The 57671-nt window shown below is 63.4% G+C and carries 47 protein-coding genes and 1 tRNA gene (2 of these 48 cut by a window edge); 25 read left to right on the top strand and 23 right to left on the bottom strand.

Annotation, left to right across the window (positions count from 1 at the left end):
- Window positions 1-4, top strand: partial view of a cysteine--tRNA ligase gene (locus JSS27_11705; protein ID MBS0209606.1) — the end only. 1541 nt of this gene lie to the left of the window's left edge; 4 of the gene's 1545 nt are visible here — the last part of the coding sequence; its start codon lies off the left edge, out of view; its stop codon occupies window positions 2-4.
- A 163-nt stretch (window positions 5-167) separates the two neighbouring features.
- Here JSS27_11705 and JSS27_11700 read toward each other — a convergent pair whose 3' ends face one another.
- On the bottom strand, window positions 168-1319 hold the full coding sequence (locus JSS27_11700; protein MBS0209605.1) for a glutamate 5-kinase: 1152 nt from the start codon (window positions 1317-1319) through the stop codon (window positions 168-170).
- A 270-nt stretch (window positions 1320-1589) separates the two neighbouring features.
- Here JSS27_11700 and JSS27_11695 point away from each other — a divergent pair, with 270 nt between their 5' ends.
- Window positions 1590-3176 (top strand): amidophosphoribosyltransferase, encoded by a 1587-nt coding sequence (locus JSS27_11695; protein MBS0209604.1) that lies wholly within the window; start codon window positions 1590-1592, stop codon window positions 3174-3176.
- Window positions 3177-3203: 27 nt separating this feature from the next.
- On the opposite strand, the gene JSS27_11690 is transcribed toward JSS27_11695, so the two are convergent.
- Entirely contained in the window at window positions 3204-3710 is a 507-nt protein-coding gene (locus JSS27_11690) for a hypothetical protein (GenBank protein ID MBS0209603.1), read from the bottom strand.
- A 308-nt stretch (window positions 3711-4018) separates the two neighbouring features.
- On the opposite strand from JSS27_11690, the gene JSS27_11685 reads away from it, so the two are divergent.
- Together JSS27_11685 and JSS27_11680 are read left to right on the top strand one after the other, a co-directional pair.
- Window positions 4019-4276 (top strand): hypothetical protein, encoded by a 258-nt coding sequence (locus tag JSS27_11685; GenBank protein MBS0209602.1) that lies wholly within the window; start codon window positions 4019-4021, stop codon window positions 4274-4276.
- Entirely contained in the window at window positions 4273-4683 is a 411-nt protein-coding gene (locus tag JSS27_11680) for an HNH endonuclease (GenBank protein ID MBS0209601.1), read from the top strand. Before JSS27_11685 ends, JSS27_11680 begins: the two co-directional genes overlap by 4 nt.
- Before the next feature lie 43 nt (window positions 4684-4726).
- Here the strand turns inward: JSS27_11680 and trmB are convergent, their stop codons facing one another.
- Together trmB and JSS27_11670 are read right to left on the bottom strand one after the other, a co-directional pair.
- Window positions 4727-5374 (bottom strand): tRNA (guanosine(46)-N7)-methyltransferase TrmB, encoded by a 648-nt coding sequence (gene trmB, locus JSS27_11675; GenBank protein MBS0209600.1) that lies wholly within the window; start codon window positions 5372-5374, stop codon window positions 4727-4729.
- A gap of 25 nt (window positions 5375-5399) precedes the next feature.
- A complete protein-coding gene (locus JSS27_11670) occupies window positions 5400-5921 on the bottom strand; it encodes a beta-hydroxyacyl-ACP dehydratase (protein MBS0209599.1) in 522 nt (173 codons plus the stop codon).
- A gap of 377 nt (window positions 5922-6298) precedes the next feature.
- Here JSS27_11670 and JSS27_11665 point away from each other — a divergent pair, with 377 nt between their 5' ends.
- Window positions 6299-7642, top strand: coding sequence for an NAD(P)-binding domain-containing protein (locus tag JSS27_11665; GenBank protein MBS0209598.1), 1344 nt, complete (start codon window positions 6299-6301; stop codon window positions 7640-7642).
- A 236-nt stretch (window positions 7643-7878) separates the two neighbouring features.
- Here JSS27_11665 and JSS27_11660 read toward each other — a convergent pair whose 3' ends face one another.
- The 4 genes from JSS27_11660 to JSS27_11645 all read right to left on the bottom strand — a co-directional run bounded on the left by JSS27_11660 (window position 7879) and on the right by JSS27_11645 (window position 10014).
- Window positions 7879-8313, bottom strand: coding sequence for a hypothetical protein (locus JSS27_11660; GenBank protein MBS0209597.1), 435 nt, complete (start codon window positions 8311-8313; stop codon window positions 7879-7881).
- Between the two features lie 71 nt (window positions 8314-8384).
- Window positions 8385-8897: a transposase gene (locus JSS27_11655; GenBank protein ID MBS0209596.1), complete on the bottom strand. Its 513-nt coding sequence runs from the start codon at window positions 8895-8897 to the stop codon at window positions 8385-8387.
- A 164-nt stretch (window positions 8898-9061) separates the two neighbouring features.
- Entirely contained in the window at window positions 9062-9802 is a 741-nt protein-coding gene (locus JSS27_11650) for a metal-dependent hydrolase (GenBank protein MBS0209595.1), read from the bottom strand.
- 53 nt (window positions 9803-9855) lie between these two features.
- Window positions 9856-10014, bottom strand: a complete 159-nt coding sequence (locus JSS27_11645; protein ID MBS0209594.1) for a hypothetical protein — start codon at window positions 10012-10014, stop codon at window positions 9856-9858.
- On the opposite strand from JSS27_11645, the gene JSS27_11640 reads away from it, so the two are divergent.
- From JSS27_11640 to JSS27_11630, 3 genes are all read left to right on the top strand, one after another.
- On the top strand, window positions 10013-11326 hold the full coding sequence (locus JSS27_11640) for a CinA family nicotinamide mononucleotide deamidase-related protein (protein ID MBS0209593.1): 1314 nt from the start codon (window positions 10013-10015) through the stop codon (window positions 11324-11326). The two genes, JSS27_11645 and JSS27_11640, sit on opposite strands and share 2 nt — an antisense overlap.
- A 145-nt stretch (window positions 11327-11471) precedes the next feature.
- Entirely contained in the window at window positions 11472-15344 is a 3873-nt protein-coding gene (locus JSS27_11635; GenBank protein MBS0209592.1) for a response regulator, read from the top strand.
- 147 nt (window positions 15345-15491) lie between these two features.
- Complete coding sequence (locus tag JSS27_11630) at window positions 15492-16379, top strand: response regulator (protein ID MBS0209591.1); 888 nt, start codon at window positions 15492-15494, stop codon at window positions 16377-16379.
- A 30-nt stretch (window positions 16380-16409) separates the two neighbouring features.
- Here the strand turns inward: JSS27_11630 and JSS27_11625 are convergent, their stop codons facing one another.
- Together JSS27_11625 and JSS27_11620 are read right to left on the bottom strand one after the other, a co-directional pair.
- Window positions 16410-16835, bottom strand: coding sequence for an acyl-CoA thioesterase (locus JSS27_11625; GenBank protein ID MBS0209590.1), 426 nt, complete (start codon window positions 16833-16835; stop codon window positions 16410-16412).
- Window positions 16836-16892: 57 nt separating this feature from the next.
- Window positions 16893-17396: a peptidylprolyl isomerase gene (locus JSS27_11620; protein MBS0209589.1), complete on the bottom strand. Its 504-nt coding sequence runs from the start codon at window positions 17394-17396 to the stop codon at window positions 16893-16895.
- 519 nt (window positions 17397-17915) lie between these two features.
- Here JSS27_11620 and JSS27_11615 point away from each other — a divergent pair.
- The 4 genes from JSS27_11615 (at window position 17916) to JSS27_11600 (ending at window position 23351) form a co-directional block, all read left to right on the top strand.
- Complete coding sequence (locus tag JSS27_11615) at window positions 17916-19181, top strand: hypothetical protein (GenBank protein ID MBS0209588.1); 1266 nt, start codon at window positions 17916-17918, stop codon at window positions 19179-19181.
- Between the two features lie 327 nt (window positions 19182-19508).
- Window positions 19509-20747 (top strand): hypothetical protein, encoded by a 1239-nt coding sequence (locus JSS27_11610; GenBank protein MBS0209587.1) that lies wholly within the window; start codon window positions 19509-19511, stop codon window positions 20745-20747.
- 281 nt (window positions 20748-21028) lie between these two features.
- Window positions 21029-22255 (top strand): hypothetical protein, encoded by a 1227-nt coding sequence (locus JSS27_11605; GenBank protein MBS0209586.1) that lies wholly within the window; start codon window positions 21029-21031, stop codon window positions 22253-22255.
- 280 nt (window positions 22256-22535) lie between these two features.
- A complete protein-coding gene (locus tag JSS27_11600; GenBank protein MBS0209585.1) occupies window positions 22536-23351 on the top strand; it encodes a hypothetical protein in 816 nt (271 codons plus the stop codon).
- Window positions 23352-23418: 67 nt separating this feature from the next.
- Here JSS27_11600 and JSS27_11595 read toward each other — a convergent pair whose 3' ends face one another.
- Window positions 23419-24561 (bottom strand): hypothetical protein, encoded by a 1143-nt coding sequence (locus JSS27_11595; GenBank protein ID MBS0209584.1) that lies wholly within the window; start codon window positions 24559-24561, stop codon window positions 23419-23421.
- Window positions 24562-24666: 105 nt separating this feature from the next.
- Complete coding sequence (locus JSS27_11590; GenBank protein MBS0209583.1) at window positions 24667-25896, bottom strand: hypothetical protein; 1230 nt, start codon at window positions 25894-25896, stop codon at window positions 24667-24669.
- A 290-nt stretch (window positions 25897-26186) separates the two neighbouring features.
- Here JSS27_11590 and ndk point away from each other — a divergent pair, with 290 nt between their 5' ends.
- The gene (gene ndk, locus JSS27_11585) at window positions 26187-26648 is read left to right on the top strand and encodes a nucleoside-diphosphate kinase (protein MBS0209582.1); all 462 of its coding nucleotides are present in this window, start codon (window positions 26187-26189) and stop codon (window positions 26646-26648) included.
- Between the two features lie 60 nt (window positions 26649-26708).
- On the opposite strand, the gene pyrF is transcribed toward ndk, so the two are convergent.
- A complete protein-coding gene (gene pyrF, locus JSS27_11580) occupies window positions 26709-27629 on the bottom strand; it encodes an orotidine-5'-phosphate decarboxylase (GenBank protein ID MBS0209581.1) in 921 nt (306 codons plus the stop codon).
- Window positions 27630-28158: 529 nt separating this feature from the next.
- On the opposite strand from pyrF, the gene JSS27_11575 reads away from it, so the two are divergent.
- The 5 genes from JSS27_11575 to JSS27_11555 all read left to right on the top strand — a co-directional run bounded on the left by JSS27_11575 (window position 28159) and on the right by JSS27_11555 (window position 34827).
- The gene (locus JSS27_11575; protein ID MBS0209580.1) at window positions 28159-28518 is read left to right on the top strand and encodes an RNA-binding protein; all 360 of its coding nucleotides are present in this window, start codon (window positions 28159-28161) and stop codon (window positions 28516-28518) included.
- A gap of 223 nt (window positions 28519-28741) precedes the next feature.
- Window positions 28742-30355 carry an NAD(P)-binding protein gene (locus JSS27_11570; protein ID MBS0209579.1) on the top strand — a complete coding sequence of 538 codons (1614 nt, stop codon included), beginning with the start codon at window positions 28742-28744 and terminating at the stop codon, window positions 30353-30355.
- Window positions 30356-30547: 192 nt separating this feature from the next.
- On the top strand, window positions 30548-31672 hold the full coding sequence (locus tag JSS27_11565) for a GNAT family N-acetyltransferase (GenBank protein ID MBS0209578.1): 1125 nt from the start codon (window positions 30548-30550) through the stop codon (window positions 31670-31672).
- A 178-nt stretch (window positions 31673-31850) separates the two neighbouring features.
- Entirely contained in the window at window positions 31851-32924 is a 1074-nt protein-coding gene (locus tag JSS27_11560; protein ID MBS0209577.1) for a hypothetical protein, read from the top strand.
- Window positions 32925-32976: 52 nt separating this feature from the next.
- Window positions 32977-34827: a BBP7 family outer membrane beta-barrel protein gene (locus tag JSS27_11555; protein ID MBS0209576.1), complete on the top strand. Its 1851-nt coding sequence runs from the start codon at window positions 32977-32979 to the stop codon at window positions 34825-34827.
- A 332-nt stretch (window positions 34828-35159) separates the two neighbouring features.
- On the opposite strand, the gene JSS27_11550 is transcribed toward JSS27_11555, so the two are convergent.
- The 3 genes from JSS27_11550 to JSS27_11540 all read right to left on the bottom strand — a co-directional run bounded on the left by JSS27_11550 (window position 35160) and on the right by JSS27_11540 (window position 42459).
- On the bottom strand, window positions 35160-37679 hold the full coding sequence (locus tag JSS27_11550; GenBank protein ID MBS0209575.1) for a hypothetical protein: 2520 nt from the start codon (window positions 37677-37679) through the stop codon (window positions 35160-35162).
- 180 nt (window positions 37680-37859) lie between these two features.
- A complete protein-coding gene (locus JSS27_11545) occupies window positions 37860-39323 on the bottom strand; it encodes a DUF1501 domain-containing protein (GenBank protein ID MBS0209574.1) in 1464 nt (487 codons plus the stop codon).
- A gap of 31 nt (window positions 39324-39354) precedes the next feature.
- Window positions 39355-42459, bottom strand: coding sequence for a PSD1 domain-containing protein (locus JSS27_11540; protein ID MBS0209573.1), 3105 nt, complete (start codon window positions 42457-42459; stop codon window positions 39355-39357).
- A gap of 159 nt (window positions 42460-42618) precedes the next feature.
- On the opposite strand from JSS27_11540, the gene JSS27_11535 reads away from it, so the two are divergent.
- A complete protein-coding gene (locus tag JSS27_11535) occupies window positions 42619-43779 on the top strand; it encodes a hypothetical protein (GenBank protein MBS0209572.1) in 1161 nt (386 codons plus the stop codon).
- Window positions 43780-43848: 69 nt separating this feature from the next.
- On the opposite strand, the gene JSS27_11530 is transcribed toward JSS27_11535, so the two are convergent.
- Window positions 43849-44865 carry an ATP-binding cassette domain-containing protein gene (locus tag JSS27_11530; protein MBS0209571.1) on the bottom strand — a complete coding sequence of 339 codons (1017 nt, stop codon included), beginning with the start codon at window positions 44863-44865 and terminating at the stop codon, window positions 43849-43851.
- 236 nt (window positions 44866-45101) lie between these two features.
- A complete protein-coding gene (locus JSS27_11525) occupies window positions 45102-46166 on the bottom strand; it encodes an ABC transporter ATP-binding protein (protein ID MBS0209570.1) in 1065 nt (354 codons plus the stop codon).
- 291 nt (window positions 46167-46457) lie between these two features.
- Here JSS27_11525 and JSS27_11520 point away from each other — a divergent pair.
- Window positions 46458-46531: transfer RNA gene (locus JSS27_11520), tRNA-Val, on the top strand.
- Window positions 46532-46758: 227 nt separating this feature from the next.
- The gene (locus JSS27_11515; protein ID MBS0209569.1) at window positions 46759-48876 is read left to right on the top strand and encodes a hypothetical protein; all 2118 of its coding nucleotides are present in this window, start codon (window positions 46759-46761) and stop codon (window positions 48874-48876) included.
- Window positions 48877-48915: 39 nt separating this feature from the next.
- On the opposite strand, the gene JSS27_11510 is transcribed toward JSS27_11515, so the two are convergent.
- On the bottom strand, window positions 48916-50325 hold the full coding sequence (locus JSS27_11510) for a porin (protein MBS0209568.1): 1410 nt from the start codon (window positions 50323-50325) through the stop codon (window positions 48916-48918).
- Window positions 50326-50781: 456 nt separating this feature from the next.
- Entirely contained in the window at window positions 50782-51471 is a 690-nt protein-coding gene (locus JSS27_11505; protein MBS0209567.1) for an MgtC/SapB family protein, read from the bottom strand.
- 208 nt (window positions 51472-51679) lie between these two features.
- Here JSS27_11505 and JSS27_11500 point away from each other — a divergent pair, with 208 nt between their 5' ends.
- The 4 genes from JSS27_11500 to JSS27_11485 all read left to right on the top strand — a co-directional run bounded on the left by JSS27_11500 (window position 51680) and on the right by JSS27_11485 (window position 54941).
- The gene (locus JSS27_11500) at window positions 51680-53002 is read left to right on the top strand and encodes a Gfo/Idh/MocA family oxidoreductase (protein MBS0209566.1); all 1323 of its coding nucleotides are present in this window, start codon (window positions 51680-51682) and stop codon (window positions 53000-53002) included.
- A gap of 200 nt (window positions 53003-53202) precedes the next feature.
- Window positions 53203-53685: a MarR family transcriptional regulator gene (locus JSS27_11495; GenBank protein ID MBS0209565.1), complete on the top strand. Its 483-nt coding sequence runs from the start codon at window positions 53203-53205 to the stop codon at window positions 53683-53685.
- Window positions 53686-53773: 88 nt separating this feature from the next.
- Window positions 53774-54472 (top strand): pirin family protein, encoded by a 699-nt coding sequence (locus JSS27_11490; protein ID MBS0209564.1) that lies wholly within the window; start codon window positions 53774-53776, stop codon window positions 54470-54472.
- Between the two features lie 61 nt (window positions 54473-54533).
- Entirely contained in the window at window positions 54534-54941 is a 408-nt protein-coding gene (locus JSS27_11485; GenBank protein MBS0209563.1) for a DoxX family protein, read from the top strand.
- A gap of 125 nt (window positions 54942-55066) precedes the next feature.
- On the opposite strand, the gene JSS27_11480 is transcribed toward JSS27_11485, so the two are convergent.
- From JSS27_11480 to JSS27_11470, 3 genes are all read right to left on the bottom strand, one after another.
- Entirely contained in the window at window positions 55067-55240 is a 174-nt protein-coding gene (locus JSS27_11480) for a hypothetical protein (protein ID MBS0209562.1), read from the bottom strand.
- 118 nt (window positions 55241-55358) lie between these two features.
- Window positions 55359-56072 (bottom strand): DUF1080 domain-containing protein, encoded by a 714-nt coding sequence (locus tag JSS27_11475; protein MBS0209561.1) that lies wholly within the window; start codon window positions 56070-56072, stop codon window positions 55359-55361.
- Window positions 56072-57671: the 3' portion of a DUF1080 domain-containing protein gene (locus JSS27_11470; protein MBS0209560.1), read on the bottom strand. The gene runs 419 nt beyond the window's last position; the window shows 1600 of its 2019 coding nt (coding positions 420-2019); its start codon lies beyond the right edge, outside the window — the gene reads right to left on this strand; its stop codon occupies window positions 56072-56074. Before JSS27_11470 ends, JSS27_11475 begins: the two co-directional genes overlap by 1 nt.

Below are 57671 nucleotides of genomic sequence, written 5' to 3'. Positions count from 1 at the left end.
GTAACGCTCAAATGCCAGCCACGGAGTCACCGAGACACGGAGGTTGGCACGGAGGAAGGGAAAGGGTAGTCACTTGTGCGACAAACACCCCTCCCTGACAGGGAGGGGCTGGGGGAGGGTAAAGATGTCGTGCTGCGGCGACGGATGGACTTCGGAACGCCTCGCCTTCACCCCTGCCCCGGAACCGTGACCACCATGTTGTCGCGGTGGATTACTTCCTGGTACGGGCAATGTCCCAACTGGGCGGCGATCGCGTCGGTTCGCTGGCCGCGAATCTTTTGCAGGTCACTCGCGTCGTAGTTCGTCAAGCCGCGGGCAAATTCCACCCCGGCCGGGTCCACGAGCGCCACGACATCCCCCTTCTTGAAGTCGCCAGTCACCTGCGTGACGCCAATCGCCAGCAGGCTGCGCCCCTGCTGCTCGATCGCGCGGCGTGCGCCGGCATCGAGCACCAGCTTGCCGCGCGGCTGGGCGGTGAACCCAATCCAGCGCTTCCACGACGGAATGCTGCCACCTTGAGCGACGAACAATGTCCCGACCGCTTCGCCGGCGACGATCCGGCGCAGCGCCCCCGGCTCGCGCCCGCTGGTGATGATCACATTCTCGCCGGCCACGGTACACATGCGGGCGGCGTTCAGCTTGCTGGTCATGCCCCCTTTGCTCAGGCCGGTCTTCACGTCGCGCGCCAGGTTGAAGATCGACTCATCCAGCCGCGTCACCGTGGGAATGAGTTGTGCGCCTGGTTGCCGCGGGTCGCCGTCATACAGCCCGTCGACATCGGACATCAGCACCAGCAGCGGCGCGCGGATCAGATTGGTCACCATGGCCGCCAGCCGGTCGTTGTCGCCAAACGTGGTTTGCAGCTCTTCGACGCTGACGGTGTCGTTTTCGTTGATGATCGGCAGCGCGCCCAACTCGAGCAACGTCAGGATCGTATTCCGCACGTTCAAGTACCGGGGCCGATCGTCCAAGTCATCGGCCGTCAGGAGAATCTGCGCGGCATGCCGGCCGTGAACCTTCAACGCCTTGTCGTACGCGTGGACCAGGTAACACTGACCGATGGCGGCGACGGCCTGCAGATGGGCCAGATCGGTGGGGCGCTGCTTCATCCCCAACTGTCCCATCCCGGCGCCGACGGCCCCCGAACTGACCAGCGCCACGCGCCGGCCGGTGCTCATCAGGTCGTGCAGTTCCTCAACCAGGGCCGCGATTCGCTCATGGTTCAAACCGCCCCCCGGGTGGGTCAGGACACGGGTGCCCACTTTGACCACGATGGTGCCAGCGGCGGCGGCGATTTCCTGCCGTAACAATTCAGTCATCGCGATCTAAGCTTCCTGGCCGGACGGCGGGCTGGGCAAACGGTGATTGAAAAATGGAGCGTAACGAGCAAATGTTATACGGCACGGCTGCGGCGCGCCCCGTGGCACAGATTGCACGGGGCGGGCGCATCCTGAATGCCTGACGCATGATACCGCTCGCCCCCTCGAACCCGCCAGAGTACATCATATGAGGGGCGGGTGTCAGCGCCGGTTCACGATTCGGGGCGCGGACGCTTTCGATTTTAGTTCGGTTCTCATAGAATTGGCGTTATGAGCGACCTGCACCACGAATGCGGTATTGCGGCCGTTTATCATCTTCCCTCGGCAACTCCCAGCGAGTTGTGTCCCGAGGTGTTGCCCAATGAAGTTTCCCGGCTACTGCCGCGGATGCTCTTGGACATCCAGAACCGCGGGCAGCTTTCCGCGGGGATGACCACCTACGATCCTGACCGTCGCCAGTTGTTGGCCACGTACAAGGAACTGGGCTCGGTCAGCGAGGTGTTCCGCCTCAGCCACCGCGGCAAGGCCGAAAGCCTGATGAAGGAATTCGCCGGGCGGGCGGCCATTGGCCAAGTGCGCTACGCCACCTGTGGCGCCGAAGACGTCGATTATGCCCAGCCGTTCGAGCGGCAGCATCTGCAAAAACACAAGTGGTTCAGCTTTGCCTTCAACGGTCAGTTGGCCAATTACCAGCAGCTGCGCGACGAGGTGATGGCCTCGGGGGACAGTCACCTGTCCCGTGACACCGACACCGAAATCATCCTGCACGCTCTGGGTAAGGAGCTGTCGAACGAGGCCCCCGATGGCCCGCGGATGTCGCTGGTCGAGTTGTGGCAGCGCGTCAGCCGGCGTTTTGACGGGGCCTATTCGCTGGTCCTGCTGACGGCGCTGGGCGATATGCTCGTGGTTCGCGATCCGCTGGGACTCAAGCCCTTGTGCTATGCCAAGGTTGGGCCGCTGTTCGCCACAGCCAGCGAGAGCGTGGCCCTGTTGAATCTGGGCTTCCCGGCCGAGTCGATCAAGTCGCTGCTGCCGGGTCAGGCCATCTCGATCACCAACGGCAACTTCGAGATTCACCGCTTTGCCAATAGCCCGCGACACGCCCACTGCTTCTTCGAGTGGATCTACTTTGCCAACGTGGCCAGCACGATGGACGACCGGAGCGTGTACCTGTCGCGCACGGCGCTGGGCGAAGAGTTGGCCCGCCTGGAGACGGTCGCGATTGATGACGACACCATCGTCGTCCCGGTCCCCGACACCAGCAAGGCGGCCGCCGACGCCATGGCCTTCAAACTGGGTGTGCCGTCGCGCGAAGGGCTGATTCGCAACCGCTACACCGGTCGCACCTTCATCGAGGGTTCGGCCGGCCGCCGCCGCAAGGCCGAGAGCAAGTACACCCCGCTGCGCGAAGTGCTGGCGGGCAAGCGGGTGTTCCTGGTCGAAGATTCGATCGTCCGCTCGACCACCATGAAAGTGCTGCTGCAGCGGATTCGCGACCTGGGAGGCGCCCGCGAGATTCACGTTCGCGTAGCTTGCCCGCCGATCGTGGCGCCGTGCTTCTACGGCATCGATATGTCGACGATCGACGAACTGTTCGCCCCCAAGTTCCTCGACAATGGCGTCCTCACGCCCGAGGTCCAGGATCGAATGGCCCAGGTGCTGGGGGCCGACTCGTTGCGCTACCTGCCGGTCGATTCGATCGCTCGGGCGCTGGAGTTCGACGACGATCAACTGTGCCAGGCCTGTATCACCGGCGAGTACCCGACCGCGGCGGGCAGACAGCTCTATCAGATTGCGCTCGACAACTCGGCGCGGGGCGTTCCGGCGCGCCGCACGTACGAAAACGCTCCGGCGTAGTCCGGCGTTCGTCTTTCGCGGCGGCGTTCAAACCACCGCTTGAATCCCGGCGGGCGAATCTTGCACGGCGGTGAACTTCTGGACCCAGGCCAGTTGCCGATTCAACGTGTCGAGCTTAGTCTTGGCCGCGGTCATCTCGGAATTGCTATCGGGCTGACTCTGTAACTGCTCGACGGCGTTTGACTGATCGTTGATCTGCTTGGTCAGGAACGACGGCAGGTCGATTGTCTCGTCGGCCTGAATCCCCTCGGAATCCATGTTCAATCGCAACTGGGTCAGGTCTTGCGCGTCGCCCGGGGACAACACTCCGGCATCGGTCAGCTTTTGCACGACTTCGCTCAACTCGCGAGGGCTGATCTGGTGGATGTCGTACTGGGCCAGAATCGCCCGGGCCTTGGCCGTGGGGCCCAGGGCCGACATCGTGGCCGAGTTCGGCGGCGTGCCACCGATGGACGGCAAATTCAAAAACGGGTTGCCCGACGAGCCGCTGCCGGTCAGGCTGGGCAAGCGACTGGTGATGCTGGAAATGTCCATCGGTCTGCTCCACTTGCGCGCGGGACGTGATCAGTTGCCGCCGCGAGATTGCAACAACCGTGCCGAACGCCGCCGCGGGACACATGCAAGCGCTGCCTGAAGCGCGGAATCGCCGGCAATACACGAAGAAAAACGCTGGCGATCACGCCGCTTCATCAATCGCAAGCGATCAAGCCTAATCGCCAAGAAAGCAGCAATCTCCGCCGCTAGCGGCAGAAACGGCGCACTGTCACTTGCGCTGCATTTCGCCCAGCCGTAGAGTAGAATCGAAGCATGCATCCGTCGGCACATACTTGCAGTAGCTACCGATGAGTACGACCTCCTCCTATCTCGATCGACTCCTAGAGCCGTTCGTGGGTGTTTTCCCGCCCGAAGTAGCAGCCAAAGTCTCGGACCTGCGCGCCGATGATGCGATGCAAGCCCGGATCGACTATCTGGCCGATCGCGCGAATGAAGGGCTGCTCACGGCGGATGAACGGGGCGAGTACGAAGCCTATCTCCACGCCATCGACGTGATCTCGATTCTGCAGGCCAAAGCGCGTTCTCAGCAGCGAAAGCTGGCATGATGGACGAGGCGTTGCGGACGCTCGTACGCCAGCGCGCTCGGGACGTTTGCGAGTATTGCCGCCTGCCGCAACAATCATCGCGATTCGTGCGATTTCACATCGAGCACATTATCGCCCGACAGCATGGTGGATCGAGCGAGGCCGACAACCTGGCGCTGTCGTGTGGCCTCTGCAATTACCACAAGGGGCCAAACATTGCGGCCTTGGACCCGTTGACGGGTGCGCTTGTTCCCTTATTCCATCCTCGACGTGATTCTTGGGCTGAACACTTCGAGTGGCGCGAGACGGTCGTTGTTGGGATAACTCCGATCGGCCGAGCCACGGTGCGGTTGCTGGCGATGAACGATCGGCAACGTGTCGAGGTTCGCGACAATCTCCTGACGGAAGGCGAGTCTTTCGCAGGCTAAGTTTCGCGCAACTGGCGAGGACGCTAGTCGCGGATACCTTGCCCTACTTCAAAGCTTTGCGGAACTCGCTGCGGAAGACCGGCAAGCCGGCCAGCCGGGTTCTGCGTTCGAAGTGGGTGCGATAGTCCAGATCGTGCTCGGCCGCGCTTTCGACCACCGGCAACGGTCCTTCCAGGCGGCTGCAGCGGGCGATCATCTCGAGCGTCGTCTGGAAATACTCTTCGACATCGGTCCAGAAGTGCAACGCGCCGCCGGGCACCAGCGTCCGCTCGGCGTCGGCCAGAAACGCTTCGTTCAGCACGCGGCGTTTCTTGTGCCGCGCCTTCCACCACGGATCGGGGAAGTAAACATGGATCGCCTGCACGCCGGCGGTCGGCAATCGCTCGCGAAACACGCGCAGCCCGTCGCCGTGAACCATCCGCGCGTTGGTCAGATTGCGTTGCCCCAGCTTGGACGCCGCCAGCTTGGCGTAGCGAAGGGCCATCTCGAGGCCGAGCAGATTGCACTCCGGGTGCGCCGCCGCCGCGCCGGTCAAGAACAACCCCTTGCCGCTGCCGAGTTCCACGACCAGCGGGGCCGCGCGCCCGAACAAGGCGACGTCATCCCACGGCTGGGGCAGATCGTCGAACTCCTTGAGCCAGCCCGACAGGTCGATGTCGTGGCCAATCGTGCGTACCGCGCGGCGATTCATCGATGCTTCTCGAACTTGAACGAGCCTACTTGCTCGTCTCCCCAGTGCGCAGCCGGTCGAGCGGCAGCGCCACGCCCCGCAGCTCTCCCTCGCAGACCAGCACGCGATCGACGAACTCCTGGAAGCGGAAGACCATCATCACGTCTTTCCGCATCTTGGTCAGCTTGATCGCCACGACCAGCCGCGCGCCGGGTAACACCGGGTCGCGAAAACGTACTCCGTCCAGGCCGCCGAACCCGAGGATGGCATTCTCGGACATCAGCTTGGTACTGACGACATAGTAGCTCGACAACTGTGCCGCCGCCTCGCACATCAGCACGCCCGGCATCAGGGGCATGCCAGGCATGTGCCCGCGCGCCCAAAAGGCGTCGGGCTTCAGGTCCAAGTACCCGACGCAGATATGCTGCTCGGGATCGGTGTGGACCACCGCCGTCAACTGCTCCATCTCGAAGCGCTGTGGATTCGCGCGGCGTATCGCTGCTGTGTCGGCCACCACCCGGTCGAGGTCGATCTGCCCCGGGTCGATGATCAGTTCTTTCTCGGCCAAGGCGGCGTCTCCGGAACTTTCATCCCCTTTTGACGAACCCGGTCGCTTAGGTCTTCACACGGTGACGCTTGGCCTTGCGGGCCTTGCTGTTGGCGGGGCGGGCGCCGTGGTTCGATTTCTTTAAGCCGCGATGTGGCTTGGCCATAGGACGATGACTCCTTCAATTTCGATGTACGTTGTTTGGTCGTGGCAGGTTGGCAAAAACACCAGCCCAGGCCGCGCCCGATTCATGGTCGAGCATAACAATTACGCCGCCGGTCGAAAAGACGGGGAGCCGGCCACCCGAGCGGCGCAATTCATCCCCCACGGCACGCCGACTATGATGGCGTGATTCTTTTGCCCCCTAGGGTAGCGCCCGGTAAGCCAGCAGTCACGCCATGATCAGCCAGCCCCCCACGCCATCGAACGGCCGATACTGCCTTGTCGGCGCTGGCTCGTCGGGGCTGACGGTGGCCAAGAACTTGCTGGCGCTAGGGCTGCCGTTCGATTGCTTCGAGCGCGAAGACGACGTCGGCGGCAACTGGTACTACGGCCGGCCGGCCAGCAGCGTGTACGCCTCGACGCACCTGATTAGCTCGAAGCGGTACACCGAGTACACCGACTTTCCCATGCCCGCCGAGTATCCCCCCTACCCCAGCCATCGGCAGGCGTGGGAATATCTGCGGTCCTACGCGCGGCATTTCGACCTGTACCGGCACATCACGTTTGGCGTGTCGATCGAGTCGATCGAGCCGGCCGACGGGGCCTGGCGCGTCGTCACGTCGGACGGGCGCTCGCAGGTCTATCGCGGCGTGGTGATCGCCAATGGTCACAACTGGGATCCGCGCTGGCCCGACGTGCCGGGTACGTTCAACGGCACGCTGCTTCATTCCTGCCAGTACAAGACTCCCGACGTGCTGGCCGGGCGGCGCGTGCTGGTCGTCGGTGGGGGCAACTCGGGCTGTGACATCGCCGTCGAAGCCGCGCAACATGCGGCCGAGGTCCACTTGAGCCTGCGGCGCGGATATCACTATGTTCCCAAGTTCCTGCTGGGCAAGCCGGTCGACGCGTGCAACGAATGGATGCTGCGCAAGCGATTGCCCTTGTGGCTCAGGCGGAAGATATCGCAGGTCTTGTTGCGTTTGTCGGTCGGGCGTCCCGAATCGTACGGCTTGCCACGGCCGGACCACGAGTTGTACGAGACTCATCCGATCGTCAATTCGCAGTTACCCTATTTCGCCGGTCACGGCCGGATTCGCGTGCGCCCTGATCTGGCCGAGTGGTGCGGCAACGAGGTGCGCTTCGCGGACGGCAGCCAGACGCCGTTCGACGTGGTCGTCTGTGCGACGGGCTTCAAGATTTCGTTTCCGTTCATCGACCGCCGCTGGCTCAACTGTCGCGACGAGCGGCCCGAGCTTTACCTGAACATTTTTCATCCCGAGTTCGACACGCTGTGCGTGGCGGGGTTGCTACAACCCGACAGCGGCCAGTGGGGCCTGGTCGATTATCAGGCGCAGTTGATCGCCCGGTTCTTTGCGTCACTCGACAATGTCGCGACGTTCGACAAAGGTGCAACCGTGGCCGAGCAATTCCGCCGAGCCAAGGCGAACCCAAGCGACGATCTCGGCGACGGAATTCACTATCTCCGCTCCACGCGACATCAGCTAGAAGTCGAACACTTCAGCTACCGCGAACGACTGAAGAAGTGGATCGCGAAGTTTGACGTGGCAAAGAGGGATTAGGGGCTAGGGGCGAGAGACGAGAGGCTAGGGAAGAACGGAAGGCACACGATTCGGCTTGGCCACTCGTTCTCCAACTGGGTAGCCCCGACAACTAGTTGTCGGGGTTGCGCAGCAACAAGAGGGATCGTGGAAAGTCCGAATCGCCAAGAAATCGCCTCACAGGAACTCGCCCTCTTGTCGCTGACGCGACCCGGACAACAAGTTGTCCGGGCTACCCTCTGCAATTTCGTCGTGCTCTAGGCAATCTCTGGCAATTCTGGAAGGCGATAGAAATCCCGAAGGTATCGCGCCAGTTCCGCCACCTCTCGACTAACGTAATTACCGTACCACTTTTCCATCTCGGCGGTGCGTTGTGATTGTTCAACAAAGTTGTAGTGAAACCAATGATAAAGCCGGATCAGTACTTCACTACTGGTCGGCCGCAAAGTGATACGCAAAGTCATCGGCGTAGCCTTGGGGTCATTTGTTGGGAACGCGGGACTGAGGCCACCAAACAAAGACTTCTTCCACTTACCTCGTCGCAGATGCAGTACGAAGTTGTCGATTTCCGCGGACTCATCAAATCTCCATTCGCCTTGGATTGAAGTGCGCAGGAAGGCTTTCAGGACATCATGCACATTGTCGGCAAACGGAATCGTAAATGCGTGCTGCCACTCGATGATGCGAATCATGTTGACTCCAAGAAAACTACCCGATCAACGCCGATCCCTTTTATCGGTGTCTACAGCTGACAGACCTGATGTCACTCCGGCCAAGTAATCGGCACGCCCACAGTACGATGCTCCTCGTACCAGCGTGCCGAACTCCAACGCCAATCGGTCGCCTGGGCAACCAATCCCGCTCGAACGGGATTCAGGTGCATGTAGCTGAGCTTTTCTTCAATCTTCTGGCGTGAATAGAGGTTGAACGTGTGGTATTTCGCTTGCCAGGTCGGCTCGGCCTGATCGGTCACTTGGCCGTAGTTAGTTAGCGTTTTTGCGAACAACTCTTTGATGCGAATGCCGCTCGTTCGCTTCCATTGCTTCATTGCTTCGCTCAATTCTCCCGGTTTGGCGAACCAGAGGATGGCGTGGACGTGATCGGGCATGACGACAAAGCCGACGCATTTGCCCATTAGTCGACGCAATTGGGCGTTCAACGCGCCGAGGACGCACCTTTTGGACTGGTCGTCGTCAAGCAATCGCCGCCGTCGGTAACAAGAAAATGTCACGAACTGGGCATGTGATTCCTGGTCGTAGATTACTCGTTTCGGCATGACGATTGATTGACGAATACGGTTGGTGGCCGTTCGAGCAGTATGTTCCCTACCCGAGCCCTCTTGTTCGTCTGCGACGAACCCCGACAACAAGTTGTCGCGGCTACCCATCCTAAGCCACGCCAAAGGTCCAAAGTCTTACGACTTCGGCTACCTTGCAGCCGTCAGAACTCCAGCACCAGGTGATCCTGCCCGAGTTCCGTGCGCGGGAAGATGCGCTGGGCGTCGGCCAAGCCCACGGGGTCTTCGACGCCTTCTTCGGGCACGACGTGGATCAGGACCAAGCGTCCCACGCCGGCGGCTTTCGCCACCTGGGCCACGGCCGAGGTATAGCTGTGGCCGGTGAACTCGGCCCACTCGCTCTTGGCGGTCGGAAAGTTGCACTCGTGCAGCAACAGATCGACGCCGCGAATCTTCTCGATGTATGCCGAGTTCGGCCGCGCCGTCGTGTCGGTGATGTACGCCAGCGAATGACCAGGCCAATCGAGCCGGAAGCCGATCGACCCGCCGGGATGTTCGAGCGGAAAACTCGTCAGCGTCCCCAGCTTGGCCAGCGACGTCGGCCCCACGAGCGGCTGGAACGTACACCCCAGCGGCGCGGGAAACAGAAACTCGCTCAACAGGTGTTGTTGCACGGCCGCCAGCTTTTCCGCTTCGCCGTGAACGGTCACGCGCTTCAACGGGTGCTGGGCATTGATGTCCAGCAAGAAGGTCAGGCCGGCAACATGGTCCAAGTGTACATGCGAGAGGAAAATGTCGAGCTCGTCACCCTCTAGATAACGCGGCAGGCGGAACATGCCGGTGCCCGCGTCGAGCACGACTCCCACCTCGGGCAAAACGACACAAGCGGTATGCCGTGTCTCGCTGGGGTGATAGCCGGCGGTGCCGAGCAGAACGACTTTCATAGTCGGCGGCAATCAAGCGCTGGGTGCTGGACGATCGTCTCGGAGGAGCCGAACTATTGTCCCATGCCGACAATACGGACGGCAATGGCATTCGCCGAGCCGGCAGCGTGAATCTGGCAAATCGGCGACGTCGACAGTAGAACCACAGGGAAGAATCCCGGCAATGCTCCCCGATTCGTAATCTTGGAACCTTCGGCCAGGTAGCTCGACATGCTCAGAGCGGAAATCGTTTCGATCGGCGATGAATTGACCAGCGGCCAGCGTCTGGACACCAACAGCCAATGGCTCAGCCAACGGCTCGGCGAGATCGGCGTGCCGGTGGTCGCTCACGTGACGGTCGCCGACGATCGTGCGGCCAACGTCGAGGTGTTTCGCCAGGCGGTCGCCCGAGCCGAGATCGTGATCGCGACCGGCGGGCTGGGGCCGACCGCCGACGATCTGACGCGCGAAGTGCTGGCCGAGGTGGCCGGCGTGCCACTGGAACTCGACCCGGCTCAGCTCGAACACATTCAGCGCATCTTCTCGCGCCGCCAGCGCCCCATGCCCGAGCGCAATCGAGTCCAGGCTCTGTTCCCAGTCGGCAGCCAACCGATCTTCAATCCCGAGGGGACCGCGCCGGGCGTGGCCATGCGCATTCCGCGCGCTGACGGCACGGCTTGCCATGTGTTTGCCCTGCCCGGCGTGCCGGCCGAGATGTTCCAGATGTGGGCCGGCTCGGTTCGCCCTGCCCTGTTCGAGTTGGGCGCCGGCCAGCAAGTCTTGGTCCATCATCGGATCAAATGCTTTGGCGTCGGCGAAAGCGACTTGGAACAGATGCTCCCCGACCTGATCCGCCGTGGCCGAGTGCCACAGGTGGGCATCACCGTCAGCGACGCCACGATCACGCTACGGCTCACCGCTGCTGGTCTCAATGAGGCCGCCTGTCGCGAGCAGATGCGGTCGACGATCGACACGATTCACGAGTGCCTGAGTTCGCTCGTCTTCGGCGAGGAGGAGGACGAGCTTGAGGATGTTGTCTTGCGCCAGCTCGCTCAGGCTGGCGCGACGTTGGCGACGGTCGAGTGGCACACGGCCGGGCTCTTGGCCCGCAGCCTGAGCCGTGGCGAGACGGCCAGCCCGACCTTCGCCGGCGGGGTCATCCTGAGGGCGGGGGACAAGGCGTCGGCGGGTTTGACCGCTCCGGTCGCCGCGGCGGCTGCTGACTTGGCAAGAGCCATCGCCGCTTACCCGAGCGGGCCAGCCAGCGAAATCGAGGCGGCAGCTCGCCGGCTGGCCACGGCGGCCCGCGAGGCCTGGGGGACCGACTATGCGTTGATTGTCGGGCCGGCGCGAGTTCTGGCCGGCGCGGCGGGCGAGGCGGGCGATGTGCCCCTGGCCCTGGCCACGCGGGACCGGGCCAAGGCCCGAACCGTGAGCCTGGCCGGGCATTCGGCCCTGATCCGGCCGCGGCTGGCCAAGCAGGCGCTCGATTTCCTTAGGCTGGCCCAGTTGAATCCTGCTTCGCTGGACGATTCGGCTCGCTAAGATGCCATTTGCGTAAGATGATGGTAGCGGGTCAGCCGGGCTTCGCACGCCCAGGGGCCCTGGCCGTGCCGCCGCCATCGCATCGCCACTCGTCTTTTGCGTGAGCCAAGTGTCCGCCCCCAGTCGCACTCCCGCTCCACGACCCGTGCAGCGCGCCACCTCGTCGCTGGTCGCCAAGATGTCGACCTTCGCCGTGGTGCTGGTGGTGCTGACCGCCGGCATCGTCGGCGGCGCTGCCTATCGGTTCGCTCACGTCGCGCTCGAGGAACAGATTCAGCAAGGACTGGCCGAGTTGGTCGAAGATCGTGAATCGCGCGTGCTGGGCTACATTCACCAGCAACTCGACTGGGTTGGCTACCTGACCACCCGTCCGCGAATGCGCTCGACGCTGGCCGAGCCAGTTGCCAACGAGCAGGTGGTTGCCTCGACCCGGGCCGATTGGCGGCGGGTGATGGAGGACATGCGTGACAACGTGCCCAGCTTCGTGTCGCTGCGGCTGGCCGATCGGCAAGGGCGCGTAATCGTAACCACCGAAGAAGGGGACGCGCTCCGCGACGTATCGCCACTCGAAGCGTTTCAACAGGGATCGCAGCACCGCTTCATCAGCTTTCCCACGCGAGCCGACGACGGGCGCTATTTGGCCTGGCTAGCGGGACCGGTGCGCAGTCGGGATGAACTGGTGGGCGTGCTATTGGTGCAAATCAATGCCGAACCGCTGGTTGATATTCTGCGCGATCGGAGCCACCTGCAACGATCCGAAACAGTCGAACTACTCGCGCGGCGCGACGGCTCCGGTCAAAGCGTGCTCAATGCTCAGTTACACGTCAACCAGATGGACCAGCCGGCTAGTCCCGCCGTCGGCGAGGGAGCCACGGGATTTCAACAGGTCCGCAACCAGTTCGGCGTGCCGCTCTTGGCGGCGTATGGCCCAGTGGGTTATGAGAGTTGGACGATCGTGGCCGAGGTCGACCTGGCCGACGCCTACCGGCCGCTGGCCGAGTTGCGCAACACGCTGCTGGGGCTGTTGCTGGTGGTGCTGTTTGTCGGCGGGGCGGCGGCCCATTTTTTGGCCAAGCGTTTGACCTGGCCAGTGGTGCAATTGGCCCGGGCGACCGAAGCGGTGGCCAGCGGCGCGCTGACCACGCGCGTCGAAGTGCCGTCAACCGACGAGATCGGCGCGCTAGCCAGCGCGTTTAACCGGATGACCGAGGAGCTGAACAACTCGTACGCGCTGCTGGAACAACGCGTGACCGAGCGGACCCGGGAACTGGCCCACTCGGAAGAGGCGTTGCGGGCCCAGGCGCTGATCCTGCAATCGATCTTAAACAGCATGGGTGACGGCGTGGCGGTCTGTGACGCCCAGGGAAAGTTCCTCATTTTCAACCCGGCGGCCCAGCGCGTGCTGGGGATCGATCCGCCGGCCGACGGCACCCAGCCCTGGACGAATCATTTCGGCTTTATGCTATCGGATCGTGTCACGCCGTATCCGTTCGAGGAGCTGCCGCTGGTGCGGGCAATGCGCGGCGAGCCAACCGATGCGGTCGATATCTTTGTCGAACGACCCGATCATTCGCAGACCTGGATCAGCAGTACCGGCCGCCCGTTGGTCGACGAAGCGGGTCAGACCCAAGGGGGGGTGGTGGTATTCCGAGACATCACCGCCAGCCGCCGCGCCGACGCCGCCCTGCGTCAGGCCGAGGCGCGGTACGGGCTGTTGGTGAACAGCCTGCCACTGGTGACTTGGAACAAGGATTTGGAAGGCCGGTTCACGTTCGCCAATCGGCTCTGGTGCGAGCGACACGCGAAAACATTGCCAGAAATTTTGGGCAAGAATGACAACGACTTCTCGCCCCCCGAACTGGCGAACAAATACCGCGAAGACGACCGACACGTCCTCGAAACCGGCCAGGTGTTTCAGGCCATCGAGCGGTTTCGCAAGCCGGACGGCAGCGAGATCTATATCCAGACGTTCAAAGCTCCGGTATTCGACGCCGACGGCAAGATCGTCGGCACGCAAGGCATGGCCTGGGACGTCACCCCGCTGAAGCGCACCGAAGAAGAGCTGCGCCGCGCGCGCGAGGAAGCCGAAGCGGCCAGCCGGGCCAAGAGCGCGTTCCTGGCCAACATGAGCCACGAGATTCGCACGCCGATGAACGGCATTATCGGCATGAGCGAATTACTGCTCGATTCGCCCCTGTCGACCGAGCAGCGCAGCCATCTGACCGTGATTCGCGAATCGGCCGAGTCGCTGCTGGCGGTGATCAATGCCGTGCTCGACTTCTCGAAGATCGAAGCCGGCCGATTGGAACTGGACGTCCACGAGTTCGCGCTGCGCGACGCGATTGGCGACATCATGCGATTGCTCGGCGTGCGCATTCACACGCCGCGGCTGGAGTTGGTGGCCGACGTGAGCGACGACGTACCCGATCGGCTGTTGGGAGATGTTGGGCGATTAAGGCAGGTGTTGGTGAACCTGATTGGCAATGCCATCAAGTTCACGGCCGAGGGAGAAGTGCGGCTGAACATCAGCCTGGCCGAGGCGCCGCCCGGTGAGTTGATGCTGCACTTTGCGGTCCACGACACCGGCATCGGCATTTCCCCCGACATTCAGGAAACCATTTTCCAGCCCTTCGAACAGGCCGACACCTCGACCACGCGGAGATTCGGCGGCACGGGACTGGGGCTGAGCATTTCGGCACGACTGGTCGAATTGATGCACGGCAAGATTTGGGTCGAAAGCGAGACCGGCCACGGCAGCGTGTTCCACTTCACGGCCCAGTTGCAGTTGGCGCCGGCCGAAACTGTCGAGCCGCTCAACGGCGCGCTGGCGCCGACCGAGTCGCTGCAAGTGCTGATCGTCGAGGATCATCCGTCACAGCGGGCCGTGCTGGAAAAGCACTTTTCCGCCTGGCACATTCCCGTCACCGCGGTGGCCAGCGCCGCGGCCGCTCGCGAAGCGTGCCGCGGCGCCTCGCGTCCGTTCACGATCGCGTTACTCGATTCGCTAATTGGCCAGGACGACGGCTTTGAGCTGGCGCATGAACTGCACCACGAAGGTTGGATCGAAGCGGCGCCGATCATGCTCTTGAACCCGGGCAGCCAACTCGCCGATTTGGGACGCTGCCGGCAATTGCAACTGCAGCACTATCTGGTCAAGCCGGTGAAGCCGTCCGATCTGTTCGACCTGTTGGGCAAGGTGGCCGACAACCTGCAGCGTAGTAACGGCGAGCCGGTCGCCCCGCCGCAGCGTCACCACAACGTGCAACGCTTGCGGATCCTGCTGGCCGAGGACAGCCAGGTGAACCAGTTGGTCGCGGTGCGACTGCTGGAGAACCGCGGCCACGAGGTGGACGTGGTGAACAACGGCGAGCTAGCGCTCGAAGCCCTGGCCCGCGACCAGTTCGACGTGGTGCTGATGGATGTGCAAATGCCTGGCATGGACGGCCTGACGGCGGCCGCGGAAATCCGCCGCCGCGAACAAGGAACGGGCCGCCACGTGCCAATTATCGCCCTGACGGCGCACGCCCTGGCCGAGGATCGGCAGCGCTGCCTGGATGCCGGCATGGACGGCTATGTCTCGAAACCGGTGCGGCCCAAGGAGCTGTTCGATGCCGTCGAACGGCGCGGCTGCCCGGCCGAGGGGGCGACCAATGGCCAGCCGGCGCCACACCCGACGGGCGTGGTGCTCGATCTGGACGGGGCGCTGGCCCGGTTGCACGATGACCGGCCGCTGTTGGCCGACCTGGTCCGGGTGTTTTTGAGCGAATGTCCCAAGCTAGAGGCGAATCTGCGGACGGGAATGCGGGAAAGAAATGTGGCGGCGGTTCGGTTGGCTGCCCATACTATTAAAGGGGCGGTGGGCAATTTCCTGGCCCGGCCAGCGTTCGAGGCGGCCTTGCGACTCGAAACTCTGGCGCGGAGTGGTAACCTGGAGCAGATGGACGAAGCGTTTCCCCCGCTTGAGGTCGAGCTACAGCGGCTGGTCGCCGCCTTGCACGACGTGAACCTGAGCGGTTAAGTTGTTTAAGCTTTTACCAGACGTTATCCCCGTGTTAGCGCGCTCACGATCCCATGGTCGCACGCCCGGGAGCGCTCGATGACCAGCGAGTCGCTCGACACGGTGTCCGATTTGATCGCCGAGCATTGCACGCATAGACTCTCACGCATGACCGATGTGCTTGTCGTTGACGATTCCGCAACCGAACGCCGTGTCACCGGTGGGTTGCTTGCCAAGGCGCCGGGGGTGTCGGTGCGCTATGCGGTCGATGGCCAAGACGCGCTGCGTCAAATGGAAGAGCGCTTGCCCGAACTAGTGCTCACCGACTTGCAGATGCCCAATCTGAGCGGCCTGGAACTGGTCGTCGAAGTCCGACGCCGGTTTCCGTTGGTTCCCGTCGTGGTGCTTACGTCACAGGGTAGCGAAGAGGCCGCGGTGGCCGCGCTGCAAAGGGGGGCGGCCTGCTATCTGTCCAAATCGCGGCAGTCCGACGAACTGCTCGAAACAATCGACACCGTCTTGTCGGCCACGCGGGCCAATCGGCACCAAGGCCGGTTGATGGACTGTCTGGCCGAGACGCGTTGGAAGTACTCGCTCGACAATGACATCGCCTTGATTCCGCCGCTGGTCGATCAATTGCGGCAAGACTTGGCGCGAATGCAATTGTGCGATGAAACCGGGCTGACGCGCGTCGGCATTGCCGTACACGAAGCACTGGTCAACGCGGTCCAGCACGGCAACCTGGAAATGAAGTCCGAGTTGCGCGAGTCCGACGAGTGTAAATACCAGGCGCTGATCGAACAGCGTCGCCGCGAGCAACCCTTTTCCGGCCGGCGGGTGCATGTGGACGTCTCGGTCACTCACGACGAAGCGCGCATCATCATCCGGGATGAAGGCCCAGGCTTCGATCCTTCGACGCTGCCCGACCCGACCGATCCGTGCAACTTGGAACGGGTCTACGGTCGCGGGCTGCTGCTGGTCCGCACGTTCATGGAAGAGGTGCGGCACAACTCGACGGGCAATCAGATCACGATGGTCAAACGCCGCGAGTCATAGGCGCGGCACGGTGACATCTGGGCCGCTCCGCTACGTCGCTTCGCCGTTGGGCACCATGACAAAGGCGCTGGCCACTTCGTCCGGAATGCGCGCCAAGTTGCCGGTGGCGAAGGTGATGAACGCCCACTCGGTTTCGCCGGCCGCCATGATTTCGCCGTCGCTCACGCGACGCAGCTGATAGCGCCGCAGGCAGGAAAACTTGCGCGACTGGGCCAGCCACGTGCGCACGACCAACTCCTCGTCGACCAGCGCCGAACGCAGATACTTGATCTCGTGCCGCCGCACGACCCAACCAGCGCCGAGTTTGAAATACGCCTCGGTCGGCCACCCCTGGGCCGCCGAATGGGCCACGGCCGCGCGCACGAACCACTGTAAGTAGGCCAGGTTGTTCGCATGGCCCAGCGAGTCGATCTCGTCTGGGCGCACGCGATGCGCAAACTCGAAGATGGCCGGCATACAAGGAACTCGGGCGCTGCCGTCAACAATCGTCAGCTCATCAGACAAGCGCGCCGCTCACTCGGCAGTCGTCTTGGGAACGTACGGATGATTGCGTTTTTGCAGCACGCGGGCTTCGAGAATCTTGTCGGGGCGGATGCTCGAATTGGGCAACCGCGGATCAATCCGCTGCAATCGATCGCAAACGTCCATCCCTTGGATCACTTGGCCAAAGACCGTGTGCTTGCCGTCCAAGTGCGGCGTGGCCGCGAAGGTTAAAAAGAACTGCGAGCCGCCCGTGTCGCGCCCGGCGTGGGCCATGCTCAGCGAGCCACGCTGATGCTTCCTCGCGTCACTCCGGTAACACTCGCAGGCGATCGTGTAGCCCGGGCCCCCCGTGCCAGTGCCCTTGGGATCGCCCCCTTGCGCCATGAATCCATCGATCACGCGGTGAAAGGTCAGGCCGTTGTAGAATTTCTTTTCGACCAGGCTGATGAAGTTGGCGACGGCGTTCGGCGCCTGGTCCTCGTAAAGCTCGATCACGATGTCCCCCTTGGTCGTGTGCAACAAGACCTGGGGCAAGGGCTCGGCCGCCACGGTTATTGAACTGGCCAACAACGCAAATAGGGACGTCACAGCAAACAGAGCAATCCGGCACATCACTTTCCTACCTCCCTGACAATCTTGGTAAAGCCGAAGGTGCGGTCCATCCGCCAACCACTTCGAGAATGTCAGAATATAGCGGCTGGGTAAGACTTACAACGTATAGACAGGCTTCCGCGTGCGCCGCACGCCATTAAACTGGGTAGTTTAGCGAGACTTGTCGTTAGAAATCTTGTCGGATGCAGAGTTCTAGTTATTTCCGTCGATCCAGCTACCTAGGCGTGCCGGCAAAGTCGGCGTGGCGTTTTATTGGAGCACCTTCGGCAAATGCCGAATGCGTTTCAATCCCGCGTCCTCACTGCCCACACGCGCCATGGCGGAATCGGCTCCTTGGAAGCGACCGGGTCGGAGACTCGGCTCTTGAGGAACGATGCGCAGAGGTATTCGGACCGGGGTTGGAACGGACACGCTCAACGAAATCTCAAGGAGACGGAACTCATGAAAGTGCGCCTGCTTAGCGCCGCTGCCCTGTTGGGGCTGATGATTAGCGGTGGCAGCCTAAAGGCTGACAACTTGAACATGACCGGCAATTACGACCAGTCGGGCGCAGTGACGCCGACGTCGTTCGCCGGCGACAGTGGCTGTGGTGGCTGCGGCGACTGCGATGCCTGCAAGCAAGGTTGCTGCGACAACGCTTGTGGCAATGGCTGCTGCGACAAAGAAGGTTGCAATGGTGGTTGCGGCAACGAAGGCTGCTGCGATACCGGTTGCTGCGGTGGCTCCGGCTTGACCAATCTGCTGCGTGGCCGTTTGGCGGGTCTGCGTAGCTGCCTGCCGCCGACCTCGGATTGCTGCCCGACCGTGGGCGTCTACGCGATCAGCGGCTACGACTCGTGGCGCGGCCCGTCACAGGGTACGTTCGCCGGCAACAACGGCGGCAACAGCGGCGTCAACATGGCTTTTCCGCTGCTGCGTGACCGGGGCATCGCCTTCCAAGTTGGCGGTACCTTCGGCCTGTACAACTGGAACGGCAACGCCGCCGCCACGGGCGCTGCTTTGGGTGGCCCGGTGCCAGTTGGCAACACCAATCAGCAAATGCAATCCCAACTGTTCCTCACTTACGGCTTTTTCCGTCGTGCTGACACCGACCGGCGGATTAGCTGGGGCGTTGTGCAAGACTGGATGGTCGTCAACAACTTCGGCGTCGCTGGCGACTCTTTCAGCTTGAGCCAGTTCCGCGGCCAGGTTGCCTACGCCATGAGCGATCGCAACGAAGTTGGTCTGTGGGGCTCGCTGGCGGTCATGGGTGGTGGCAGCACGCTGAACGGCGACCAATATCGCTCGGTGCAGCAGATCAATGCCTTCTACCATCGCAAGTTTGCTCGCGGTGGCGCTGACGGTTGGTTCTATATCGGCCTGCCAGAAACCTATCGTCTGGCTGGTCCGAGCTCGGTGATCGGTATCGCTGGCGTGCCTACCTCCAACTTCGGTGGTGGCAGCTTGGGCTGCTTGACCCTCGGCACCAATGTCATCGCCCCGATTAACGATCGCGTGAGCCTGTACGCCAATTGGGCTTACCTGGCTCCGTCGAGCGCCTACTCGGCGTCGGCTGCCGCTGATCAGATTTGGAACCTGCAATTCGGGTTCATGTTCTACCCAGGCAACGCCGCTCGCAGCTCGACGGTGGCCGGCCGGAAGTTCATGCCCTACATGCCGGTGGCCAACAACGGCACGTTCATGGTCGATACCAACAACGTGCGGTAAGCATGAGCTAACAGGCACTGGCCTGTTACTCGACTGCTGAAAGTTTCAGACCTGCCTGGTTCCCACGGGAGCCAGGCAGGTCTTTTTTTGCGCGCCGGGTGAACCGCTCACGGCACGCCGCGGAAGAAGCTAGGCAATCGGGGAAGACCCTACTCGACATACCGAAAGTTCTCGATATTCCGCCAAAGTATAGCCGACCCTCTCTTACGTGGCGCAAATCAGCGTCGCCGTGCATAGCCGAGCCGCGGTGTCCAAATACGAAGAGGACTTCGTCACCGACAGGCAAACCGGCGCACGGCCAGTCTCGAATTCCACGGAGAGGAACGAATGAAAAAGGGCTTTCTTTGCGCCGCAATGACGCTGGGCATGCTCATTGCTGGCTTGAGCCTACAGGCTCAAGACTATCAAGTCACCGCTAACTACGACGACACCAATGCCGCCACCCCAAGCTATGCGGACCAAGTGGCGACCGACTCGCCAGCGGGCACCCCCTGCTGTGGCAACTGCGGGAACTGCGATCAATGCTGCGGGCAAAGCCGTGGTATGGGCTGCGGCGTCCGCGGGCGTTGCAACCAGTGCTTTGGCGCGGGCTGCGGCCAGTGCTGTGGCTCGTCAGTGCCGGGCTTGGCCAATCGCTTCCCTGGCTTGTTCAGCCACAACCCGCCGACGGCCGACCCTTGCCCCAAAATCTGCATGTACGCCCAGAGCGGCTATGACATGTGGCGTGGCCCTTCGGAAGGAAGCGCGACCGGCAACCAAGGTGGCAACACGGGCTTGAATGTTGGCATTCCGCTCTTGGCCGAACATGGCATTGCCGGCCAGGTAGGCGCCACCTATGGCCTATACAACTGGTCGGGCAGCCCAACTGCCGCCGGTGGCCCCCCCCCTTCGACCACCAACCAGCAAATCCAACAACAGCTATTTGTCACCTACGGCTTCTTCCGCCGCGCCGATACGTGCCGGCCGATCGCCTGGGGCGTCGTCCAAGACTGGATGAATACCAACAACTTTGGTCAGTTCGGTGATTCGTTCACCATGAGCCAGATTCGCGCTCAGATCGGCTATAACCTGGACGACCGCAATGAAGTTGGCCTGTGGGGCACCGCGGCCCTGATGGGGGGCGGCAGTTCGATCAATCTCACCTCGTATCGCCCGGTACAGCAGTACAACCTGTTCTATCACCGCAAGTTTGCTCGTGGCGGCGGCGATTGCTGGTTCTATGCCGGCATTCCTGAAACCTGGCGATTGTCGAACAACACCAGCGGCGTCGCTCCCTTCCCCCAGGGCACCACCGGTGGCAGCCTGGGCAGCGTGATCTATGGCTTCAACACCCTGGTTCCGCTGAATGATCGACTGGCCATCTATGGCAACTGGGCCTACATGGCGCCCTCGGGTGGGTCGTCGGCCGTGACCTCGCGTGACGAAGTCTGGAACCTGCAACTTGGCCTTGTCTTCTACCCGGGCAACGCGGCTCGCAGCACGACCGTGGCCGGCCGCAAGTTCATGCCGTACATGCCGATCGCCAACAACGGCACGATGATGACCGACACCAACATCATTCGCTAAGCCAAAGGGCTGACGAGTGACGTAACGAGAAAGACTCCGTACGACCTGCCGGGCTCGCCAGCCCGGCAGGTCGTTTTGTTTTACTGGAAGAGTCGCCAGCGAATCAGTGCTATCAATTCCGATTAGGGCCCCCTGGCAAACCGTGCCGTAGAAAACGGAAGTTATGGATTTACCCGTAAAGGCGGGTCGATTCTGCCAAGGAGTGCCGCGCACGGCCGGTCGCACCCGTTGCGCCGGGCCGACCGGCACTGAAAAACAAGGTTTCTCGCCAGGCTTCGTTCATGCGACGAGTTCGATCGTCTTTATCGAGTTGGTTGCTCGCGCTCGCCGCTTGGTTCGTTGTCGCGCCAGGCCAGGGTGCGCCGCCGCCTGACTTCGCCGCAATCATGGCTCGGGCCGACGCCATGCCCGAGCGGCAATCGCTCGTCAAGCCGCCCCAGCCCGTCATGTCGGCGAACTACGAAGCGGCCGACGCCCCGCCGGCCAACGTCTGGGGCATTGAGCAACACACTGTCCCCAACGCGACGCCACCCGCCGAGGGGTCACCCCCGGGCGACGCCTACGATCCCTGGCTTCAAGAAGGCTGGACGCCGCGCCGCTACATCGGACGCGGCATCGAATTCACACGCGAGTTCTGCGGCATCGGCACCGATTGGTGCCCGCCACAAATCGATCCATCGCCGACCGTGACTGGCTATGCGTTTCAAGGCTTCGAAACATTCCGCGGCATCCCCGATCACAGTCAGATCAACAACGGCCTGGTGCAAGGCGCGAACCTGGGCATGCCGGTGCCGCTGTTCAGTCGCCTGGGCCTCGGCTACCAGGTGGGGGCGAGCTACGGCGCGTACAACCTGGGGGGCAGCCCCGACCGCCAAATCCCCACCACCGACAACACTGATCAATGGTTCGTCACCACCGGCTTCTTCCGCCGCGGCACGGCCAGTTGCCCGGTAAGCATGGGCGTCGGCTACGACTGGATGATTACCGACAACTTCGGCGTCTTTTCCCAGTCGCCGACGCTGGGTCAGGGACGCGCCCGACTAGGCTACGCATTCACGGCCCGCAATGAGTTTGGCATTCAAGGCTCATGGCGCGAGACGCTGGACATCAAGAACGTCAACGGCACGCCGACGCTGTTCCGCCCGATCAGCCAGGGAAGCCTGTTCTGGAACCACAAGTTCCTTTGGCGCGGCGCCGAGAGCATGATGTGGTGCGGCATCACCGACCAGCGTCGCGCCAACGACGACGACAGCTATGGCAAGATGACCTTTGGCGGTTCGTTCAACTATCCGCTCAGCGATCGGTTGGCCATCGCCACGAACGGCCAAACCTGGAACACCACCACGGCCGGGGCCTCGCGGCAACAGGTCTATAACTTCTCGGTCAGCCTGGTCTTTTACCCCCGACGCACCGCGCGCAGCAGCACGATCGTCGGCCGACAGTGGATGCCTTATCTGCCGGTGGCCAACAACGCCAACTTCATGAGCGACACCAATCGCGTGCAGTAAGCCGCGCGACCGACGCCGCCAGTGTTGACTTCTGGCATCCTCAGTGGGCCAACGGGCTACACGTTTCTTCGCGCGATGTGGCGTTTTTGCTTCGTGAGCGCCGGGCCTGGTTGCGTCTTGGCGTCGTGGTTGCGCGCATACAGCGATTCGTTACTACGAATTAAGCATCGGAACGGCGTTCCATCGCGACACGCTGTCGCGAAATGAAGTAGATAACTAATGCGGCCTTCAATGGCGCACGTTCACGCACCACCGCTTATCTGCTTCGAGGAGAACGTCCATGAAACGCTCGTTGTTGCCAGCCGCCTTGGCGTGCGCCGTATTGCTGCCCGTTGCGTCCTTGCAGGCCCATCATCCCGGCGGGGGGCACGCCGGCGCGACCGGCGGTGGCGTTCCCGCGGCTCCTGCCCACGCGGCTCCGCAGGCAGCCCCGACCATGCATCACCACATGTCCGGTGGTGGCGTCCCTGGCGGAGCGACGAGCTACCATGCTCCTGCCGCACCCGGCGGCGCTGCCCAGCACCAACATCACGCTGCGCCGGGCAATCAGGCTGGCGGCGGCTTCTCGGCCGCCCAGCATCATGCGGCGCAGCTCGCCCATCAACAGGGAGCCCTCAAGGCGGCGGCCGGCTTCAACGGCAACAAGCTGCACCAGGACTTGCAGGCCAAGCATCAGGAGCAGAAGCAGGTCCAAAACGATCGCGGCGCGGTGCGTCAGGATCGCCAGGCCATCGCCCAAGAGCAGAACAAGCTTGGCCGGGACCGCGGCAAATTGAACCTGGACCTGAATGCCATGCGCCGCGACATGGCGGCAGGCAACTGGGGGGCCGTGCGTCGCGACGAAGCCAACATTCGCGGCGACGAGCGGACCTTGCACGGCGACCGCAACACGCTGCGCCAGGACGACAACAGGCTCGGCCGCGACCGCGCCGAACTGCGTCACGACGAACGTCACGAGCAGCGCGACGCCAGCCAACTGCGCCACGACGAAGCCCGCGCCGCCGCAATTCGCCACGCCTTGCAACCGTCGTCGGGCAAGCCGAGCGGCACTCCAGCCACCGGCAACACGCCCGCCGCGGCCAACAATCCGAGCTAACGCCACTGGCGCGGTCGGATTTGAATCGGCGACATGCCCACGCCTCACCCGCGTGGGCATGTTCGTTTCAATGCGCCAATTCGCCGCGCATGATGAACGTGTCGTGCAACAGCGCGTCCGCGCCGCTGGCGTACGATACTTCGCGGTTGAAGACGTAGCCGATTTCAATTCGTCCGCGCGGCCCGTGGGCGGCGCGCTGCTCGATGCCCAGCATCACTCGCAGGTCGTAGTACGTCAGTTGATCGTCGAGCCCGTTCTGACGCACGGCCCAAGTGTTGCCCCCCAGTTCGCCGGACACGTACAGCCAATACTGCTGAATCGGTGAAAAGCCGAACAACGGAGCGAGGGGGTGATGGGAAAACTTCTCCACGATCGTGGGAGGAGTGAAACGCCGCGAAACGCGTGGTCGCGGATAAATGGCCTCGATCTCCGTGGCGCTGTCGGGCCGCCAGATCGCGCCAAAGATCGGCAACGCTTTGATGTCGTTACGCCCCAGATAGGTCGCGCCCAGCGCCAATTGCAACGTGGGGGACACGTCATAAATCGCCACGCCACGACCAACCACGCGGTAGACACTGCGTTGTGACGTGTCGAAGTCAGTGTACACGCTGGGCGCGACTGCCATGTCGAACGTCCAGCGGGGAATGAACTGATACATCTGCCGCAGTTCTACCCCCGCGTCGTACACGGTGCCGGGCGTGGTGATCACTTGCGGCGACTCGAACAGGTGGAAATTGAAGAACGGCGTGGCGTACAACGTGGTGCCCAAGATCGGCCGCCGCGGCGCGAACGTCGCTTCGAGATTGATGTCAACGATGCCAAACAATTCCGTCCCCGGCGGCATGATCGACTTGCGATAGGCCAACTGCCGCAAGATCGGCGGCTCGGTCTTCTGTTGACCGAACAGATTGTAATAAACGGCCGGCGCGTCTTCGGCCGGATAGGCGGCGGTGGGCGGCGACGGCACATACAACGGCGAGTTCGCGGCCGGCGCGGCCGGGTAAGGCAAGAACGCTGGATAGTCCGACGCCGGTGGCACCATCGCCATCGAGGGAACATGCGGACGCGAGTCGGAGAAGACCGCGTCCGGGCTGACAGCCGGCGGCTCGGCGCGCGCGGCATTCAACGGCCACGGCAGCGCAAGCGCTCCCGCCAGTCCAGCCAACAGATGGCTGGTGAAAACTCGACGTTGAATGCTAAACCGTCCCAACGCGATTGCTTTTCTGTAATAGTCGCCGCTTGGTTGATGGTCACGATTGAAATCGCGCCTGACTGTCCGAAAGGCGCGTGGCATGCGAGGCCTGCGCTCGGTTCGCTAGAACGAGAGCCCCCCCCGGAGCATCATCGTGTCGCCCGGGTTCACGTTCGGAATGCCGCTGGCATAGATCAGCGAACGATTGAACACATAGCCAATTTCAAAGTTGCCGCGCATCCGCTGGCCGCGGAACCAGTCGACCCCCAAGATCAATCGCAGGTCGTTGTAGTTCACCGTGTCGTGGCTGCCGTCGGCGTGATCGATGCCCCACTGGCCGCCGCCGTATTCCCCGGCGATGTAACCCCAAAGTTCCGTCTGGCCCCAGGTAGTCAGGCGCTGCGACAGCTTTGGGTTGGGGAACACGATCTCGTATCGCGCGTCGGGATGCGGAGTCCAGATAGCGCCGAACGCCGGCAGCAGTTTGACCTGAAAACGATTCACGTACACCACGCCGCCGGCCAACTGCCAGTTCGGCGACAAGGTGTAAAGACCGACGCCGCGCCCCAGCACACGAATCTGGCTGCTGCTCACCGTGCTGAAGTCGGTGTACAGACCGACGCTCACCGCCAAATCGGCCGCCAGCCGCGGCGTGATCTGCGGTCGCCAACTGGTGGCCAGATAGGTGTCGTACACGCGCGGCGGCAGGTCTTGCACCACGCCTGGCACGCTGTCTGGTCCGTCCCAAAAGTGAAAGTTGAAGCCGGGCGTCACCAGAATCGGCGCGTGAAGCAAGAACGGGAAGCCGAACGAAGCATATAGCTCGGTGTCGTTGGTGCCGAAGTCACTGGTTCCCGATCCCCAGCGCGGGATGTACGTCTGTTGCCAGCGAATCTCCTGGCACACCTTGAACGCGCCGGGCGCGACCCCTTCGTTATAGGTGGCCGTCGGGCCGCGATACGCCGGAGGCGCTACGCCCAACGGCTGGGCCGCTGGCGTGGCATAAGGATCGAATGGCTGCGCGGCATAGGGCGCTGGGGCCGGAGTTGAATACGGCGAATAGGCCGGCGGCGCGACATTCGTCGTCGGTGGCGCATAACTGTAGGGCAGCGCAGGCGCGGTGGTCGCGGGGGGGGCGGCTCCATAGGGAACGGCCGGCGCCGTGTAGACCGGCGTCGGCGCGGTGGCCGGAGAGGTCGGCAATTGCGCGGTGTAGGCCGGCGTCTGATACACCGAACCGGTGGACTGTACCGGCGACGGAAAGATCACCCGCTGCGCTTGCACGTCAAACGCCACGGCCACGAGCGCGCAGCCTGCCACCAGGGCAAACAAGCGACGCCAACGGGTCGACAAGCGGCTGAAGCGCATAGGAAAGGGAGCGCAGAAAAGCGGCTGGGGGGATTTGGGGACGCGTTGATTAACAGGCCCCGCGCCCTCGGTCAAGGTCGGTCACTTGATAGCGGCTCAAACTCGCCTTGCTAGCACCCGTAGGTCATTGGCGATTCACCATGCGCCGATTAGAATCCGCAGCCAGCAGCCGCGTGCTGGCGCACCGAACGTCGCGCGCCGCGGCTGGCGGCGCGAATCGGTTTCGCGCTTACCAAAACACCACCACGAGTCGCCGGTCTATCGAGAGGTTCTTCATGGAGCGCACGCTCATCCTGTTCAAGCCCGACTGTGTTCAGCGCCGCCTGGTCGGACAGATACTGTCACGTTTTGAAAACAAAGGTTTGACGCCCATCGCGATGAAACTGATGCGCGTGACGCCGGCCCTGGCCAAGCAGCACTATGCCGAACACGTCGCCAAGAGCTGGTATCCCACGCTCGAAGGTTTCATCACCGGCGGGCCGATCGTGGCCGCCGTGCTCGAAGGTTTGGAAGCGATTCGCGTGGTCCGCGAGATGCTCGGCGCGACCAACGGCTTGAAGGCGGCGCCCGGCACGATCCGCGGCGACTTCAGCTCGAGCCGGCAGATGAATCTGGTCCACGCTTCCGACGGCCCCGAAGCGGCCAAGCGCGAGGTCGAACTGTACTTCAAGGCCGATGAATTGATCAGCTACGAGCCGACGATCACGCCGTGGATGCGCGCGGCTGACGAAACCTAAGCCTTCGTCCGGGTAACGAACGCCTTTCAAGAGCCGCCGACACCCGTCGGCGGTTTTTGTTTACAGCCGGCCGGCGGTGGTTTCGGCTCGCAGTTGTTCGATCATGTCCCGCGTGGCGGCCTCGACGGCGCGCTGCCAATCGGCCGGTGCGAACCGGGCGAACTCTTTCTTGGCGTGGGCAAAGATAATCCCCCGCGAGTTGTTCACCAGCGCGCCGAGCCCGCGCTCGTCGAACGCCGGCGCGACGTCCTTGGCCGTGCCCCCCTGGCTGCCATAGCCGGGCACCAAGATCCAAGCCGAAGGCATCGCCGCCCGCAACTCGCCAAGCTGAGCCGGATAGGTCGCGCCCACGACCGCGCCGGTCGGGCCATAGCCGTCGACCGCGGCCGCCTTGGACAATTGCTCGACGTGCTCGGCCACGTGCCGATACAACGGCCGCCCATTGGCCACCAAGTCCTGGAAGTGCCCGCCGCCAGGATTCGAGGTTTTGACCAGGACAAACAGCCCTGCCCCGCGCTCGCCGGCGACCTGGCAGAACGGCTCCAAACTATCGCCCCCCAGGTAGGGAGATACCGTTAGCGCGTCGCTGCGCCAGGGGCTGTCGGCCCCCAGGTAAGCCTGGGCATAGGCCTCGGCCGTCGAGCCGATGTCGTTTCGCTTGCCGTCCAGGATGACGATCAGCCCCTTCTGCCTGGCATAGGCGATCGTCTGCTCCAAAGCGACCATCCCGGCCGAGCCAAGCTGTTCAAAGAAGGCCGCCTGCGGCTTAACCGCCGGTGCCAGGTCGGCCACGACATCGATGACCTCCCGACAAAAGCTCAGGAACACGCCTGCCCGGTCAGCCAGGGTATCGGCCTTTAACTCGGCGGCCACGGCCGGGGGCAACTGCTCCCAGCGAGGGTCCAAGCCCACGACCACCGGATTGCGGCATTGGCGAACGCGCTGGGCCAGTCGAGTCGGGAACGGAGTCACTGGGTTCATGGTGATTTCTCAAAATAAGACGATTGGCGGGCGCTCGGTCGGCAGCCCGAATGTAGCGTGCCGGTTCCGCGCCGTTAAGGACCGGGGGGAGTTGCCAGATGGGAAATCGACCGATCGCCACCGGGCTACAGTGCAGTCGACACCTGCTTGACGCCCGGCTTGTGCCGGCAAAAAAGTCTGGACATCGTGATTCCGAAACAAGTATCATTTGCGGAACTGCCTTGAACGGCAGGACTTTTCGAACCAAAGGCGGGCAATTCTCGATCCCTCTGCCAAACTGTTCTCCGTTCGCGCCTGCGGTGTCCCGATCATGCGTTGCGCACGTTCGCGGGGATGCAAACGTCAGTCGCAGATTGGTGATGGACCTTCGATCCCCGATCCGAACTCGTAAAGTCTGCCGCATGGCAATTGCTTGACCGTAGCGATTGCTCGAACAGGGGCACGGCCTGTCGGCGCTTGCCAGTCACGTTTTGGCGCCTCGTTCCTTCCAGAGCGAGGTTTAGTTTCGTTTGGGTCGAGGAATAGTCTCATGGGGAAACGGTTGTATGTAGGAAACCTGCCGTGGTCGTTCACTTCGACTGAACTTTCTGAATTATTCGGACAGTTCGGCACCGTGATCAGCGCCGAAGTGATCAGCGACCGAGAGACGGGGCGTTCGCGAGGCTTCGGCTTCGTCGAACTCGATTCGCAGGAAGGGATGGAGAATGCGATTCGCGAGATGCACGAGAAGGACGTCAACGGCCGGCCGCTCACGGTGAATGAAGCGCGTGAACGAAGCGGCGGTGGCGGCGGAGGTGGTGGTGGCCGCGGTCGCGGCGGCTACGGCGGGGGCGGCGGTGGATATGGTGGTGGTGGCGGTTACGGCGGTGGACGCCCACCGCGCAATTAGCGATTCAGACGGACCAATCGCCACGCCAGCCAGTTGCTGAAAAACCTTGAACGGCGACAAATTGTCGGCCGGTACTGGTCTGTTCGCGCATCGGCGCTACAATCCTATCGACCAATCACACTGGGGCGGCTTTCTCCGCTGAGATCGCCGCCCCATTTGTTTGCGCTCGAGCGAGATTCATCACGCGGCGCACGTCCCATTCGATTTTCGATTGCTTGCCGTCATGCCGATTCGCCTGTCCAACCTGCGACTCCCGATCGAAGAATCCGAACAGGCGCTCGTCGAACGGATGACCCACGCGCTGGGAGTGCCGCGCGACGCGCTGGCCGGCTGGCGGATTCTGCGCAAGAGTCTCGACCTGCGCGACAAACGCGACTTGGCTTTCGTCTATTCGACCGAGGTGGCGCTGCGCGACGACGAGCGCGCGGGCATCGACCGGGTGCGCCGCCGCGATCGTTCGCTGACCGCCGAGTTGCACACCGAACCGCCGTTCGAGCTGCCGCCGCCGGGAACCGAGCCGCTGGCGCAGCCGCCGGTGATTGTCGGCTCGGGACCGGCCGGCTTGTTCGCGGCGCTGCTGCTGGCCGAGCACGGCTACCGGCCGCTGGTTCTCGAACGCGGCACGGCCGTGCGCGATCGGATTGTCGACGTCGAACGGCTCGAATCGGGCGGCCCGCACGATCCGGAAAGCAACTACCTGTTCGGCGAAGGGGGCGCCGGCACGTTCAGCGATGGCAAGCTCACCTGCCGCAACACCGGCCCCGATGTGCGCCGCGTGCTCGAGCTGTTCGCCGAGCACAAGGGCAAGCCCGGCGTCATCTACGAACATCGCCCGCATCTGGGGAGCAACCGGCTGCCGGCCATTGTCAAGGCGCTGCGGCAACGGACGATCGCGCTGGGCGGCGAGTTCCGCTTTCGCACGCGTGTCGAGGATCTGGACCTCAGCGAAGGCCGGCTGCGCGCCTTGATGACGAGTGCCGGAACCATTCCCGCTCACGTCGCGGTCCTGGCCATTGGTCACAGCGCGCGCGATACCTTCGAAATGCTGTTGCGCCGCGGCGTGCCGATGGAAGCCAAGGCCTTTCAATTCGGCGTCCGCATCGAACAGCCCCAGGCCCAGATCAACCGGGTTCAGTACGGCGAGAACCAGGCCGAAACGATCCTGGGGCCGGCGGACTATTCGCTGGTGGCGCATGGCAGCCGCGATTTATTCACCTTCTGCATGTGCGCCGGCGGGCAAGTGATTCCCAGCGTCTCGGAACCGGGCCGCTTCTGCACCAACGGCATGAGCCTGTCACGCCGGGCCAGCCCCTGGGCCAACAGCGGCCTGATGGTCACGATCGAGCCGGCCATGTTCGGCAGCCCGCACACGCTGGCCGGCATCGAACTACAGCGACACTACGAAGGGCTGGCCTTGGCACGCTCGCGCGGCGAGTTGCTCTGTCCGATCCAAAACGCGCGCGACTTCTTGGCACGACGACTCAGCAGCGAACCACTCTCTTCCAGTTACCGGCGCGGCGTTGTCGCAACTCAACTTGCCGAACTGCTGCCGCCGGCGGTGATCGAAGCGCTCGACACTGGGCTCCCCTTGCTCGACCGGCGTTGGCGGGGCAAGTTCCTCGACCAGGCCACGCTGGTCGGGCCCGAAGCCCGCGGCAGCTCCCCTGTTCGCTTGCCGCGCGACAAGGCCACGCTCGAAAGCACCGGCGTCGTGGGGCTGTACCCGTCGGGCGAAGGGGCCGGGTACGCCGGCGGCATTGTCAGCGCCGCGGTCGACGGCCTGCGCGTGGCCAAGGCCGTCATGGCGCGCTACGCGCCGCTCGAGCCGCGGCGTTAGCCCAGGCTCGGCTTCATCAGCGATCGGCCCCTACAATCGATACGGCCGTTACAACCGGCATAACCGTTACGACCGGCGTGCTCGGTAAAAACTTTGCTGTCATTGCAGCCTCTGTCTTTGACACGATCGGCATCGCAATTACCTTCGATAGAGAGGGCTTTTTCGGACGCCGTTGCAATGGGTTTCGCCGCCATGTCGACTGCCGCGATCACTTCCTTGACCTTTCGCGTCGTCCGCGTCCGGTCATTCGACGCCCTCACGCAACTGAGTACGGCCTGGAACCGGCTGGCGGGGGACGTCCCCTTTCGGCGCTGGGAATGGTGCTCCGCCTGGTGGAAGCATTGTTCTCGACACGACGACGAGCTGTTCGTGCTGCTGGTGCTCGATGGCGATGACTCGATCGTCGGCATCGCCCCCTGGTACTTGCGCAACACGATTGGCGCCGGTCGCTCGCTTTGTTTCCTGGGGCACGATACGGAACCGACCGACTTGTCCTTGCTGGCCGTGCCGGGACTCGAACGTACGATCGCCGTGCGGATTGCCGCCTGGTTGTGTTGCGAAGGGGCCGGACATTGGGATCTGTTGCTGCTCGACGGCGTCAACGCGGATGATGAAGCCTGCTCGCGCTTGGCCGACGCTCTGCAGGCGCGGTGGCACACCGTGGGACGCCGCCCGCAATGCCAGTCGCTCGCGGCCGCCTTGCCACGGCGCTTTGATCGCTGGACCAGCCAATTGGCCGAAGTCGATCGCGAGTTGGTCGAGCAAGTCGACCGCGAGTACATCGCCACCGGCCGAGCCGTGCTGCGAACCGCGATTTGCTCGGACGACGTGCGGCGCGGACTGGACCTGCTGCAAAAGCTGGCGACGTCTGAAGGGCGCGCCTCGCGACCGCCGGGCCGCGTTGCCAGCGAGGCGTTTCACCAATCAGCCGCGCGGCAGTTTCTGTCCATCGGGCTGCTGCACCTGCAGTGGACCGAACTCGACGGTCAACCGATCGCGGCCGAGTATGGTTTTGTCGGCGACGACACGATCTATGTCTATCATCACACCTGGGCCGCGGGAGCCGGCGGCCCCGTCGCGACGCTCCATTCGGTGTTGGCGCTCCGCCGCGCCGTGACCGAAGGTTATCGCCACCTCTTGGTCCGTGGCACGACAGCGGTTCCGGTCCTGCGGACCCATGCCGCGACGCGCCCTCTGCTGCACTACTACTGCGCGGCGCGGAGTTGGGGCGCGCATTGCTACTTGGCCTCGTGGCGCGCGCAACAGCTCGCGGTTCGAGCGTGCCAGCGCTTGCTCCGGGCTCTCCGCCGCCAATAGCTCGCCGCGTGTGCTAGCGTGCGGTCGTCTTCTTGGGGGTCTTCTCCCAAACTACGCAGACTTTGCTATCGGCCTTTTCGATTCAAGTGGTTTGTTCGGCAGGTCCGATACCACAGATGAGGCCGCGCAGTCTGCGCGGCCCGATGCGCTCGTTGTCTTTACTCAGGGTGCTGGCTCGATGCAACGCTGGGCTCGACTCATTGCGATCATAGCGGCCAGTCTCGCGGTCGAAGTGGCGCGGGCCGAAGCGCCGACGTCGTTGCCCGAGCCGTTGCTCACCGCCGAAACTGAGTTCGCGATTCCCTTCACGACCGACGGGCCTGCGCAGCTGGGCAGCCGTGTCCAGTTGTACGTCTCGGCCGATCGTGGCGAAAGTTGGCATTTCTATGCCGACGATCTGCCGGGCAAAGGGAGCTTCGTATTTCGTGCGCCTCACTCGGGCGAGTTCTGGTTCCTGGTGCGACTGGTCAACGCTCAAGGCCGGGCCGTGGATGATGAACCTTTGACGCCGGCCATGCGAGTCATCGTTGCGCCCAAGCCCAGCGCCACCGCCATCGTCTCCAAGACGAGCTGTGCCCAGATGCCCTTGGGCGTTCGCAGCCGCGCGGTCAACTCGCGCAGCTTTGAACTCGACTATGGCCTGGCCGGTGAAGAAGAACGTCCCGTGACCAGGGTCACGCTCTGGTGGACCGCTGACGCTGGTCAGACCTGGCAGGCTTACGGTATCGACGATGACCAGCGCAGCCCCATGCGCCTCGCCGTTGGCAACGACGGACTGTTCGGCTTCTGGCTGGTCAGCGAACGTGGAACCAGTCGCGACCGCGCGCCCCGTTCGGGCGACACGCCGCAGATCTGGGTCAACGTCGATACCCAACCGCCCCAAGTGGCGATTGCCACCGCCGAGCTGCGCAATTCGGCCCAAGGCGAAGAGTTGGTCGTACGTTGGGACTGGACCGACGAGCAATGGGCCGAAGGCTCCGCCGCGGTCTGGTGCGCCGCCTCGCCCGCCGGTCCTTGGACCAAGCTGACCGACCACCAACCGCACAAAGGCGGTCACGCCTGCCGCATTGGCCAACTGCCGACCAGCGTCGACAGCGCGGCTTACCTGCGATTGACGGCCACGGATGCCGCGGGCAACCAGACCACGTTCACGACCAGTGAACCTGTGATGCTGCCTGCGCGAACGAACGACGCGACCCGCGCCGCGGCGTCCACCGCGCGGACTGCCCGCTGGTATCAGATGTTGCGTTAGACCAAACGACGAAATCATTGCCGGCCGGAGCGCTGGCGCAAGGATGCGAGCCATGAAATCAATTCACTTGGCGACGGGACTGCTTGTGGGCATGACGGCAGCCTCGGCCTCGGCTCAATACGCGGGCTACCCGTCGCAGGCCGCGGCCCCGCGGGCCGCTTACAATGCCGGCTATGCTCCCGCGCCGGCCGTGCCGACGACCCAGCCGTTGACGCCGACTTGGGCCGCGCCCCAAACGGCCGCCGGCCCCGCGCCGAACGGTTGGGGAGTAGCGCCGCCGATGACGGCCCAGGCGGGCTATCCGCCGGCGGCCAATGCGAACTATGGGGTGCCAAACGCACCGACCCGGCCGGTCGCCCAGGTCTCGTACCCGAACTATCAACCCACGGCCACGCCTGGCAATTCACAGCTGCGTGCCCCACTGAGCCCGACGGCCGGTTACGCGCCGTTCGCGGCGCGACAACAAGCCGCCGGGCAAGTGCCGGCCCGTTTCGTGTCACAGCCCACGCCACCCGCGCCCGGTCTGGGCTACCCCGGCCAGTCGTACGCTCCGACGCCTGCTGCGGGGATGCCGCCGAGTGAATCGGTACCTGCGCCAGCCGCGGGTAATCCCGCTTGGGGAACGCCGCCGATGAACGCGGCCCCGGGGGCATACGGCGCGATGCCCGATCCAAACTACGGCGCACCGAACTATGGCGCACCGAGCGGCGCGCCGGTGATGCAAAATTATCCTGGTCCCACGGCGGGTGGTTATCCGGGCTTCCAAGGCCCCGCGGCGCAACCCTCGGGGCCGACTGGCGGCTGGGGCGCTCCGTCAGGCATGCCCACAGGTAACGTGTTCAATGACCCGAGCAACTACGCTGCTCCCGGCGGCTACGGTGGAGCAGGTGGCTATGGCGCGGGGGGGTACTGCGGCCCCGATGGCAGTTGCGAGCCTTGCTTCAATGGCAATGGCCCGCGTTGGTTCGGCGGCATGGCCTACTTGTTGATGACACGCGATCTGCCGAACGCCCGCACGATTACGTTCGATAACACCAACCTGGCGTCGAACGTGATCGACATGCGCGACACCGTCAACGGCCAATGGCGCTCGGGTGGCGAAGCCCGCGTCGGCCATGTGCTGAATTGCAATTGGGCCGTCGAAGGAGTGTTCTGGATGCTCGACCCGTTCTACTACACGGCCGGCGCGACGAGCTCCACCAATTCGCTTAGCAGCGCGCTCGACTTTGCCACCGGCGGACCAGTGACGATCAATGGAACCTCGGCCGATACGTTCTTTGACAATGCCCACACCCAATACGTGCAACGCCGCGACGAGATTTACAACCTGGAAATCAACTTCCTCCGCCAATCGATGTGCGACCCGTGCAGTCGCTGGGGCGTGATGGGGATCGCTGGCTTCCGCTGGTTCCACTTCCACGAAGGCTGGACCTATGGCTCGTCACAAGCCGGGACCGATCCGTTCGCAAACGGCGGCACCACGTCGGCGCAGTACACGGTGCAGACGACCAACGATCTGCTCGGCGGCCAGGTCGGCGCTCGCATGCACTGGTACGTGCTGCCCAACCTGCGGCTGTATGCCACGCCCAAGGTGGCCGTGCTGGCCAACTCGATCAACACTCGCAATTTCCTGCATAGCGACGCCGGGGCCTTGGGCTTCGACAACCAGGGCTATAAAAACGACGTGACGATGCTCGGCCAGATCGACCTCGGCGCGGCCTGGCAGATGACGCCTCGGTGGAGCACGTTCATCTCGTATCGCGCCATGGGCGTGGCGGGGCTGGCGCTGGCCGAGAACCAGATTCCGCAATACATGGCCGACACCGCTTACATGCAAAGCGTCCACACCAACGGCAGTCTGATCCTGCACGGCCTGGTCACCGGCATCCAGTTCGCGTACTAAGCCGGTTCGCGTCGAAGGTGCTGAGTGTCGAATGACGAAGAGCATTCGACCACGACGGACACGACGCCGGATAAGAGCAAGGCTATTGAACCGCAAAGGCACCGGGCGCCAATGCTAGTTCTTGCCGGCCGATTCCGTCATTTCCGCGCAGGCGGGGATGACGCTTGATCCTCGAATGCCGCTAATGAAGCGGCGCGCAGTGGCCCCCGGATTTCACCGAGTGCAACGGACCACTGGCCTCGGACAGCTACGCGCGGAGCATGGCCTTTTAACAAATCGCGTGTCGGCCGCGAGCCCCATCCCAACCAGGGGCAACGCCCCAAGCATCTCTCTCATTTCGCCGCCGGGGTGAAGCGGGCCGCGCCCAGTTGTTGCACGCGGCCGATGGCGGGTCGGACGATCGCCTGGGGCCAGAGGACGTCATTCTTCGGCAGCTTGCTAACCACGTGCCAGGTCGCGTCGGCGCTGAGCCCGGCGAAGACGACTAGCGAGCGCGCCCGATTCTCGGGGTTCGGCCCGGCGGCGATTACGGCGCTGTCGGGATGCGCAAACGTCTGCTCGCGAATCGTGAACGACGTCGTGCCGAACGAGACTGGCAGCTTGTCGGCCCACCGCGCGGCCCAGGCGTTGGTCGCCGGCCGGCCGATGAGCAACACATGCTTGCCGCGCAAGTCGTCGAGTTGCACGTCCGTATCAGCGCGAATCGGCAAGTAAGCATTGCTCCAAGTCCGAGCGATCTGTCGCTGCAAGCGGTCGGCCGCTTCGCGCTGGGCGGCCACATCGTGCAGCGTGCCATAGACGATCACCGTTTGATCCAGTTGCTGGCGGAACGAGCCGATCGACCAGAAGTTCCCCTTGGCGTCTTCGTCGGGGTCCGTGGTTTGTTCGAGCCAGCGCTTGAAGAACTCGCCCAGCGAGCGGCCGGCCGCTTTTTCCATGTGAGACTGAAACGCATGCGAGCTCACTTCCTTGCCGGCCCATTCACGGCCGAACTTATCGGCCGCGGCGTCGAAGATGTCGGCCCCCAGCTCGGTGCGCAAGGCCGCCAGTAACATCGTCCCGCGCCCCGAAACGATCGGATACCAGGTGGCGTCGCGCCAGTCGGCACGCGCCGCGTTCAACGACAACGCCGCGCCGCGCTGCTTCTCGGCCGCCAGCCACCGGGACCAGGGTTCGAACCGCGCCAACTCAATCTGCTCGCGCGCGGCGGCATCGAGCGGCTTGCCGCGAGCCTGCTTGCGCAGGTATTGCTCTAGCGAAACAATCTTTTCCAAGTCCGAAAACCCGGCGGCCAGCCACGCGTCGGCATCGCTCGCCGGCAACAAGGTTCCATGCCAGGCGGCCGGGTACTTGACAATCTCGTCGGGCGAAACGACCGAATGCTTGTCTTCTTTGTCGTCATCGTCGGCGGGGGATTTCAGGTCGACAATCTTGGCCGTGCCGTTCCCCGACGAAGGCGTCGACGGCCCCAACAACGTCCAATCGTTCGCCACCAGCGGCCGCACATCGCCAAAGCGTTTGCGCTCGGCGGTCGATTCGTCCCACGTTCGACCCAAAGGCGGACCAAACACGCCCCAGGTCTTCATATCGCGGGCCAGCTTCGCCGTGGTGAACTTGGCGTCGCACGAAGGAAAGCCGACTAGCGGCGGCGTGCTGAACGCGCGGAAGCCGAAGTCGAGATCGATCTTGCCGGTGTATTTGTCGAACAGCTTCAACCAGGCCAAATCGCGATCCGAGGTGTGGACCACCACGTTGCCCGGCTTCCCTTTGACGTTCGGCAAGGTGTCGAGCCGAACGTGCAAATCCTTGGCGTTGTTGCAACCCCAGTAAAAGCCGGTCGCTCCGCCGGGCCATTCCCCCTTGGTGCTGCGCCACAGCTTGTGCGAGCGCGTTCCCAACTCGAACATGACGATCTCTTTGGTGTTCACGTCGGCCAGCAGCCACTCGTTGGTGTACAGTCCGTTGTTCTCTTTCGACAGCGTGCTGATCACCTCGTCGAGCGAGGTGCTGTACTGGGCGGCCTGGCGAATGCGCGAGCAGAACGGCGAGCCCTGCGGTTCAAAGCTGGTCTGATCGACCGTGGTCTCGCAGATCAGAATCCCGGCGTCGTTCAAATAATAGTCCAGACCGCTCATGATGCCGCCAGGGAACGACTGCATCGCCACGCGCCGCCCGGTGGTGGGCTGGATGTCGAGCCAGACGTTGTAGTGTCGCACATACAACAGCACGAACATCGTGATGTGCCCGATCATCACTTCGCCATCCGCCGTGGCCGGCGCGGTCACCACAAAGGCGCTGCAGCGATCGGGGGACTTGTGTTGATGGACCGGCGCGATGGGCTCGGCGAACTTGCGCCCTTCAAGTCCCGTGGGCGAAGCGCCCAGGGCGGCTTCCATGAACGAGGCTTCGATGTCGACGTTCACCGCCACAATATCGGTCAGGTCGATCGGCCGGTCGGCGTACTCGGCTCCGGCGGCGGCTGCGCCGTCGGCGATCCCCTTCATCTCCTCGATGTACTCAGGGTGAAACCGGCGCAGATACATCGCCGCCGCCGACTGGCGCAGCAATTGCCAGGCGTCCTCGGGCGCCTTGGGGCTGCGCTCGGTCGCCAGATCGCCAATCAACGCGACGATCTCGCGGGCCATCAGCCGGCCGTGCTGATAGCCGCGCTCGTATGGCCCCCCTTCGATGTGCAGCACGGTCCAGCCAGCCTGCGGATAACGATAGGCCGGCCCGTGGCGAACCACCGAGTGAGGATCAGGCGTATAGTTGTCCCACGCCCCCGGCGGTGCGGCCTGGGCGCTCGAACACAAGCCCGCGAATAACAGCGCAGCGGCAAGGAGCCATCGCATGAGAGGAGTTTCCGTAAGCGAAGTCAGGGCGTAAGTGACAGCGGCGGCGTGCGCTGGCTGCTGACTACAAACTTACGGGCTCGGCCCCCAGTGTGACAAGTGCGCGAGAGTCGCGGCACCACGCTGCGTGAGACCCTTTCTTCCCTAGCCCCTCGCCTCTAGCCCCTCGTCCCCTCCAGCTCACGCCGGTTTGCCGCGTTTGAGAATCTCGTGGACGATGCGGGCTTTCTGGCCATCGATGAGCGAACCCTTGCCGTTGGGGCGCTGGAAGAAGAGCTTTTCGCCGTCGAGCCCGAACAGGTGCAACAGCGTGGCGTGATAGTCGGAGTGCGAGACGGGATTCTCGACGGCCTTGTGCCCCACCTCGTCGGTAGCGCCGTATACTGTGCCACCCTTGATGCCGCCGCCGGCCATCCACATGCTGAAACCATAGGTGTTGTGGTCGCGGCCGATGTTCTTTTCGTTCTGAATCACCGGCAAGCGCCCCATCTCGCCACCCCACTGGACCAGGGTGCTGTCCAGCAGGCCGCGCTGCTTCAGATCGCGAACCAGCGCCGCCGACGGCTTGTCGACGCGCTTGCAGACGTCGGGCAATGACTTCTGGATGTTGTTGTGATGATCCCAGGTCTGGTTGCCCGTGCAGATTTGCACGAACCGCACGCCGCGCTCGACCAAGCGCCGCGCCAATAGACAGCGCGAGCCAAACTCTTGGGTCGCCGGTTCGTCCAGGCCGTACATCTTGCGCGTCGCTTCCGACTCTTGCGACAGATCGAGCGCTTCCTTGGCCGACGTTTGCATCCGCGCGGCCAGTTCGTAGCTGGCCAGTCGGGCCGACAAGTCATGCTCGCCGGGATGGGACTCAATGTGCTGCTTGTTCAGGTTGGCCAGGTAATCGAGCAAGCGGCGCTGTGGCTCCCCAGCCAGGTGTGACGGCGGGTCCAGGTTCAAGATCCTCGGCTCGGTCGGCCGCACGACGGTCCCCTGGTAAATCGAGGGTAACCAGCCGTTCGACCAATTCTCGACTCCTTCGACTGGCAACCCGCCCGGATCGGTCAGCACGACGTACGCGGGCAGGTTCTGATTCTCGCTCCCCAGCGCATAGGTCAGCCACGAGCCGACCGCCGGACGGCCGGCCTGAATGCGGCCAGTGTTCAGGGCAAAGATCGACTGGCCGTGGTTGTTCACGCTGGTGTGCATCGAACGGACGACGCAGATGTCGTCAGCCACTTCGCCCAGGTTCGCCAGCAGCTCGCTCAGTTCCATGCCCGACGAACCGTGCTTGTTGAACTTCCACGGGCAAGGGAACAACTTGGTGCTGGCTTCGGCGGTGTTGTCGAACTTGATCTCGCCGGTGTACGTCTTGCCCTGCAACTTCTCGATCTCGGGTTTGGGATCGAACAAGTCGATATGGCTGGGGCCCCCTTGCATGAACAGCGAGATCATCGCCTTGGCCTGCGGCTCGGCCGTGGGGCGCTTGGGCAGGAGGTCAAACTTCGGCGCTTCGAGGGGTGGCTTCTCCGGCGCGGCGCGCAGTGCGTCCTGATTCAACAGCCACGCCAGCGCCATCGGGCCCAGGCTGAACGCCTGGCGGGCCAAGAAGTGCCGGCGGTTGATGGCCCAGCGGTTGGTATTGCGCTCGTTCATAGTGCGTATCTCCTGACTGGCCCGCGAGGGGCTAGTCGATGTACAAGAATCGGTTCGAGCAGAGCAACGCCTGGCAGAACGTGGCCAGGGCCGTCTCGGCCGGATCGGCCACCGGCTTCTTGGCCGGCGCGGCGGGGGGTGTCGCGGGCTTGGCCGCTGGTGGAGGCGTGGCGGGTTTCGCGGCTGTGGCTGGCGGCGGAGCCGCCGGCTTGGTTACGGCATCCGGCTTCGACGCCGCTTCGGGCTTGTTCGCGGCCGGTGCCGGCGCTTGCGGTTTAGCCGCTGCCTCGGTCTTTGGCGCTTCCTTCTTCACCTCCGCAGCCACTTTCGTCTCCGACACTTGCTTGGCGACCACGGGGGCTGGCTTGGCCGGGGTCTCGACCGTTGCCGGTTTGGCGGGGGCGGGGGCCGACGGACTCAGCGACTTGATCTGCTCGTTGATGAACGCCACCGCCTGATCCAACTCGGCCTTGGTCGGCTCGTCGGCAAATGCCCACTGCCAGGCCAGTCGCACCTGGGCCGGCACATCATTCGGCGCGGCGCGGCGCACGCGGCGGGCAAACGCCAGCGACTGGTCCAAGACCAACGTGTTGTTCAACAGCAACAGCGATTGCGGGGCCACGGTCGAGTTGTTGCGCAGTTCGCAATTGGGGGCCAAACGCGGCATGTCGAACGTGTCGAGCATGCTCAACGGCATCGAGCGGCGGACCTGCACATAAACGCTCCGCCGATAAACGTCGTCGCCAAGATCGACCTTCTTGTTGCTGGGCCGACCGGCCGAGTCGCGAGTGTCAACGGCCACGATGATCTGGCCGACGTCGTCGGGCGACACCGGCACCGCGGGCCCGAACATCTCGTTGTTCAACGAGCCGGCCACGTCCAGGATCGCGTCGCGGACCATCTCGGCTTCGAGGCGGCGGATGTTCATCCGCCCCAGCAACCGGTTCTCGACGTCGATCTTGTCCAACTCTGGCGTGCGAGCCGAAACTTGTTGATAGGCCGTCGACGTGAGCAACAGCTTGTGCAGCGTCTTCAGTCGCCAGCCACCGGCCATCCACTCGCTGGCCAGCCAGTCGAGCAATTCGGGATGGCTGGGGCGCATGCCCGCCACGCCGAAATCGGCCGGCGTCGAGACAATGCCGCGGCCAAAGTGATTGAGCCAGACGCGATTCACCAGCACGCGCGCCAACAGCGGATGCTTGCCATCGGTCAGGTGCTTGGCATACGCCAATCGCCGCCCCGAAGTCGGCAACTTGGCATCGTCATCGGCAATCGTCACCGGATGCGCGGCGCCCAGAATCGTCAACTCCGCGGGCTTCTGCTTTTCGCGCGGCTGGTTGATGTCGCCTCGGAAGAACAGGAACGTGTCGGGCGTCTTGTTGGGCACCTCGGTCAACGCCTGGGCGTACTGCTCGGCCGGCCGGCGGGCTTTGATCTTGGCTAGTTCCTCGGTGTACTTCTTGTCAAAGTCGTTATACCGCTTCCGCTCGCGCAGATAGATCGAGCCCGTGGTGTGGAACATCTGGGGGTGGGCGCGGACCAGTTGCTTCTGCTCGGGGGTTCGCTTGTCGGCGGGCGTCTTGAAGGTCGCGCGCAGGGCTTCGCGCTGATCCTCGGGTATCTTGACGATCTCTTCGTCAAAGGCCTGGTCGACCCAGGCTTGCAGCGTTTTGAGCCGCTCGTCGCTCAGCTTCTTGGCCTCGGCGTCGACTTCGGCCATCTGCTTTCGCTGGGCGTCGCTCATCAGCGAAACCAGCCGCCCTTGCGGGGACCGCCAGTTCTTCCAGTCGTAAGCCGGCTCGAAAATGGCGCGGAAGCGATAGTAGTCGGCCTGGGAAATCGGTTCATAGCGGTGCGAGTGGCACTGGGCACAGCCGACCGTCATGCCCAGCAGCGACGTGCTGACGATCTTGATCGTCTCGGCCATCACTTCGTTGCGAGCGACGTTCTGGTCCCCTTCGCCGGCGCCCGTTCCATCGGGGCCCATTCGCAAAAAGCCCGTCGCCACCAGCCGGTCGGTCTGGGCCGGCGTCAGATTCGTGTAGGGCGGCGCGAGCATTTCGTCGCCCGCCACTTGCTCGCGAATGAACTCGTCGAACGGCTTGTCCGAGTTGATCGAGCGAATCACGTAATCGCGATACTTGTAAGCGTACTGGCGGACGATGTCCTTCTCGCTGGCTCCGTCGCTGTCGGCATAGCCGGCCACGTCGAGCCAGAGCCGACCCCAACGCTCGCCATAGTGCGGCGACGCGAGCAGTCGATCGACCAGCCGGTCCCACGCATCGGGGGCCGTGTCGGCCAGGAACTCATCCACCTGATCGGGCGTGGGCGGCACGCCCCACAAATCGAAGTAGACGCGGCGCACCAGCGTCCGCTTGTCGGCCGTCGGCGAGTAAGCGACCCCCTGCTCTTCCAGCTTGGCCAACAGGAAGGCATCGACCGGCGTTCGCACCAAGTCGCCGTGCTTGACCTTGGGGACCTCGGGACGCTTGACCGGCTGGAACGACCAATGCTGACGTTCCTCGTCGGTGATGTCGTCGTGCGAGAGGGCCGCCGGTTCGGGACGCGCGGTCTTGGCGCCGCCGTCGATCCAACGGGCGATGCGATCGATCTCGGCGGCGGGCAGTTTCTTTTCGCCCGGCGGCATTTCGCCGGCGCGAAGCTTTTCGATCAACAGGCTGGCGCTCGCTTTGCCCGGCGCGATCGCGGCCCCCGAGTCTCCGCCAGTCGTCATGGTGCGAACGAGCCGCAGATCGAGGCTTCCCTCCGGGTTCGGCTCTTCGCCGTGGCACTGGAAGCAATGTTGTTTGAGCAGCGGACGGACGTGCTGCTCGAAGGTCAGCGGAGTGGGAGCGGCCTTTGGCGCGGGCTGAGTTGGTGGCGCGGCAGCGGACTTGGGTGCTACAGGCTTAGCCGTCGGCGGCAAAGCCGCCGGCTTGGACGCGGCATCCAGCTTCACCGCGGCCGGCGCGGACGCTGGCGGTTTAGCCGCTTCGGTTTTCGCCGCCTCGGGCTTCGGCGCTTCGTCGGCCGCAACGACTCCGGCGGCCAGCAAAGTGAATCCAGTTATGGCCAGCGCGGCCAAGTTTCGGACGCAGCGCCAGCGGCGCAGCGATTGCCAATTGATACGTTCCATCGACGCGGGGCTCCGCGAAATAGGCGGGTCGGGTACGGGCGGGCATGGCGGGGGGAGACGGACCAGGGGTCCACTGGTTATTCTAATGACAGCAACCGAAAATCATCAACACATTTTCATCCTGGGATCGGGGTCCGCCGCCGGGCCCAGAATCGCCCGATGCGCTTTGCCCTGCTTGGACTTACCGCGACGACCCACGCCCTGGGCCAAGCTGCCCAGGCGGCCGGTCACGAGGTCACGGCCGCTTACCCCGGGCTGCGGTCGTCGCTCGAACCGGCCGACGCCGGCCAGTCGAGCGCCCTGGCCGACGATTGGCAGGCCCTACTCGGCGGCAAAATCGCCGACGCCGTGATCGTCGGGCACTCGGCCGACGAATTGCGCTTGGAACAACTGCGTACACTTATCCAGGCCGGGGTTCCCCTCTTGGTCGAGCATCCGGTCGTCGACTCGATGCTCAGCTTCTACGAACTCGACATGCACCGGCAAGGAAGTACCGGGGCGGTGCTGATGCCGTTCATCCCAGCGCGCTGGCACCCGGCCGTGGCGCGGCTGGCCGAGATGGTCGCCGCCGGCGAGCGGAGCCCAATCGGACAGGTCGATCAGTTGATCTTTGATCGCCCCATGCCGGTGCGCGATCGTCAGCAGGTGCGCTCGGCCCTGGCCAGCGATATTGATCTGCTACGCACCGTGGCGGGCACGCTGCGCAAGATCGGGGCGATGAGTTCGGCGACCGCGGCCGGCGGCATCGACTGGGCCAATCTCAATGTGCAAACCGCCGGGCCGAGCGGTTGCCTGGTCCGCTGGTCGATCGGGCCGGTCGAGGACCGCACGGCGGCGCAAGTCGCTCTGGTCGGGCGCTCGGGCAAGGCCACGCTGACAATGCCGATTGACGAGCAGTGGGTGTTGCAGATTCGAACCGGCAGCGAGACGCGCACCGAAACCTACGACGAGTGGAATCCAACGGCCGAGGCAATCGAACGCTTCGAGCTGGCCTGCGCCGGCCAGCCGGTCGAACCGACCTGGCTTGATGCTTGTCGCGACATGGAAATCGTCGATGCCGTCGAACGGAGCGTGGCGCGGGGCCGCACGATCGATGTCTATGGCGAGGAGCAGACCGAGCAAGGAACCTTCAAAGGCATGATGGCGGCGGGGGGCTGTGTGCTGTTGATGGTCGCGCTATTGGCCACCATCGTCGCCACGACCGCGGTCTATTGGGGAGTGCCCGGCGCGAGCTATTGGCCGTATGTGTTGTTCGGACTGCTGGGTGCGTTCTTAATCCTGCAAACGCTCAGACTGGCGTGGCCGACGGAGAAGAAGTGATGATTGCTGAATGATGAGTGATGAATGTAGGCGGTCCTCTGTTACTCAGCATTCATCATTCAGCACTCATTACTTCCCGCTCGGCGTTTCGCCAAGCTTCTCGCTCTCTTCCGCAAAGTGACATGCCGCGCGGTGGTTGGTGGTGGCATCGACGACGCGCAGCTCGGGCACGTCGCGGCGGCAAGTCTCGGGGCGTCCCTTGAGCTCATACAACGGGCAGCGCGGGTGAAATGCGCAGCCCGGCGGTACGTTGATCGGCGACGGCAACTCGTCGTCGGTGGCGACAATCCGCTTGTGCCGCGCGGTGGGATCGGGGCGAGGAATCGCCGACAACAATACCCGCGAGTACGGATGTCGCGGCTGATCGAACAGCGCCTCGGTCGGCGCGTGCTCGACGATCTTGCCCAGGTACATCACGGCGACTTCGTGACTGACGTGCCGCACGGCCCCCAGATCGTGGCTGATCATCAGATAGGCAAGCTGGAATTGTTCTTGCAGATCGCCCAATAGATTGATCACTTGCGCGCGAATCGAGACATCGAGCGCGCTCGTCGGTTCATCGCAGACGATGAACGCAGGATTCAGCGCCAGCGCCCGGGCGATGCCAATCCGCTGTCGCTGGCCGCCGGAGAACTCGTGCGGATAGCGAATCGCGGCGTCAGGAGTCAGACCGACCTTGGTCAGCAGTTCGGCCACACGCTGTTCAAGCGTCCGGCCACGGGCGATCTTGTGAATCAGCAACGGCTCGCCGACCGTAGCGCCGACAGTCATCCGCGGGTTCAACGACCCATACGGGTCTTGAAAGATGATCTGCATCCGCTGCCGCAGGGTGCGCATCTGGTCGCGCGGCAGGCTGAAAATATCGGCCCCATCGAATAGCACCTTGCCGCGCGTGGCGGGAATGAGCCGCAGAATGGTGCGACCGACCGTGGTCTTGCCACAGCCGCTTTCGCCGACCAGCCCCAGCGTCTTGCCGCGTTCCAGGTTGAATGTCACGCCGTCGACCGCGCGGACGTGCTGATGCACGCGGCGAAACACTCCGCGCCGCACGGGAAACCACTTGCCCAGGTCGACCACCTGGAGCATCGGCCCCGCGTGCTTCGCCGACGCAGGCTGGGCCTCGGCGGGAGCCGCGGGAGTTTTGGGTGGTGTGGCGACAGCAGAAGAACTCATCGGCTCACTTTCAGCGACAACCTCAATCGCGCCATCGATAAACACCCCTCCCTTTCAGGGAGGGGCTGGGGGGAGGGTAAACGCGTTGCCCAGCTCTCCACTGCTTCAACTGACAATGGAATCCACGCAGGCCCGCGACGTCTTTACCCTCACCCGCTCACTTCGTTCGCGACCTCTCCCTTCAAGGGAGAGGTGTTGGCCTCGTTCAACAACTCATCGGCGCGCCAACAAGCCGACCAGTGCCCCGGCCGCACCTCGGCCAGCGGCGGCTCTTCCGTACACTTGTCGATCGCCAACGGACACCGGGCGCGAAACCTGCAGACACTGGGAAAGTTCGTCGGCGCTGGCACATTCCCTTCGATCGGCTGCAGACGTTCCTGACGCTGATCGACGCGGACCAGGCTGTGAAACAGTCCGCGCGTGTAAGGGTGCAGCGGCCGCGCGAACAACGGCTCGACGGCGGCCTGCTCGACCACCTTGCCGGCGTACATCACCACCACGTCGTCGGCCATCTCGGCCACCACGCCCAGGTCGTGGGTGATCAGCATAATGGCCATGCCGTGCTCGGCCTGCACACGCCGCAGCAAGTCAAGAATCCGCGCCTGGATCGTCACATCGAGCGCCGTCGTCGGCTCGTCGGCGATCAACAACCGTGGATTGCACGCCAGGGCCATGGCGATCATTGCCCGTTGCTTCATGCCGCCGGAAAGCTCGTGCGGATACTGGTCGATGCGCCGCTCGGGCTCGCTGATGCGCACATCGGTCAGCGCACGGAGAATCTCTTGCTGCAACTGATCCTTGGGCACCTGGCGGTGCAGTCGGATCGCCTCGCCGATCTGCTGCCCGATGGTGAAGACCGGGTTCAAGCTGGTGGCGGGCTCCTGGAAGATCATGGCGATAGCCGCGCCGCGGATGCCGCGCAGCTCGCCGGCCGGCAGGTCGAGCAGGTTGCGTCCCTCGAAGCGAATCTGTCCCTGACGGATTTCCCCCGGCGGCTCGGCGATCAGTCGTAGCACGCTGAGCGCGGTGACGGTCTTGCCGCAGCCGCTTTCGCCGACCACGGCCAACGTCTTGCCGGCGGCTACGCTGAACGAGACGCCATCGACGGCCCGGGCCAGGCCGCGCTCGGTGTGAAACACGGTTTCGAGTTCGACGATTTCCAGCAGCGGCCGCCCGGCCGCGTTTGCCGGGGCCGTTGGTTGTGCAGTCGCGATGGCCGAACCAGATTGACTCACGAAGACTCTTTCAAATCAGTCGTCATAGGGAATGGTTGCTGTATCCGCCGGATTCTAATGGAACGAGCCGAAACTGACACCCCGGCCGGTGCATGGGCCGTTCCTTGGTATCGACATCGTGCCAGCAAGCAGCGGGCCTCGCTATGCGTGGATTCTCGCGAAAGCCGCCAGCAGTTTGTTTCGAGCGGCGCGACTTGAATTCGGGCCGCTTGAGCCCCGGGCGGCAATCGAGTATTTTGGAAGATCGTCGCCCCACGGGGCGACGCGTTCGGGCGACTAGCTCAGTTGGTTAGAGCACTATCCTCACACGGTAGGGGTCACAGGTTCGAGTCCTGTGTCGCCCATTGCCCCGGTTTGGCCAAGGTTCGCGATTGATTGCGAATCTCGGCCAAGCCGGGGTTTTTTGTTGCGCGAGGGGACCAGTTCGAGCGACTCGCACCCCGCACTGACCCACTCATTGTCAAACTCGCATACTCGCTACAATCGGCGCGCTTGGTTCAGGGCCACCGCCAAAGGGCGCATTACGGCGGTCACCACGGCTGTTTCCTTCCCCTAGCGGCCTGAACTGGTGATGTTCTGGTCCCAGGCTGCCGCGCCGGCGCAAGCCGCGCCCTACAGTTGGAACAACCGGTTTGCGCGCTCGCCGATGGGGCGTGAGCGTGCCCGCTGGCCTCGCCTTTCGCGGCGCAGCTTGTCGCGCCGTGCCGTCGTCATGTCCTCCTCACTTGCTTCATCGACGTTTGACCGTCGTGTCGTGCGCGTCGGCGTGCGTGCGCTGGCGCTGTTGTTGATTGGCGCGCTGGTGGTTGCTTTTGTCGGTCGGTGCCTGAGCAGTCCCGACATGGTGTGGTTGATGCCCGAGGACGGGGCGTCGTGGATTCGACTCGACAAGCCGATGAATCTGTTCGCGCGCACGTCCGACGTGGTCCGCGCGTCGTTCCGAACCGAGTTCGTAGCGCCGGCAACGCGCGAGACTTCGGCGCCGGCTGAACAAACGGTCGTGACGATCCACGCCCTGAAGCTTCCCCGCGTGCTGCTGGATGGCCGGGTGATCTATGCACCGGCCGAATGGAGTAACTGGCGGGTGGCTCATCGGGTCGACCTGACGGGCAAGCTCGCCCCTGGCAAGCACGAATTGCAAATCGACGTTCACAACGTCAATGGACCTTGTGCCCTGCTGGCTCACGGTGTGTCGCTAGACATCCTGACCAATGGTGAATGGCAGGGAAGCGACGACGGCAGCACCTGGCAGCCGGTGCGAACGGCCGAGGAAAACTGGCCGGTCGAGATGTCGCGGCAGTTTCCGCCGGCCGGGCTCGCGTTTGGCCGCCACCTGATCACGCTTGGCGGTGTGTTTGTGGCCGTGATGTTGTTCAGCCGGTATTTACCATCGTGGCTGGGCGGCGCATGGGGCGTGCTGGTATTGCGCGTGGGCTTGCTGCTCCTGTGGGTAGCTCTGGCGGCCAACAACTTTGGCAAGCTCTCACCGCTGCTCGGCTACGACGCCTCCTTTCACATCGACTACGTGCGCTTTATCGCCGAGCGTGGCCATTTGCCGCTGGCCACCGACGGCATGCAGATGTTCCAGTCGCCGCTTTACTATTTGATTCTCGCGCCAGTTTACAAAGTGTTGTCGCTGGCGATGATGGGCGACGAGATCACGCTGTGGCGAATCTTGCGATTGTTCTCGACTCTGTGCGGCGCGCTGCAAATCGAACTCTGCTATCGCGCGATCCGTGGCGTGTGGCCCAGCCGGTTCGACCTGCAAGCGCTGGGCGCGGTCTTTGGCGGGCTGCTGCCGATGAACCTTTACGCTTCGCAAGCGGTGAGCAACGAGCCGCTGGCCAGCACGCTGACGGCAGCAACGATTGTCGTCGCGCTGCACTTGATCAATGCACCCGACGTGGCGCGCCGGCGCTGGGCCCTCCCCTGCTTGGGCTTGCTGTGGGGACTGGCAATGTTGGCCAAGGTGACGCCGGTGCTCTTGCTCCCGAGCATTGTGATTCTGCTCAAGAGTGAATCCCGCAGCGGAGCGCGCCGCTGGCTGGCGTCGATGACAACGGTCTGTGGCGCCGCGGTCTTGGCGACCGGCTGGTACTACGCCCGAAACTGCTTTTACTTTGGCAAGCCGTTCGTCGCCGGCTGGGCGTCGGATCGAGGGCTCGATTGGTGGCAGGATCCTGGTTTCCGCACCATCGAGCAGTGTGTTCGTTTCGGCGGCTGTCTGACCTATCCGATCTACTCCGGCGCGTGCAGCTTTTGGGACGGGCTGTACTCGACGTTCTGGCTGGACGGCTGGCTCAGCTCGAAAGTGATCTTCGAACGACGCCCGCCTTGGAATTACACCTGGCTGCTGGCCGGCGCGTGGCTGGCTGTCTTGCCCACGGGGGCCATGCTGATCGGCGCGGTCTCGGGCTTTACCAAGGATGCGTCACCGCCGGCCCGAAGCATTCGGTTCGCCGTGCTTTGTATTGTCGTCTACCTGGCGGCGATGATGTGGCTGTTCCTCAACCTGCCGATCTACAGCACCGTCAAGGCGACGTACCTGCTCGGCCTGACGCCCTGCTTTGCGTTGCTGTTCGTCGCCGGCCTCGAACGCCTGACTGTGAAGCCAGGGCCGCGCTCGGTCGTTGTCGCCGGCGTGGCCTGCTGGGCGACCGCCGCGTACCTGGCGTACTTTGTCGCCTAAGAACGAACTTGCCGTTCGCCGGCAACGCCCTCGATCGCCTTAGAACTGCACGATCGCGTCAGCGCCTAGCAGCAACTGGTACGTCTGTTGCCCGTCGTTGAAGGGCCGAGCCGAGCCGGCATACGTGTCCCAGCGTAGTTCCGGCCGGATGACCACGTTGCGTGCTGGCGTCCAATTGCCGCCAACGGTCCACGACATGTACGTGCCCGGCAGCGGCGCCGCGTTCGGGTTCGACGGCTCGGTCAACCCGACGCGCGTACCCCCTTCGTCGCGGAACCATTCAGTGCGAGCACCCACGCGCCACTTGGGATTGATCCGATAGTACAAGTATTGATCGAGCCCGTACCACAGCGCCGTCCCGCCGCCGGGATAGCCCGTCGCCTGGCTACCGAGCCAGTGGTGAAACACGTATTCAGTGCGGCAGCCGATCTGCTTGCTGAACAAAAAGCTGTAGCGCGTCCGATTGGCTACGGCGTTGGTCACCGTGGCCAGCGCGGCTGGGTTGTTCTGTTCGTTGCCGGTGATGATCGCAAACGAACTCCACCAGCCGGCGTCGTCGTTCTTGTACTTCACGCCCCCCATGAAGGCCGGCTGGTTCGTGCCGTTGTCCAAGCTGTTCCAACCGTTGACCAGGCCAGCCTGTACGGTCAGCCGCTTGCCGGGCTGCCAGGTTCCCAAGCCGCCCCAGTGGGTGAACGGGCCGGCGAATTGATAGCTGTAAGCGTGCGAATAGAAGAAGTTGGTCGCCGACTGTACTCCTTCATAACCCACGATCGAATAGAAGTGCCCCAGCCGCGCTTGCAGCCGGGTGTTGCCGATGTCGCCATAGGCTTGCGGCAGCGCCAGACCGTAGTACTGGTTGCTGTTCCAACGATTGCTGCCGTCTCTGTTCCGTTCCAGCCCGAACGACTGGGCCACGTTATAGTCGCCGCCGTACAGCAGATCGACGCGTCCGCCCACGCCCAGGCCGGTGCGATTGGTAATCAACCGATCGGCGATCAAATAGGCCTGGTTGAACTGGCCGCTGTCGACTTCTTGCGAGTTGTAAGGTCCGTTGAAGCTGCTGCCCGGGTTTTGGGTGTTGCCCAGGATGCCCGCGTCGAGCCAGCCGCGCAGGCGAATCGCGCGGTCCTGGCGGAACAGCCGGCAATAGGGGTCGATCGCCGGCACATCGCAACCGTCGCCACAGTCGCCGCACTCGTTGTCGCAGCAGCCTTGACCGCCACACGGGTTTTCCCCGCAGCAATCATAAGGGCAACCGCCACGGTACGCGCCGCCCATTGTCGTCGGTGACGGGGCTTTCGCATCGTTGCTTGGCAGCGCCTCGATGTCGTTGGCCACCGGCGGATCCTTGGCATCGTCCAACGCTAATGTCGACGTGCCCAACTCCTCGGGCCTGGTCGGCAGGGCGGCGAATAAGTTGACGCCATCGAGGAGGCCCGCACTCATTACAACGAGTAACGCCAACGTACGAAGCGATCCGCCTGCGACCGACATGCTCAAGCCCCCGAGTTGCTGAACCAGAAAGCGCCCCACGCCAATCAACGGCCCGAGGCAGCGCGACGATGCTGGCGTCACCACGCATGTGAAACTTTGACGCCTATACCGACTGGTATCGTCATACCGGTTAGGCAAACTCTATCCAATACGTCGAGTGCGTCGGCGCGCGAGGGCAAACGGCGCAGGCCAGCCAGCTTATGAATGTGCCAGCAAGCGTGTGCCAGCACGAGCGCATGCCTCGTGAGAGCACTCGTAGAGTCTTCAGTTCGCTGAAGCGCGACGATCGAGGCCGTCATTCCCGCGCAGGCGGGAATCTAGTGATTGCGGTTACCCTCTGGATTCCCGCCTGCGCGGGAATGACGGAAACAGGGCTGGCGTTTAATGACTGGCCCCAAGCCAGCCGTGCTACGGCTTCCGCTTCCAACTGATCGCGGTGACGTGCGGCTTCAGGCTGAGCGGGCCGACGAGCGTGTTCAGGAAGTTGTCGTTCCGCTCGGTGGAATAGATGTCGATCAACAACGTCGTGCGACCGTCGTGCCGTCCGTCTTCCGTCGACACGCCTTGGATGGTCATGTTGTCCTTGGCTTCGATGGTCTGGACGAACAAGTTGCGAACCTCGTCCAAGTAGGTCTGATCGCAGACGACGCAAATCTCGTACAGCGTTTCCAACTCGCTGATGTACGAGCTGCCACGGCCGATCCGATTGGCCAGCGGCCGGAGCGTTAGATGCACGGCCAGAATTGCGCCGGCCCCGATCAGCGCCGCCCAATGTTGGCTGGAACCCGCCAGCAAGCCCACGGCCGCGCTGCACCACAGCGTGGCGGCCGTGTTCATGCCGCGGACGTTAAGCCCTTCGCGCATGATAACGCCGGCGCCCAGGAAGCCGATGCCGCTGACCACTTGCGCGGCAATCCGCACCGCGCCGTCCGCCGCCGTATAGGCGTCGGCCACCGATAAGAACAGCGCTGCCCCGACCGCCACCAGGGTGTTGGTCCGCAGCCCGGCCGTCCGTTGCTGAATCTGCCGCTCGAGGCCAACCAGAAAGCCGCCCAGAAACGCCACGGCCAGGTTAAGGCCAAACTGCTTCAGGTCCATCGCTGCGCACTCGAACAGGTCACGAAAGATCGTTCACACGGAGCGCCGTTATTCTGACCCTTCGTGCGAGAACCGAACAGCCCTCGCCGTGCATCTTGTGACTCGCACGCGATCGCCATGCGACAAAGAAAAGTTGCAATTGCCGGCGGCGAATGGTCAAGTAGCGGACAACCGGCCCCCACATTCCCACCACACTCGGAGACACGCCATGCACGACACTCCGCGTCGCCGCTTCTTGCAAACCGCCGGGCTGTCCGTGGCCAGCGCCGCCGTCCTTGCCCGCTGGTCGGCCGTGGCCCGGGCCAACGCCGCGTCGAACAAGAAAGTGATCGCGCTCGTCGGCAGCGGGGGACGCGGCACCGCCGTGGCCACGACGTTCGCCGGCCTGCCCGACGCCGAAATCGCTTACACCTGCGATCCCGAATCAACCCGCGCGGCCAAGGCGGCCGAGAAGATCGGCGCCAAGCAAGGCAAAGAGCCGAAACAAGTGTCGGACCTGCGCCGCGTGCTCGACGATCCGCAGATCGATGCCGTGATCGTCGCCACGCCCGACCATTGGCACGCGCCGGCCGCGATCCTGGCCCTCGAAGCAGGTAAGCACGTCTACGTCGAGAAACCCTGCTCGCACAACCTTCGCGAAGGGCGATTGCTGGTCGAAGCGGCTCGCCGCCAGAACAAAGTCGTGCAGACCGGCACGCAAACGCGCAGCGGCGCGCACGCCATCGAAGCGATGGACATCCTCCGCGGCGGTGAAATCGGCGACATCCTGGTGGCCAAGGCCTGGAACAGCCAGAAGCGTCGCGATATCGGCCACGGCGCGCCCAGCGAGCCGCCGCCAGAACTCGATTACAAGCTTTGGCTCGGTCCCGCGCCGCACATTCCTTACCAGGCCAACCGGCTGCACTATGGCTGGCACTGGGTCTATGCCTTTGGCACCGGCGATATGGGGAACGACGGAGTTCACGACATCGACATGGCCCGCATGGGCTTGGGCGTCACCACGCACCCGTCGCGCATCCTCGCCTCGGGTGGCAAGTATTTCTTCGACGATGACCAGGAGTTCGCCGACAACCAGTACGTGATCTTCGAGTACCCAGGCGATGGCCGCGTCGGCCACAGGCGACAACTAATCTTTGAACAACGAATCTGGACCCCGTACCGGCAAGAAGGGTACGAGAACGGCAACGCCTTCTACGGCACCAAGGGGATGATGCTGTTCGGCAAGGGGGACGGCTGGCAACTGTTCGGCCCCAAGAACAAGTTGATCCGCGAGAGCAAGATCAGCGAACGCGAAGTCGCGCACGCGCGGAACTTCTTGGACTGCATCGCCAGCGGCAATCGCCCCACGGCCGACGTTGAGATTGGCCACTTGTCGGCGTCGCTGTGCCATCTGGGGAACATCGCCACGCGGGTCGGTCGGCCCCTCAATTTCGACCCGGCCAAGGAGCAGGTCGTCGGCGACGACGAGGCCAACCGGCTGGTCCGCCGCGAATACGAACCCGGCCACTGGGCCATCCCCAAGGGGGTCTAGCTCGTCGTCGCAACTTGCGGTCCACTCGCCCTTTAGCCCCCGGTCAATGACCGGGGGCTTTTTGCTTTCCACCCCCTTAGATTCCCGCCTTAGTCACCGTCCCCAAGAAACTCAAGGCCAGACTATTGACATGACGATAGTTTATATATAAACTATTAAACGTGACATGCATTAAGTCCCCTGCTCTGCCGAGCGACCCCATGACCCGCGGCAAACTCCAACGCGAACTGAAGAAGGCGCGGCCGTTCGATTCGCTGGCCCAGGAAGCGACGCTGAACCTGGTCCGCACGAGCGATCGGCTGCAACTGACGTTTGCCCGGTTGTTGCGCGAGCATGGCCTGACGCCGGCGCAGTACAACATCCTGCGGATCGTCCGCGGGGCCGGTCAGCCCCTGCCGATTCTTGAAATCGCCAGCCGGACGATCACCGTGGTACCCGGCATCACGGGCCTGATCGACCGCTTGGAGCAAGCCGGCCTGGTCTGCCGCGAGCGTTGCACCGAGGACCGCCGCGTCGTCTACGTGGCCGTCACCGACAAAGCCACCAAGTTGCTGGCCGGCCTCGACCGACCGGTGCTCGATCTGCACGACAAACTGCTGGGCCACCTGACCCAGGCCGAATTGAAAGAACTGTCACGACTGCTGGAAAAGGCCCGCGAACGGCTGGATGACGCACCGAGCTAGAAGGTAGCCTCCTATTCGCTGCGGTGTTTTTTTGGCCAAATAGTTGACATATCAACAAATATCAAATTGCGATACCATCGGTGACATCATGATTAACGTCCGACCCTCGAACGAGCGCGGCCATTTCGACCACGGCTGGCTCGATACGTTCCACAGCTTTTCGTTCGGCGACTATTACGACCCTCAGCACGTCATGTTCCGCGCGCTCCGCGTGATGAACGAAGACCGCGTTGCGCCGGGGCAAGGCTTCGGCATGCACGGCCATCGCGACATGGAGATCGTCACGTACGTCCTGTCGGGCGAGTTGCAACATCGCGACAGCCTGGGAAACGGCGCCGTGATCCAACCGGGCGAACTCCAACGGATGACCGCCGGCAGCGGCATTCGCCACAGCGAGTTCAACCCGTCGGCCACCGAGCCGGTTCACCTGTACCAGGTGTGGCTGTTGCCGCGCCAGCCGGGATTAACGCCGAGCTACGACCAGCGGGTGTTCGACCCGGCGGGCCGGCAAGGCCAAATGCAGTTGGTCGTTTCGCCCGCTGGCGAGCGCGAATCGCTGATCATCCAGCAAGACGCGCGAATCTATCTGGCCAATTTGACCGCCGGTCAGTCCCTGGCCCAGCCGATCGCCGAGGGGCGTCACGGCTGGCTGCAAGTGCTGCGCGGCAAGCTGCAGCTGAGTGGTCACACGCTGGCTGCCGGCGACGGCGCCGCGCTCAGCGACGAAGCACAGCTTGAACTGCAAGCAAACGAACCGACCGAAGTCATGTGGTTCGATCTGCCGTGAGCACGGCTTGAGAACTCTTAACCATCTGTTACCAACCACACTTTTCGCAGGGAGTTAGACCATGAATTCGCAAGTCCAGGGCGTGTTGACCGTGGCCGGCCGCGTGATGCTGAGCTTGATCTTCTTGTTAAGCGCGGTCGGGGCCAAGATTCCCCATTTCGAGAAGACGGCCGAAGGGATGACCGAAGCAGGCATCCCAGCCGCTAAGTTCATGCTCGTTGGCGCGATCGCGTTTTTGATCGTGGGCAGCGCGTCGGTGATGTTGGGCTACCACGCCCGGATCGGCGCCAGCTTGTTACTCGTGTTCCTGGTGCTGGCGACGTACTACTTCCACCCGTTCTGGAAGCTGCAGGACAAGGCGGCCGAAATGCAAATGATCCAGGCCATGAAGAACCTGTCGATGATGGGGGCCATGCTGCTGGTCATCGCCAACGGCTCGGGCCCGATGAGCCTGGACCAGCGGAAGTGAGAGATCGAGTTGCTCAGCGCGCACGAACAGCGCCGTAGCTCGTTGTGGAAACACCCCTCCCTGTCAGGGAGGGGTGTTTGTCGGTCGACGTGCGGCGAGATTTGAACAGCGGAGACAGCGAGCGACTAGCGCGGCTTTTGCCGGCTGAGTTGCTGGGCCTGTGTCCGGAAGTTGTCGGCCTGGTTGATGTACTTGCGCTGGCGAGGCAGACTGGTCGAACGGCGGGCCATGCCGTCGTACTTGGCGGCCAATTGCAACTTCACCTCGGCCAGATGTGCGCTCACTTCGGTCTTGTCCATCATCGCGCTCCCAACAGTTTTGGAAATCGAAACGACTGCACCGACAACGATTATCTTAACCGAGCCAAAGGCAATGTCGAGTTTTTCCGGCCGGGGCGTGCTATCGCCTGAGTTTCCACTATTTGTCGACTATCGGCGCCGTTTGCTCCGGCGTCGTCACGCCGGGCGGTAGCTCGAGAATCCTCAAGTTGCGGAAGTGAATCTCGGCCCCTTCCGATTCCAGGCACAAGTATCCTTTCCGGACCGACGACTGGCTGATGCCGTTGACGAACTTGCCGTTGACGGCCAGCTTGACCACGCCGTCGACGAACACCACGTCATACTCGTTCCACTCGCCGCGCGGGCGGCAGCGGTTTTCGATCGACTTGCTCCGCGGGCCGCGCGGATTGTCAGGCGTGACGATCAATCCGCCCGCGCCGAACAACTCGCCATGCACATACGCGATCGGCGGCAAGCTGCCGTCCTTCAGCGGATGCAACTTCGGCCAGTCGAGTTCGAGCATCTGCACCTCGAGCCCTTTGGGGAGTTGCTTCCCCTCGGGCACGGTCCCTTCGCTCCAGGCAAAGACCCCCGAGTTGCCGCCGGGCTCCATGTGTCGCCACTCGACGTGCAACAGAAAGTTCTCGTACTGCCGATCGCTCCGCATCACGCCGATCGGCTTCCCTTTGCAGATGAGCATCCCATCGCGCACCGACCAGGTGTCCGAGGCGGTGTTCACATTGACCCAGCCGGTCAGGTCGCGGCCATTGAACAGTTCGCGCCAAGCCGGCGCCTCGCCCGCCCGAGCGACCGAAGCGACAAGTAACAGTAACAGAGCGACGCCACGACTCATTAGCGAGCTTCCTTCACACGAATGTAGCGATACTCCAACTGCCCCCGGTCAGCTTCCAGACCGATCGGCCCCGTGGCCGGCAGCTCGGCCGTGAACTTCAGCGGCTCGCCGTTGCAGGTACACGTCGCCACGTTGCCACGAACTACAACTTGAATGTCGTTCCAATCCTGCGGCTGGTAGCTCTTCAATTCCTTGTACGGCCCGGCCGCCAGATAATCGCGACACTGCAGTTGCGGCTTGCGGACAAAGATACCGCTGTCGGCGTTGACGCCGGCACGGAACTGCAACCGCATTTCAAAGTCGCGGGGGAACTCGCGCTTCGACCAGACCGCGCTCAATCCCTTGCCAGGGCTGACGACAATCCGCCCATCGCGCGCCGAGAAGCGGCTGCCGCTTTCGATAACTTTTCCCTGCAGCGAGAGCCCTTCCTTCGCTTGCCAGGCGCTCAAGTCGCGGCCATCGAAGATCAGCTCGAAGCCATCTTCCAGGACGAAGACCGGATCGGTCTGGAACGGCGAGGCAGGGAGCCCGGCCTGATTGAACAAGTTGATGTCCGGCACGTTGGTCCAGCCGTAGCGCACCTGAACCGGGGAGCTGACCGATTCGCTCGATACGACGATCGTATCGCCGTCGATCATGGCCTTGGCCGGCGCGAAGTTGCCGTCGGTGCCGGCAATGGTGAAGCCGCGCAACTCGCTCCCCTTGGCGACCAAGCCGCCGCCCAGATGCTTGAACGACAGGATCGCCCGGCCGCCATCGACGCGAATTGTGTCGTACGTCGGGCCGGAGTATTCAAGCTGCTCGCCGTACGCCAGCGCGCGGGCCGCCAAGGCCAAGCGCTGCCCCACCGGCTGCTTCTGTCGCGGATGAATATCGGTCGGATGCCCCACGTCGACCGTGACGGCCATCGCCGTGTTGGGGGTCGTTTCGGTCGTGATGCGTTGTGCCTCGCGGACCTCTGGAGTCATGTTGTTGTGCGGCGTGATCTGCACGAACAAGAACGGAAAGTCACCCTGGCCCCAGGCCTTGCGCCAACTGCCGATCATGGCGGGGAACAACGTCTGATACTGCTTGCCGCGTCCCGAGTTCGATTCCCCCTGATACCAGATCGCCCCGCGAATGGCGTACGGCTGCAGCGGCGCGATCGAGCCGTTGTACAACCCGCATGGACGGTTCGGGCTCTTGGTGGGGTCTTGCGGCGCGGCTGGTTTGCGCGGCTCGGGCTTGCCGTCGGCTTTTGCTTTCGCGACATCAGCTTCCCACTTGGCCAGCAACTCGGTTTCTTTTTGCTTGTAACTGGCCAGCGATTGCGGATAGTCGGTCACGGCTTTGGCCTGGACATCGAACAAACCGACCAGCGTCGGGTTCGCCTCCAAGTCGCCACGCGCGGTCCAGGCTTCGGCCACCGTGCCGCCGACAGCCGAGCGGACCAGGCCGACCGGCACGCCGAGCGACTTGCGCAATTCCTTGCCGAAGAAATAGGCGACGCCCGAGAAGCCTTGCGCCGCGTTCGGCGCGTCGACGGCCCACTCGCCGCCAATCAACGCTTGGGGTTCATCGGTCGCCTTGGCCGCCGCGGCGAACAGGCGTAACTGCCCG

It is taken from the genome of Planctomycetota bacterium (genome assembly GCA_018242585.1).
In the GTDB taxonomy this organism is placed as follows: domain Bacteria; phylum Planctomycetota; class Planctomycetia; order Pirellulales; family PNKZ01; genus JAFEBQ01.
The sequence above is the reverse complement of the archived record's forward strand: the minus strand, read 5'-3'. Positions and strand labels throughout refer to the sequence as shown.

What these genes read in the sequence shown, in the direction of transcription:
- JSS27_11700 (MBS0209605.1), bottom strand. Translation starts at nt 1,319, where the DNA reads ATGACTGAATTGTTACGGCAGGAAATCGCCGCCGCCGCTGGCACCATC.
- JSS27_11695 (MBS0209604.1), top strand. Translation starts at nt 1,590, where the DNA reads ATGAGCGACCTGCACCACGAATGCGGTATTGCGGCCGTTTATCATCTT.
- JSS27_11690 (MBS0209603.1), bottom strand. Translation starts at nt 3,710, where the DNA reads ATGGACATTTCCAGCATCACCAGTCGCTTGCCCAGCCTGACCGGCAGC.
- JSS27_11685 (MBS0209602.1), top strand. Translation starts at nt 4,019, where the DNA reads ATGAGTACGACCTCCTCCTATCTCGATCGACTCCTAGAGCCGTTCGTG.
- JSS27_11680 (MBS0209601.1), top strand. Translation starts at nt 4,273, where the DNA reads ATGATGGACGAGGCGTTGCGGACGCTCGTACGCCAGCGCGCTCGGGAC.
- trmB (MBS0209600.1), bottom strand. Translation starts at nt 5,374, where the DNA reads ATGAATCGCCGCGCGGTACGCACGATTGGCCACGACATCGACCTGTCG.
- JSS27_11665 (MBS0209598.1), top strand. Translation starts at nt 6,299, where the DNA reads ATGATCAGCCAGCCCCCCACGCCATCGAACGGCCGATACTGCCTTGTC.
- JSS27_11660 (MBS0209597.1), bottom strand. Translation starts at nt 8,313, where the DNA reads ATGATTCGCATCATCGAGTGGCAGCACGCATTTACGATTCCGTTTGCC.
- JSS27_11655 (MBS0209596.1), bottom strand. Translation starts at nt 8,897, where the DNA reads ATGCCGAAACGAGTAATCTACGACCAGGAATCACATGCCCAGTTCGTG.
- JSS27_11650 (MBS0209595.1), bottom strand. Translation starts at nt 9,802, where the DNA reads ATGAAAGTCGTTCTGCTCGGCACCGCCGGCTATCACCCCAGCGAGACA.
- JSS27_11640 (MBS0209593.1), top strand. Translation starts at nt 10,013, where the DNA reads ATGCTCAGAGCGGAAATCGTTTCGATCGGCGATGAATTGACCAGCGGC.
- JSS27_11645 (MBS0209594.1), bottom strand. Translation starts at nt 10,014, where the DNA reads ATGTCGAGCTACCTGGCCGAAGGTTCCAAGATTACGAATCGGGGAGCA.
- JSS27_11630 (MBS0209591.1), top strand. Translation starts at nt 15,492, where the DNA reads ATGACCGATGTGCTTGTCGTTGACGATTCCGCAACCGAACGCCGTGTC.
- JSS27_11625 (MBS0209590.1), bottom strand. Translation starts at nt 16,835, where the DNA reads ATGCCGGCCATCTTCGAGTTTGCGCATCGCGTGCGCCCAGACGAGATC.
- JSS27_11615 (MBS0209588.1), top strand. Translation starts at nt 17,916, where the DNA reads ATGAAAGTGCGCCTGCTTAGCGCCGCTGCCCTGTTGGGGCTGATGATT.
- JSS27_11610 (MBS0209587.1), top strand. Translation starts at nt 19,509, where the DNA reads ATGAAAAAGGGCTTTCTTTGCGCCGCAATGACGCTGGGCATGCTCATT.
- JSS27_11605 (MBS0209586.1), top strand. Translation starts at nt 21,029, where the DNA reads ATGCGACGAGTTCGATCGTCTTTATCGAGTTGGTTGCTCGCGCTCGCC.
- JSS27_11600 (MBS0209585.1), top strand. Translation starts at nt 22,536, where the DNA reads ATGAAACGCTCGTTGTTGCCAGCCGCCTTGGCGTGCGCCGTATTGCTG.
- ndk (MBS0209582.1), top strand. Translation starts at nt 26,187, where the DNA reads ATGGAGCGCACGCTCATCCTGTTCAAGCCCGACTGTGTTCAGCGCCGC.
- pyrF (MBS0209581.1), bottom strand. Translation starts at nt 27,629, where the DNA reads ATGAACCCAGTGACTCCGTTCCCGACTCGACTGGCCCAGCGCGTTCGC.
- JSS27_11575 (MBS0209580.1), top strand. Translation starts at nt 28,159, where the DNA reads ATGGGGAAACGGTTGTATGTAGGAAACCTGCCGTGGTCGTTCACTTCG.
- JSS27_11570 (MBS0209579.1), top strand. Translation starts at nt 28,742, where the DNA reads ATGCCGATTCGCCTGTCCAACCTGCGACTCCCGATCGAAGAATCCGAA.
- JSS27_11565 (MBS0209578.1), top strand. Translation starts at nt 30,548, where the DNA reads ATGTCGACTGCCGCGATCACTTCCTTGACCTTTCGCGTCGTCCGCGTC.
- JSS27_11560 (MBS0209577.1), top strand. Translation starts at nt 31,851, where the DNA reads ATGCAACGCTGGGCTCGACTCATTGCGATCATAGCGGCCAGTCTCGCG.
- JSS27_11555 (MBS0209576.1), top strand. Translation starts at nt 32,977, where the DNA reads ATGAAATCAATTCACTTGGCGACGGGACTGCTTGTGGGCATGACGGCA.
- JSS27_11550 (MBS0209575.1), bottom strand. Translation starts at nt 37,679, where the DNA reads ATGCGATGGCTCCTTGCCGCTGCGCTGTTATTCGCGGGCTTGTGTTCG.
- JSS27_11545 (MBS0209574.1), bottom strand. Translation starts at nt 39,323, where the DNA reads ATGAACGAGCGCAATACCAACCGCTGGGCCATCAACCGCCGGCACTTC.
- JSS27_11540 (MBS0209573.1), bottom strand. Translation starts at nt 42,459, where the DNA reads ATGGAACGTATCAATTGGCAATCGCTGCGCCGCTGGCGCTGCGTCCGA.
- JSS27_11535 (MBS0209572.1), top strand. Translation starts at nt 42,619, where the DNA reads ATGCGCTTTGCCCTGCTTGGACTTACCGCGACGACCCACGCCCTGGGC.
- JSS27_11530 (MBS0209571.1), bottom strand. Translation starts at nt 44,865, where the DNA reads ATGCTCCAGGTGGTCGACCTGGGCAAGTGGTTTCCCGTGCGGCGCGGA.
- JSS27_11515 (MBS0209569.1), top strand. Translation starts at nt 46,759, where the DNA reads ATGTTCTGGTCCCAGGCTGCCGCGCCGGCGCAAGCCGCGCCCTACAGT.
- JSS27_11510 (MBS0209568.1), bottom strand. Translation starts at nt 50,325, where the DNA reads ATGAGTGCGGGCCTCCTCGATGGCGTCAACTTATTCGCCGCCCTGCCG.
- JSS27_11505 (MBS0209567.1), bottom strand. Translation starts at nt 51,471, where the DNA reads ATGGACCTGAAGCAGTTTGGCCTTAACCTGGCCGTGGCGTTTCTGGGC.
- JSS27_11500 (MBS0209566.1), top strand. Translation starts at nt 51,680, where the DNA reads ATGCACGACACTCCGCGTCGCCGCTTCTTGCAAACCGCCGGGCTGTCC.
- JSS27_11495 (MBS0209565.1), top strand. Translation starts at nt 53,203, where the DNA reads ATGACCCGCGGCAAACTCCAACGCGAACTGAAGAAGGCGCGGCCGTTC.
- JSS27_11490 (MBS0209564.1), top strand. Translation starts at nt 53,774, where the DNA reads ATGATTAACGTCCGACCCTCGAACGAGCGCGGCCATTTCGACCACGGC.
- JSS27_11485 (MBS0209563.1), top strand. Translation starts at nt 54,534, where the DNA reads ATGAATTCGCAAGTCCAGGGCGTGTTGACCGTGGCCGGCCGCGTGATG.
- JSS27_11480 (MBS0209562.1), bottom strand. Translation starts at nt 55,240, where the DNA reads ATGGACAAGACCGAAGTGAGCGCACATCTGGCCGAGGTGAAGTTGCAA.
- JSS27_11475 (MBS0209561.1), bottom strand. Translation starts at nt 56,072, where the DNA reads ATGAGTCGTGGCGTCGCTCTGTTACTGTTACTTGTCGCTTCGGTCGCT.